At 42.2% G+C, this 57,671-nt stretch carries 40 protein-coding genes and 2 pseudogenes (1 of these 42 running past the window's edge); 32 read left to right on the plus strand and 10 right to left on the minus strand.

What is annotated here, in order from left to right:
* Nucleotides 1-518: LacI family DNA-binding transcriptional regulator (locus MHN02_RS12190; protein WP_239246318.1), on the minus strand; the 518-nt coding region annotated here is incomplete at its 3' end.
* A 219-nt stretch (nucleotides 519-737) separates the two neighbouring features.
* Here MHN02_RS12190 and MHN02_RS12195 point away from each other — a divergent pair.
* The 28 genes and pseudogenes from MHN02_RS12195 (at nucleotide 738) to MHN02_RS12330 (ending at nucleotide 41,262) form a co-directional block, all read left to right on the plus strand.
* Nucleotides 738-3,464, plus strand: a complete 2,727-nt coding sequence (locus tag MHN02_RS12195) for a TonB-dependent receptor (RefSeq protein WP_039232232.1) — start codon at nucleotides 738-740, stop codon at nucleotides 3,462-3,464.
* Nucleotides 3,465-3,565: 101 nt separating this feature from the next.
* Nucleotides 3,566-6,127, plus strand: coding sequence for a family 20 glycosylhydrolase (locus MHN02_RS12200; protein ID WP_239246321.1), 2,562 nt, complete (start codon nucleotides 3,566-3,568; stop codon nucleotides 6,125-6,127).
* 85 nt (nucleotides 6,128-6,212) lie between these two features.
* The gene (locus tag MHN02_RS12205) at nucleotides 6,213-7,118 is read left to right on the plus strand and encodes a BadF/BadG/BcrA/BcrD ATPase family protein (protein WP_239246324.1); all 906 of its coding nucleotides are present in this window, start codon (nucleotides 6,213-6,215) and stop codon (nucleotides 7,116-7,118) included.
* A complete protein-coding gene (locus tag MHN02_RS12210) occupies nucleotides 7,115-8,113 on the plus strand; it encodes an SIS domain-containing protein (protein WP_239246327.1) in 999 nt (332 codons plus the stop codon). The genes MHN02_RS12205 and MHN02_RS12210 overlap by 4 nt, the downstream gene beginning before the upstream one ends.
* Nucleotides 8,110-9,261, plus strand: coding sequence for an N-acetylglucosamine-6-phosphate deacetylase (gene nagA / locus MHN02_RS12215; protein WP_239246330.1), 1,152 nt, complete (start codon nucleotides 8,110-8,112; stop codon nucleotides 9,259-9,261). Before MHN02_RS12210 ends, nagA begins: the two co-directional genes overlap by 4 nt.
* 30 nt (nucleotides 9,262-9,291) lie before the next feature.
* Nucleotides 9,292-10,644: a sugar MFS transporter gene (locus MHN02_RS12220; protein ID WP_239246333.1), complete on the plus strand. Its 1,353-nt coding sequence runs from the start codon at nucleotides 9,292-9,294 to the stop codon at nucleotides 10,642-10,644.
* 333 nt (nucleotides 10,645-10,977) lie between these two features.
* Nucleotides 10,978-12,057 (plus strand): glycine cleavage system aminomethyltransferase GcvT, encoded by a 1,080-nt coding sequence (gcvT, locus tag MHN02_RS12225; protein ID WP_136782051.1) that lies wholly within the window; start codon nucleotides 10,978-10,980, stop codon nucleotides 12,055-12,057.
* Between the two features lie 26 nt (nucleotides 12,058-12,083).
* Nucleotides 12,084-12,473, plus strand: a complete 390-nt coding sequence (gene gcvH / locus MHN02_RS12230; RefSeq protein WP_014950360.1) for a glycine cleavage system protein GcvH — start codon at nucleotides 12,084-12,086, stop codon at nucleotides 12,471-12,473.
* A 123-nt stretch (nucleotides 12,474-12,596) separates the two neighbouring features.
* Nucleotides 12,597-15,494 (plus strand): aminomethyl-transferring glycine dehydrogenase, encoded by a 2,898-nt coding sequence (gene gcvP / locus MHN02_RS12235; RefSeq protein WP_239246441.1) that lies wholly within the window; start codon nucleotides 12,597-12,599, stop codon nucleotides 15,492-15,494.
* Between the two features lie 467 nt (nucleotides 15,495-15,961).
* Nucleotides 15,962-16,078: pseudogene (locus tag MHN02_RS12240) on the plus strand (transposase domain-containing protein); the annotation flags it as partial.
* Nucleotides 16,079-16,143: 65 nt separating this feature from the next.
* Complete coding sequence (locus MHN02_RS12245; protein WP_239246336.1) at nucleotides 16,144-16,413, plus strand: hypothetical protein; 270 nt, start codon at nucleotides 16,144-16,146, stop codon at nucleotides 16,411-16,413.
* Between the two features lie 175 nt (nucleotides 16,414-16,588).
* On the plus strand, nucleotides 16,589-17,170 hold the full coding sequence (locus MHN02_RS12250) for a hypothetical protein (RefSeq protein ID WP_239246338.1): 582 nt from the start codon (nucleotides 16,589-16,591) through the stop codon (nucleotides 17,168-17,170).
* Complete coding sequence (locus MHN02_RS12255) at nucleotides 17,148-17,633, plus strand: hypothetical protein (RefSeq protein ID WP_239246340.1); 486 nt, start codon at nucleotides 17,148-17,150, stop codon at nucleotides 17,631-17,633. The genes MHN02_RS12250 and MHN02_RS12255 overlap by 23 nt, the downstream gene beginning before the upstream one ends.
* Before the next feature lie 10 nt (nucleotides 17,634-17,643).
* Entirely contained in the window at nucleotides 17,644-21,348 is a 3,705-nt protein-coding gene (locus tag MHN02_RS21820) for a penicillin-binding transpeptidase domain-containing protein (protein WP_239246342.1), read from the plus strand.
* The gene (locus MHN02_RS12265; protein WP_239246344.1) at nucleotides 21,342-24,191 is read left to right on the plus strand and encodes a hypothetical protein; all 2,850 of its coding nucleotides are present in this window, start codon (nucleotides 21,342-21,344) and stop codon (nucleotides 24,189-24,191) included. Before MHN02_RS21820 ends, MHN02_RS12265 begins: the two co-directional genes overlap by 7 nt.
* Nucleotides 24,191-25,156, plus strand: a complete 966-nt coding sequence (locus MHN02_RS12270) for a hypothetical protein (protein ID WP_239246346.1) — start codon at nucleotides 24,191-24,193, stop codon at nucleotides 25,154-25,156. Before MHN02_RS12265 ends, MHN02_RS12270 begins: the two co-directional genes overlap by 1 nt.
* Before the next feature lie 12 nt (nucleotides 25,157-25,168).
* Nucleotides 25,169-26,962, plus strand: coding sequence for a hypothetical protein (locus MHN02_RS12275; protein WP_239246348.1), 1,794 nt, complete (start codon nucleotides 25,169-25,171; stop codon nucleotides 26,960-26,962).
* A 163-nt stretch (nucleotides 26,963-27,125) separates the two neighbouring features.
* A complete protein-coding gene (locus MHN02_RS12280) occupies nucleotides 27,126-28,133 on the plus strand; it encodes a hypothetical protein (protein WP_239246350.1) in 1,008 nt (335 codons plus the stop codon).
* A 32-nt stretch (nucleotides 28,134-28,165) separates the two neighbouring features.
* Nucleotides 28,166-28,321: a hypothetical protein gene (locus tag MHN02_RS12285; RefSeq protein WP_239246352.1), complete on the plus strand. Its 156-nt coding sequence runs from the start codon at nucleotides 28,166-28,168 to the stop codon at nucleotides 28,319-28,321.
* Entirely contained in the window at nucleotides 28,318-30,168 is a 1,851-nt protein-coding gene (locus MHN02_RS12290; RefSeq protein WP_239246355.1) for a hypothetical protein, read from the plus strand. Before MHN02_RS12285 ends, MHN02_RS12290 begins: the two co-directional genes overlap by 4 nt.
* The gene (locus tag MHN02_RS12295; RefSeq protein WP_239246358.1) at nucleotides 30,146-31,000 is read left to right on the plus strand and encodes a hypothetical protein; all 855 of its coding nucleotides are present in this window, start codon (nucleotides 30,146-30,148) and stop codon (nucleotides 30,998-31,000) included. Before MHN02_RS12290 ends, MHN02_RS12295 begins: the two co-directional genes overlap by 23 nt.
* 5 nt (nucleotides 31,001-31,005) lie before the next feature.
* Nucleotides 31,006-34,437 carry a hypothetical protein gene (locus tag MHN02_RS12300; protein WP_239246361.1) on the plus strand — a complete coding sequence of 1,144 codons (3,432 nt, stop codon included), beginning with the start codon at nucleotides 31,006-31,008 and terminating at the stop codon, nucleotides 34,435-34,437.
* Nucleotide 34,438: 1 nt separating this feature from the next.
* Entirely contained in the window at nucleotides 34,439-34,915 is a 477-nt protein-coding gene (locus MHN02_RS12305; protein WP_239246364.1) for a hypothetical protein, read from the plus strand.
* Complete coding sequence (locus MHN02_RS12310; protein WP_239246367.1) at nucleotides 34,915-36,297, plus strand: hypothetical protein; 1,383 nt, start codon at nucleotides 34,915-34,917, stop codon at nucleotides 36,295-36,297. The genes MHN02_RS12305 and MHN02_RS12310 overlap by 1 nt, the downstream gene beginning before the upstream one ends.
* Nucleotide 36,298: 1 nt before the next feature.
* Nucleotides 36,299-37,024 carry a hypothetical protein gene (locus MHN02_RS12315; RefSeq protein WP_239246370.1) on the plus strand — a complete coding sequence of 242 codons (726 nt, stop codon included), beginning with the start codon at nucleotides 36,299-36,301 and terminating at the stop codon, nucleotides 37,022-37,024.
* A complete protein-coding gene (locus MHN02_RS12320; protein ID WP_239246373.1) occupies nucleotides 37,008-38,243 on the plus strand; it encodes a hypothetical protein in 1,236 nt (411 codons plus the stop codon). The genes MHN02_RS12315 and MHN02_RS12320 overlap by 17 nt, the downstream gene beginning before the upstream one ends.
* Before the next feature lie 2 nt (nucleotides 38,244-38,245).
* Nucleotides 38,246-40,681: an ATP-binding protein gene (locus tag MHN02_RS12325; RefSeq protein ID WP_239246376.1), complete on the plus strand. Its 2,436-nt coding sequence runs from the start codon at nucleotides 38,246-38,248 to the stop codon at nucleotides 40,679-40,681.
* Nucleotides 40,681-41,262, plus strand: coding sequence for a 4Fe-4S single cluster domain-containing protein (locus MHN02_RS12330; RefSeq protein WP_239246379.1), 582 nt, complete (start codon nucleotides 40,681-40,683; stop codon nucleotides 41,260-41,262). Before MHN02_RS12325 ends, MHN02_RS12330 begins: the two co-directional genes overlap by 1 nt.
* A 279-nt stretch (nucleotides 41,263-41,541) precedes the next feature.
* Here MHN02_RS12330 and MHN02_RS12335 read toward each other — a convergent pair.
* A pseudogene (locus MHN02_RS12335) lies at nucleotides 41,542-41,814 on the minus strand (transposase); the annotation flags it as partial.
* 168 nt (nucleotides 41,815-41,982) lie between these two features.
* Between MHN02_RS12335 and MHN02_RS12340 the strand changes: the two are divergent.
* Nucleotides 41,983-44,334 carry a patatin-like phospholipase family protein gene (locus MHN02_RS12340; protein WP_239246382.1) on the plus strand — a complete coding sequence of 784 codons (2,352 nt, stop codon included), beginning with the start codon at nucleotides 41,983-41,985 and terminating at the stop codon, nucleotides 44,332-44,334.
* A gap of 91 nt (nucleotides 44,335-44,425) precedes the next feature.
* Here MHN02_RS12340 and MHN02_RS12345 read toward each other — a convergent pair whose 3' ends face one another.
* From MHN02_RS12345 to MHN02_RS12355, 3 genes are all read right to left on the minus strand, one after another.
* Nucleotides 44,426-45,910: a hypothetical protein gene (locus MHN02_RS12345; RefSeq protein ID WP_239246385.1), complete on the minus strand. Its 1,485-nt coding sequence runs from the start codon at nucleotides 45,908-45,910 to the stop codon at nucleotides 44,426-44,428.
* A gap of 759 nt (nucleotides 45,911-46,669) precedes the next feature.
* Complete coding sequence (locus tag MHN02_RS12350) at nucleotides 46,670-48,181, minus strand: serine hydrolase domain-containing protein (RefSeq protein WP_239246388.1); 1,512 nt, start codon at nucleotides 48,179-48,181, stop codon at nucleotides 46,670-46,672.
* Nucleotides 48,182-48,337: 156 nt separating this feature from the next.
* On the minus strand, nucleotides 48,338-49,216 hold the full coding sequence (locus MHN02_RS12355; protein ID WP_239246391.1) for a hypothetical protein: 879 nt from the start codon (nucleotides 49,214-49,216) through the stop codon (nucleotides 48,338-48,340).
* A 573-nt stretch (nucleotides 49,217-49,789) separates the two neighbouring features.
* Between MHN02_RS12355 and MHN02_RS12360 the strand changes: the two genes are divergently transcribed.
* Together MHN02_RS12360 and MHN02_RS12365 are read left to right on the plus strand one after the other, a co-directional pair.
* Entirely contained in the window at nucleotides 49,790-50,980 is a 1,191-nt protein-coding gene (locus MHN02_RS12360; RefSeq protein WP_239246394.1) for a PQQ-dependent sugar dehydrogenase, read from the plus strand.
* Between the two features lie 130 nt (nucleotides 50,981-51,110).
* Nucleotides 51,111-51,560 carry a DUF3010 family protein gene (locus tag MHN02_RS12365; protein ID WP_239246397.1) on the plus strand — a complete coding sequence of 150 codons (450 nt, stop codon included), beginning with the start codon at nucleotides 51,111-51,113 and terminating at the stop codon, nucleotides 51,558-51,560.
* Nucleotides 51,561-51,685: 125 nt separating this feature from the next.
* Here MHN02_RS12365 and MHN02_RS12370 read toward each other — a convergent pair whose 3' ends face one another.
* From MHN02_RS12370 to MHN02_RS12385, 4 genes are all read right to left on the minus strand, one after another.
* Nucleotides 51,686-52,234, minus strand: a complete 549-nt coding sequence (locus tag MHN02_RS12370; RefSeq protein WP_239246400.1) for a hypothetical protein — start codon at nucleotides 52,232-52,234, stop codon at nucleotides 51,686-51,688.
* A 223-nt stretch (nucleotides 52,235-52,457) separates the two neighbouring features.
* Nucleotides 52,458-55,622: a response regulator gene (locus tag MHN02_RS12375; protein ID WP_239246403.1), complete on the minus strand. Its 3,165-nt coding sequence runs from the start codon at nucleotides 55,620-55,622 to the stop codon at nucleotides 52,458-52,460.
* Nucleotides 55,623-55,682: 60 nt separating this feature from the next.
* Nucleotides 55,683-55,886 carry a hypothetical protein gene (locus MHN02_RS12380; protein WP_239246405.1) on the minus strand — a complete coding sequence of 68 codons (204 nt, stop codon included), beginning with the start codon at nucleotides 55,884-55,886 and terminating at the stop codon, nucleotides 55,683-55,685.
* A 12-nt stretch (nucleotides 55,887-55,898) separates the two neighbouring features.
* Complete coding sequence (locus MHN02_RS12385; protein WP_039218491.1) at nucleotides 55,899-56,726, minus strand: SAM-dependent methyltransferase; 828 nt, start codon at nucleotides 56,724-56,726, stop codon at nucleotides 55,899-55,901.
* Between the two features lie 176 nt (nucleotides 56,727-56,902).
* Here MHN02_RS12385 and MHN02_RS12390 point away from each other — a divergent pair, with 176 nt between their 5' ends.
* Nucleotides 56,903-57,343 (plus strand): SRPBCC family protein, encoded by a 441-nt coding sequence (locus tag MHN02_RS12390; protein WP_039218488.1) that lies wholly within the window; start codon nucleotides 56,903-56,905, stop codon nucleotides 57,341-57,343.
* A 172-nt stretch (nucleotides 57,344-57,515) separates the two neighbouring features.
* Here the strand turns inward: MHN02_RS12390 and MHN02_RS12395 are convergent, their stop codons facing one another.
* Nucleotides 57,516-57,671, minus strand: the end of a protein-coding gene (locus tag MHN02_RS12395) for an ATP-dependent DNA helicase RecQ (protein ID WP_239246407.1). The gene runs 1,839 nt beyond the window's last position; the window shows 156 of its 1,995 coding nt (coding positions 1,840-1,995); the start codon falls outside the window, past its right edge — the gene reads right to left on this strand; the stop codon is at nucleotides 57,516-57,518.

The following is a 57,671-nucleotide window of genomic DNA, read 5'->3' on the forward strand; positions in this document are numbered from 1 at the left end:
GTTATATCGTATGCCGCTTTGAAGTCATTCACCAACACGTAGGGGAGGGGCGATGGAAAGAGGCCGTCCCCAGATAGAATACGCACATAACTTATTTGGTTTTGATCAAGTTCCGATAATACCTCAGGCATTTCTGACAGCGGAGGCGAAAGAATAAGGCCAGCCAATTGCGCGGTGTCTACCATGTCCACCAATTCTTTCGCTATGTTTTTAGAGCTTGCATCGCACGGGTGAATTAACAATTCGAAATTGTTTTTGCGACACACATCCAATATGCCTTTTTGCATATCGATTATGTAGTAAGCGTTGGGGTTGTCGTATACGTAACCCAGTACCGATGCTCCTTTGCTCGCTAAGTCTCGCGCTGCCTTGTTCGGCGTGTACTTTAAGGCCTTTATCGCCTCTTCAACACGTTGCAAGGTGTCGGGTTTTACCGTGCCTTCCTTGTTAATTACGCGCGAAACGGTCTTTATCGAAACACCCGCCATTTCGGCAACACTTTTGATGGTAGCAGCCAAATTCGATCTCACTCTAAAAATTGGTTTAATTTTCAACAATTAAGGAGCTTGTATTACTTTTTTGTTAAAAAATTAATTGCAGCCTTACATTGTGTCATGTAAGTTAACATTCAATGACAGCGTTGTCATCAAAAAGCTGTACCCCACAACAACGCCTGTCATTTTATTATTTCAATAAATGACAGCGTTGTCATTTTTGGCTGAGAGAAGGTAAATACAATGTTCAAAAACCAACAACATAAACTAACAAGAAGTGTTCGCCTCGCCATAGCTATGGGCGCATTAACAAGTATTTCAGCACCTATTGCGGTAGCACAGGAAGCAGGTGAAACTGAAATCATCGAAGTCACAGGGATCCGCGGAAGCCAAAAGGCCAACATCAATGCCAAGCGTTTTTCTAACGCCATTGTTGACGCTATCACTGCTGAAGACATTGGCAAGTTCCCCGACAAAAACGTGGCAGAAACACTTGCCCGTGTTCCGGGTATTACCATCGACCGCGATTTTGGTGAAGGGCAAGGCGTAACTATACGCGGCGTTCAGCCAGACCAAAACTTGACCCTAGTGAACGGTCAAGCCGTGGGAACCGGTCAGTGGTTTGTGTTATCAGACGCAACCCGTAACTTTAACTTCGAAATTTTAGCGTCGGAAATGATTGCGGGTTTAGAAGTGTACAAGTCGTCTCAGGCAGACATTGATGAAGGCGCATTGGGCGGAACGGTAATCCTGAAAACACGTAAACCGTTTGACCTTGACGCTAATTCTGGGCAAATCTCGGTAGAAGGCCAGTATGGTGATATCGCAGATTCACTCGACCCAACGCTATCTGGTTTGTACAGCTGGAAAAACGATGACGAAACCTTTGGTATTCTTTTCTCAGGCTCTTATCAAGAAAGAACGGTAGAGCGTGAAACTAACGAAGACTTCGGCTGGTTCGGCCCTAGCATTCCTCGTATCGACCCACTTATTGAAGCACCAGTTGGCGCTTCACAAAAAGGCGCTATTCCATGGGGAATGGGCTCAGCGTTGTTTAAGCAAGACCGTGAGCGCGTTGGTTTTGATGTAACTGCTCAATGGGCACCTACCGACGACTTCGATGTGTCTGTCCACTATCTATCGTCAACGCTTAAAGCTGACAACGTAAACTCTAACTTAATTGGTATTCCGTTTCGCGGTGTGGCGTACACAGGTACTGACACCAGCCCGGGTACGGTGAGCAGCGACAACGTAGTAGAGTCGCTTAGCATGATGGGCGTAGATAACCGCCCTGAGTGGGCGCGCTTTATGGCGTATGACAACATCTTCCGCGATGGTTCTGAAATGTCTACCGAGATTGTAGATATTGAGGGGCACTATCTTATGGGTGATGGCAAGTTGCACTTTCAGTTAGGTACAACCACGGGTGAAGGCGAAAACCGAGATTTCTTCACTGAATTTTGGGCTAGCGCAAACGACCCGCGTGCAGCCATCGATTTTTACAACCCAGGTGGCGACAACCCGTATATCGATTTTACAACGGCAAGCCCATGGCTAGCTAACCCAACAGATGAAATGTGGTTGGGAGGAATATTCGACCAGCTAAATGCAACGGAAGATAAAGAAAACTATATCCAGTTTGACTACGAGCATTCTGTAGATTGGGGTGCAGTAACCGAAATCAAAACGGGTATAAAGCGTCGCGATCGTAGCTTTGCGCAATCTCGCTACAGAACTGACTTGGCCAACTTAGCGCCGGTGGGTGAAGGTAGCCTTGGCCCCGCGTCATCGTTTTGGAATGGCGACATGATTAACGTGTCTCACGACAACACCAACGGCGTGGCTGCCAGCTATTTCTTCCCTGACAAAGACAGCATGTACAACGCGCTATATAGCGTAGCCGAATGTGCAGATGACACTACTATACTTTGCCGCCGTACCGATGAATTCTTAGATGAATCTTCATTTGAGATAGAAGAAGATATTACTGCACTTTACGCCATGGCGAAATTTAGTGGCGATGGTTTCAGAGGTAATGTGGGTATGCGTTACGTTGAGACCGATTCAACTTCGAACGGTTACGACCTAACAACAGGCGAAGCGGTAGCGTTTGACGGTGGTTACAACGAATGGCTGCCAAGCATCAACTTGTCGTACGACTTATCTGAAGATGTGTTGCTACGTATGGCGGCAGCACGCGTGCTTACACGTCCAGCACCGTTTCAGTTAGCACCTGCGGTAAACTTAACGCCTGAAACTAGCTCTGGCTCTGCTGGTAACCCGCAGCTTAACCCGCTAACTGCTAACCAATTTGAAGTGGGTGCAGAATGGTACTTTAGCGAATCATCGGTAGCCGCGGTAACAGTGTTCAAGAAAGATATTAACGACTTTATCTTTACCAAAACCGTATCTCGTGAAATTGATGGTCAGCAAATCAATCAGCTAAGAACGCCAGAGAATGGTGGTTCAACCTCTATCGACGGTATCGAAATGCAAATTCAGCATGTGTTCGACAACGGTTTCGGTGGCTACGCTAACTATACCTACACTGATGTGGCCGACGCACAAGTAGATGAAGCGGTTGCCGTTACAGACGATGACGGCAACATCATTGGTGCTACTATCGCAACGCGCTCAGTAAGCTTCCCGAACACGTCAAAAGACTCGTTTAACGTAGGTGTGTTCTACGAAACTGATCTTTACAGCGCGCGCTTAAACTACAACTACCGCTCTGAGTACTTTATTGCCCAAGCTGAAATTGGCGATCAGTACCGCGACGAACAGTCACAGCTAGATGCGCAGGTAAGCTGGAACGTGACAGAAACCATTACACTTAAAGCTGAAGCCCTTAACCTTACCGACGAAATCTGGGAGAACTACTATGTTCGAAGCAGTGACGGTAAGCGACTTGGTGGAACGCAAAGTGCCAATGGACGCCGTTTCTTCATTGGCGCTAGCATGAAGTTCTAGTTGCTAGTATGTGAAGATAGTTCGTGTGTTCACTATCTTCACTTAGCATAGGGTAGGGCGTTTGCTTTACCCTTGTTTTACTCTGAAATTGTGATTTAAGGATGTGCGACGTGATCCGCAATTCGACGAATTTTGTCAAAGCGTGCTTGAGCTTATCGTTACTACTAGTGGGTAGCGCTTCGGCAATGGCTGAAACGCCTTCGCTACAGCAAGCCAGCTTGAATGCGCTAGGAGAAAGCCTCGATATACATTACGAAGTATTAAGTAATGTGGACGATAGTTTGTGCCGGGTACATATTCCAAAAGGCGACTGCTTTTCGTCAGAGCTTACGATAGCAACCATGGCAACCCCCATTGAAGCCTCTACGTCGCTTTACTTTAGTCATATTGCGCCTATTCGCGGGTATGACTCAAAAAATGCAATTCGCATTGAGCATATAAACGGTGACCTGCACCGCCTAACGTTCGAAGAAAAGGTGAGCGCAAGTGAGCAAGTTAAGGTAACGCTATCTGCGCCCTTTTGGCACGCCTCTCGCTCGGACGCAATGCCGAATTATTACTTAACTTACCCTGCTTTATCACCGGTGGTGATTGCCTCCACAACTCGCGTGAAAGAGTCGGGAAGCAATTTACTCATCAATCAACACACTGGCTTGTGGAACAAACAAGCCCAGTACAAACGCACTGAAAACGACAATACACCGCTTATGGACAGCGCGTATTTATACAATGAAGGCGATTCAGCGCTAATTTCAGGTGATGCCCAGAACCGTGTTATTCCTAACGTAGGTCAAAGAGGTGATACTGGTAAATTTGTTTCTGCCGCGGGCATTAAAATAGATAAGTCTGACCAAGACATGCTTGCTCCAGCCATTGAGCAAATGGCCTATTTTGGCCTGACTAACCAGAAAACAGGTTTACCACTTAAGGTTATTACTCGCAGCGCTAACGATGCGAACGCCCTTGCAAATGAAGCTGCAACAATAAACTCGAAAGAAGGCTATGCGCTTAGCATAACAGAGCAAAGCGCTACGATAATTGCCAACGATAACATTAGTGCTAACTACGGTTTGCTAACGCTAATGCAAGTATTTGATGCGCAGCATGGCCGCTTTCCTATCACTGAAATCGCAGACTCGCCACGATTCGAATTTCGCGGAATGCACTTAGATATTGCTCGCCACTTTCCAGGAAAGGCAGCGATTGAATCTGTTGTTCGCCAAATGTTCACCTATAAGCTCAATAAGCTACACCTACACCTAAGTGATGACGAGGGCTGGAGATTAGCTATCGATGCTTTGCCCGAACTTACCGAAATTGGTGCGTTTCGATGCCACGATTTGTCTGAAACACTGTGCTTGCTGCCTCAGCTGGGAAGCGGGCCTTTTAAAAGTGCTACAGGCAACGGCTTTCTTACCCAGCAAGACTACATTGATATTTTAACAATGGCGCATGCGCGCGGGATTGAAGTTATTCCGTCGCTTGATATGCCTGGCCATGCCCGCGCAGCAATTGTTGCTATGAATGCGCGCTACAAGCGGCTTATGGCAGAGGGTAACTCAGATGCTGCAAATGAATTTTTATTGGTAGATAAAGAAGATAAAACCCAATATGAAAGCGTTCAATTCTATTCAGATAACACCATAAATCCCTGTTTAGATAGCAGCTATCATTTTATCGAAACCGTACTTATTTCTGTGAAATCACTGCATGAAAAGGCCAACGTTCCGTTGACGCACTTCCATGTTGGCGCCGATGAAACCGCCGGTGCTTGGGTGGAATCCCCTGTATGTGCTGCGAAAGGTCAAAAGGCAGATGAAATACTGCCGGCTTTTGTTACCGAAGTGCAGACAATTGCGCAAAAGCACAATATAGCAATTGGTGGCTGGAGCGATGGTATGGAAAAAGCCGTAAATACACTGGATAACAGCAGCGCGTATACCAACGTTTGGCATCTTCTTGCTGCGGGAGGAGAGAAAACAGTATCGCATTTCGCCAAGGAAAATATTCCGGTAGTACTTTCGTTTCCAGACGTGCTTTATTTCGACTTTCCTTACCAAAGTAATCCTTATGAACCCGGCTATTACTGGGGTTCACGGGCAACCGATACCGAAAAAGTATTTTCGTTTATGCCCGAACAGCTGCCGCTTCATGCCGAGTTATGGACCGACCGTATGGGCCACAGGTACAGCAGTTCTGCTGAGGCCGACACATCATCAGTAATCGGTATTCAGGGGCAGCTATGGTCGGAAGTCACCGTGAATCAAGACGCCGTGGAATATATGGTATTCCCCCGACTATTGGCCTTGGCTGAACGGGCTTGGCACTACGCACCGTGGCAACAAAACGCGAAAGCACTTCATGAAAAAGGCGCTTTAGTAAACCAGCAGGCAAGCGACTGGCGAGCGTTTGAGTTAGCGTTATTTAACCGCCATGCACCCGCGCTAGTGCAGCAGGGAGTGAATGTGCGTGTACCTACGCCAGCAGCGGTAATTAACAATGGTAAGTTACATATAAAGCCAGTGTCTGGTCTTACGATGGAGTACTTAACTTCAGGTAATAAGTGGGAAACCTTTACCGCTCCTGTTGAAGTGAAGGGGATGGTAACTGTTCGCGCTAGAATTGCGGGAACACAGCAAATGAGTCGACAGGTGCAGCTGTAAGCGCCTGTTTTTATTGGTTAAAATGACAGCGTTGTCATGTTTTTACCAAGTGCATCTATGCATTTATCTATACTGAGATGTTTAAATGAGCTCTGATTTATTTTTTATTGGCATAGACGGTGGTGGCACCAAGTGCCGAGCAAGATTAGAAGACGTCCGCGGAAATGTCTTGGGTGAGGGCCTGAGTGGCCCTGCCAATATTATGCGCGATAGCGATTTAGCTAAAGCGTCGATAGTAGATGCGATTAATATCGCTATTTCGAATGCAGGGAACGCCAACACATCTGAGCAAATTTCGCTGTCGCAGTGCGTGGTAGGCGCCGGTCTAGCTGGCGCAAACATTGAGTCTGCGAAGCAACAGTTTGAACAATGGCAGCACCCGTTTCATTCGCTACACGTGTTAAGCGATTTACACGCCGCATGCGTTGGAGCACACAATGGAAACCCGGGAGCAGCGATAATTATTGGTACAGGTTCATCGGGCACCATGTGGCAAGGTGAACTTTTTCAAGATGTTGGTGGGCACGGGTTTCCTATCGGCGACAAAGCCAGTGGGGCTTGGTTAGGCTTAAAGGCCGTGCAGCACACGCTATTGTGTTTAGATGAGTTGGAAGAAAAGGATGAACTTGCAGTAGAAGTGTGTAACGCCCTGCAATCATCTTGCACCCAAGAAATCGTAGCGAAATGTGCGGAATTTAACACCCATCACTATGCCGCCTTGGTAGAACGTATGCTGCCTTTGCTATACACAAAGCAAAACAAGGTTACCGCACTTTTTGAAGAGGGGGCCGTGTACATTGAGCGTATGGCAAAGCGACTTCTTGCAGATCACAACCATTGTTTAGCCATGATAGGTGGGCTTAGCAATGTTTATTCAGCCTATTTTTCAGAATCCATCAAAGCGCGTTTAGTACCCTGCAAAGCAACGCCGCAGCAAGGTGCTATTTATCATGCAAAAGCCGCGTTTAATCACAAAGAAGGTGAGAAATGAGTTTATCTATAATGGCAAAAGAAGCCAGAGAGTTTCCGTCAGTTATTGCGCAGCAGTTAGATAAGAATGATGAAGCGATCAGTCAGTTAGCGGGTAGGTTACAGCAATTAAACCCTAACTTGATTTATATTATTGGTCGCGGCTCTTCAGATCATGCCGGCGTGTTTGGAAAATATCTTTTTGAAACAGAAATGGGTATTCCTGTGTGCAGTGCCGCCCTTTCAATAGCAGGCATATTCAAACGCCAATTGAATTTGAAGGGGGCGGTAGCTTTTATTATCTCTCAATCTGGTCGCAGCCCAGACATACTAAAGCAAACCGAGTCGGCCAAAAACGGCGGGGCGTTTACGGTTGCCTTCGTGAATGATGAAACATCGCCATTAGCCGAGCTGGCTGATGCCGTTATTCCTTTATCTGCCGGGGAAGAAAAGGCGGTTGCGGCTACTAAAAGCTTTTTAGCAACGCTGTCGGCGCTTCTTCATTTGTGTGCTCGTTGGAGCGAAAATACCTCGCTATTTAATGCGCTAAAAGCCTTGCCTTCGCAGCTAGAAGCGGTAATCAATGCGCCGTCTCAGCTAACAAGAGCCCATCTAGAAAATACGCGAAACACCATTGTTTTAGGGCGCGGCTTTGGCTATGCGGTTGGGCGAGAAGTAGCGCTCAAATTAAAAGAAGTATTGGGTATACATGCCGAAGCGTTTAGCAGTGCAGAGTTCATCCATGGCCCAGTGACGTTAGTTGAGAAAAAGCTGAAGCTTATTTCGTTAAACATAGAAGATGAGAGCGCACCTTTTCATCAAAACATGGTGCAAGATGTGAGATCCCGTGGCGGTGAGTGCATAGATCTGCAAGGGGGAGTAACGTCTTCACACCCAAGGCTGGACGCACTTTTACTAATGCAACGCTTCTATCTGGATATAGAGAAAATTGCCGTTGAATTAGGTTTGAACCCAGACACGCCACCCGGATTAAACAAGGTAACGAAAACCCAATGAAGACCATTATTCTGGCTGAAAAGGTACTGATGAACGGTGCCTGGCAGCATAATCAGGTGCTAAGCATTGAAAAGGGTGTGATAGCTGACATTGCACCTCTTTCTTACTTCAAAAAAGACGCAACGGCGACAATCAACGAGCGCATACGCGGTGCAGTTATTCCAGGCTACATCGACACGCAGGTAAATGGTGGTGGGGGCGCAATGTTTAATCATGCTCCCACGATTGAAAGCATAAACGCGATGGCCGAAGCGCACTTGAAATACGGCACCACTACATTGTTCCCAACGCTTATTACCGACGATATAGACACCATTGAGCAAGCGGCAGATGCAGTAAGCGAGGCCATTGCACAGGCGCATCCCAGCGTTGAGGGGGTTCATTTTGAAGGGCCGCACCTTTCTGTTGAGAAAAAAGGCGTGCACTTGCCGCGCTATATTCGCGCACTTTCAGACCGTGAACTGGCAACCTATACCCGAAGAGATATTGGACAAGTCCTTATCACCGTTGCGCCTGAAAACGTGCCTTGCGACATCATCCGAGATTTGGTGGGGCAAGGAGTTATTGTTGCATTAGGGCACTCAAACGCACCGTTTGAAACCGTGCAGAATGCATTAGACGCTGGGGCATCAGGCTTTACCCACCTATATAACGCCATGTCGCCACTGACTTCCAGAGAGCCTGGAATGGTGGGGGCGGCGCTACTTAACAACAGTGTTTGCGGGATAATTGTGGACCATCATCACATTCACCCTAAAGCCGTAGAGTTGGCTTATAAGGTGAAAGGGCCGCATCAGCTAATGCTAGTGACTGACGCCATGGCCCACGTGGGCGCAAGCGACGATACCATCGCGTTCTTCGATACTCATATCACGCGCCAAGGTAACAAATTAACCACGCCCGATGGCACGTTAGCCGGTAGCTGTTTAGACATGCACGGCGCAGTAACGAACAGCATCAACGGCATCAATATCGCATTAGAACATGCCAGTACCATGGCAAGCGCAACGCCAGCACGCTTCACCAAAATACATGATAGGGTAGGTGAAATAGAGGTAGGAAAGCGCGCTAACTTTTTAGTGATAAACAACGACAATACTCTGTTAGAAGTGTGGCAGAACGGAAGTAAATGCCTTTGCGCTAACTAACAACATAATAATAAATAAGAGATCTTTGCTATGACAACACAAGCTCAGTCGCAAGTACCCAATGCAACAGGAATGGGGCGCTTTGTACCTATTCTAAGTATCGGTTTACTGTTTTTCATTTTCGGCTTCATTACATGGTTAAACGGGGCATTAATTCCGTTTTTGCAAATGGTGTGCGAGCTAACAGAAATGCAAGCGTTGCTTATCGCCTTCTGTTTTTACATCGCTTACGTAGTCATGGCGCTACCCATGGCAAAGATTCTAGAAAAAACTGGCTACCAGAAGGGCATGAGCCTAGGGCTTAGCATTATCGCCGTGGGATGTTTGTTGTTTGTACCTGCCGCACTTAGCGCCATGTTCCCCGTGTTTTTGCTGGCACAATTTGTGGTAGGTAGCGGTTTGACCATACTTCAAACTGCGTCAAACCCGTTCATTGTTCGCCTAGGTAACGAAGAAAGCGCTGCCGCTCGCATTGCCTTCATGGGCCTTCTTAATAAAGCGGCTGGCGTGCTGGCACCTATCGTTTTCACCAGCTTAGTGTTAAGTGGTTTGCCTGACGTAAATCAAGAGTCGTTAAACGCCATGCCACAAGAGGTAAAAGCCACGCTAATTAATGATATGTCTGTCTCACTTATTCAGCCTTATGTTGCAATGGCCATCGCATTGGGCGTACTGGCTCTGGTATTTATGCGCCTTGCATTACCAGCCATTAATGACGAGCAAGCTAAAGACGAAACACTGAAAACACCGCTTTCCTCAAGCAAAGATAAAAAGATCCTACACTTCCCACACTTAGTCTTGGGCGCAATAAGCCTGTTCTTCTATGTTGGGGGAGAAGTTATCGCTGGCGACACCATTGGGTTGTATGGCTCTTCAATTGGCGTAGAAAACGCGACCACGCTAACGTCATTTACCATGATTGCTATGGTTATTGGATACGCAGTAGGCCTTATTTGTATTCCTCGATTTATTTCTCAGCAAACGGCGCTACTAAGCTCTGCGGTATTGGGCGTAGTTTTTACCACAAGCATTCTAATGAGCTCAAACACTGATACTGGGATCTCTGAAGTGCTGTGGGGATGGACGGGCGTGCAATCGCTTCCTTTTTTACCTAACAGCGTGACGTGTATTGCGCTTCTTGGCTTGGCAAATGCCATGGTGTGGCCTGCAATTTGGCCGCTGGCGCTAAATAATTTAGGTAAATACACTGCACAAGGTTCGGCACTACTTATTATGGGTATTGCAGGTGGTGCCATTTTGCCCATGGTTTACGGCGGAGCTAGTGAGCTAGTAGGTGGTCAAAGTGCCTACGCGATTATGCTGCCTTGCTACTGCTTTATTGCTTACTACGCCGTATTGGGTTGTAAAAAACAACGCTGGTAAATGCCAGTGTTTTTCCGTGTAGCTCACGGGTTAACTGTTTAAAGAAATGCGCTTTTTAGCGCATTTTTTTGTTGTTGGTCTGCGCTGCTGCATTAAAACTGGTGCTGTCGGGTTAAGTCGTCGCTGTCGTATAAGAAAAGACAAGTAGCTGCAGTAATTTGACGAGTCCTCACTAAGTCTTAACTTATACTGAATATTTGTATTTCTGATGTTCAGTGTTTAATACATTTGCTTTTTAAATGTATTGATAAAAATTTCCAATTTGTTGCATAAACGTTAGCTCACTATACTCAATTTCGTTTTCTACCTTTCAAATTAAAAAGAGTAAGTGGAATGTCTAGTACCACCGCCCTACACGCAAAGCACCTAGAAGCCGGTGCGAAAATGGTCGATTTCTTCGGCTGGGATATGCCAATTAACTATGGTTCACAAATTGAAGAGCATCACGCTGTGCGTCAAGACGCCGGTATGTTCGATGTGTCTCACATGACCATTGTTGACGTAAAAGGCGCACAAGCCAAAGCGTATCTTCAGTACCTTCTAGCCAACGATGTGGCAAAACTAAAAGACAAAGGCAAAGCGCTATACAGCGGCATGCTTAACGAAGAAGGCGGTGTTGTAGACGACCTTATTGTTTATCACTTCGACGAAACTAACTATCGCCTAGTAGTTAATTCAGCAACGCGCGAAAAAGACATGAACTGGTTAATGAGCAAAGCAGAGGGCTTTGACGTAACCATCACCGAGCGCCCTGAATTTGCCATGATTGCCGTTCAAGGCCCTAACGCAAAAGAAAAAGCAGCCACCTTGTTCAGCGCAGCGCAAAAAGAAGCGGTGGCGGGCATGAAGCCATTCTTTGGAGTACAAGCAGAAGACTTGTTCATCGCCACCACAGGTTATACCGGTGAAGCAGGCTACGAAATTATGGTGCCAGCTGAGCAAGCGGAAAGCTTCTGGCAAGCACTACTAGACGCGGGCGTTAAGCCATGCGGCCTAGGTGCTCGCGACACACTTCGCCTAGAAGCAGGCATGAACCTGTACGGCCAAGATATGGATGAAACCGTATCACCACTAGCGGCTAACATGGGCTGGACAATTACATGGGAACCGGCAGAACGTGACTTCGTAGGGCGTAAAGCACTAGAAGCGCAGCGCGAAGCGGGTACCGACAAGCTAGTAGGCTTGGTGATGACTGAAAAAGGCGTGCTGCGTCACGGTCTTAAAGTGAAAACAGAAAGCGGCGAAGGCGTTATCACTTCAGGTACGTTCTCTCCAACACTAGGTCACTCAATTGCGATGGCACGAGTACCAAGTGATGTTGGTGAAACAGTAGAAGTGGAAATGCGCAAAAAGTGGGTTACAGTAAAAGTGGTTAAGCCCTCCTTTGTTCGCAATGGAAAAAGTGTTTTATAAGTTAACAGAGAATAACAGGAACGATTATGAGCAACATCCCAACTGATTTACGCTATGCCGCTACGCACGAATGGGTTCGCCCTGAAGGTGACGGTGTTTTCACTGTAGGTATTTCTGAGCACGCACAAGGCTTACTTGGCGACATGGTTTTCGTTGATTTGCCAGATGTTGGCGACGCAGTAAGCACTGGCGACGACGTATGTGTTGCTGAATCGGTAAAAGCAGCGTCTGACGTTTACGCGCCAATTTCAGGTGAAATTGTAGCAATTAACGAAGACTTAGAAGATTCACCAGAACTAGTTAACTCTGACCCGTACGGCGACGGTTGGCTATTCAAAATTAAAGCTGACGATGCGGCCGAAGTAGAAGGTCTACTAGACGCTGAAGGCTACGAAAACAGCATCGACGAAGAGTAATTCGTTACGCAGTTTTAAAAGAACCATAATTTAAAAAAAGGGGCATGAAGATAATTCAGCCCCTTTTTAACTTAAAGATTTAACGCGCCCTTGCGGCAACCATTACGAGTGCTTAACAACGTTATGTCGAATACTTCCCCTACATTGGCTCAACTAGAGCAAAAAGATACATTTATCCGCCGTCACATTGGCCCGGGTAAAGGCGAAATTGAAGAAATGCTGTCTGCTATTGGTGCAAGCTCACTAGACGATTTAATTGAGCAAACTGTACCGGCAGGTATTGCGCTACCAGAGCCACTAAAATGTGGTGAAGGGGCGACAGAAGTTGAAGCATTAAGTGAACTTAAAGCCGTTGCACAAAAGAACAAAATTAACCGTTCTTTCATTGGTATGGGTTACTACGATACCCACGTACCAAACGTTATTCTTCGCAACGTGCTAGAAAATCCAGGTTGGTACACAGCGTACACGCCTTACCAGCCAGAAATTGCCCAAGGTCGTTTGGAAGCCATTCTTAACTTCCAACAAGTGACCATCGACCTAACTGGCCTAGAGCTAGCATCTGCGTCATTACTTGATGAAGGTACAGCGGCAGCAGAAGCCATGGGCCTTGCTAAGCGCGTATCTAAGAACAAAAAAGCCAATGCGTTCTTCATTGCAAACGACGTTCACCCGCAAACGGTTGACGTGGTAGAAACTCGCGCTGAAATGTTCGGTTTTGAAATCATCAAAGGTGCGGCAGAAGAAGCAGCAGAACACGACGTATTCGGTGCGCTACTTCAATATCCAACCTCTACCGGTGAAGTAAAAGACATCAGCGACATCATTGCAGCAGTACAAGCGAAAAAAGGCATTGTGGCAGTAGCCGCAGACCTTATGAGCTTGGTAATGCTTAAGTCGCCTGGCGAGCTAGGTGCAGACGTTGCACTTGGTAGTGCACAGCGCTTTGGTGTACCTATGGGTTACGGTGGCCCACACGCGGCATTCTTTGCTACACGCGACAGCTACAAGCGTTCACTACCTGGCCGTATTATTGGTGTGAGTAAAGACACCCGTGGTCGCCCAGCACTTCGCATGGCGCTACAAACTCGTGAACAACACATTCGCCGCGAAAAAGCGAACTCGAACATTTGTACAGCGCAGGTGCTGCTAGCCAACATGGCAAGCTTCTACGCGGTATACCACGGCCCACAAGGCCTTAAAACTATAGCTGAGCGTATTCACCGCTTCGCCGACATTCTTGCTACTGGTTTAAACCAGAAAGGTGTAGCTCTAAAGCACAGCACGTACTTCGACACGCTAACCGTAATGGTAGACAACAAAGAAGACGTACTAGCAAAAGCCTACGCAAAAGGCATGAACCTACGTGCTGACCTTGAAGGTGCGGTAGGTGTGTCGCTAGACGAAACCACCACACGTGAAGACATTGTTGCGCTATTCGACGTACTGCTTGGTGAAGAGCACGGCTTAACAGTGGAAGGTCTGGATGCAGAAGTAACCACGCAAGACGTAAAATCTATTCCTGAAGGTTTAGTACGTACAAGCGACTTCCTAACGCACGAAGTGTTTAACAAGTATCACTCTGAAACAGAGATGCTTCGCTACATCAAAAGCCTTGAAAACAAAGACTTGGCGCTTAACCACTCAATGATTTCATTGGGGTCGTGCACCATGAAGCTAAACGCAACGGCTGAAATGATCCCAGTAACATGGGCTGAATTCGGTCAGCTTCACCCGTTTGCGCCACTAGACCAAGCAGCGGGCTATCAAGAAATGATTGCCGAGCTTAGCGAGTGGTTAATTAACGTAACCGGCTACGACGCGCTTTCAATGCAGCCTAACTCAGGTGCTCAAGGTGAATACGCAGGCCTATTGGCTATTCAGCGCTACCACGAAAGCCGTGGCGAAGGTCACAGAAACGTGTGCTTAATTCCAAGCTCTGCCCACGGTACTAACCCTGCGTCTGCGCAAATGGTTAGCCTTAAAGTGGTAGTAGTAGCGTGTGATAGCAAAGGTAACGTAGACCTTAACGACCTTCGCAAGAAAGCGGAAGAAGTGGGTGACAACCTATCGTGTGCCATGATCACGTACCCGTCTACCCACGGTGTATATGAAGAAACCGTGCGCGAGATTTGTGACATTGTTCACCAACACGGCGGTCAGGTTTACATGGACGGCGCGAACATGAACGCGCAGGTGGGCATTACGTCACCTGGCTTCATTGGTTCAGACGTGTCGCACCTTAACCTACACAAAACCTTCTGTATTCCACACGGTGGTGGCGGCCCAGGTATGGGACCAATTGGTGTTAAGTCGCACCTTGCGCCATTCCTGCCAAACCACACGGTTGTTAACGTAGAAACGGCAGGCAAAGACTGTGGTGCGGTATCGGCAGCGCCATGGGGCAGTGCGTCAATTCTGCCTATTAGCTACATGTACATCAAAATGATGGGTAGCGCTGGCCTTCGCCGTGCAACCGAAGTAGCTATTCTTAACGCTAACTATGTGGCTAAGAAGTTAGAAGGGCACTTCCCAGTGCTTTACAAAGGCAACAATGGCCGCGTAGCACACGAATGTATTATTGACCTTCGCCCGCTTAAAGAAGCAAGCGGTGTGACCGAGCTAGATATCGCGAAGCGCCTAAACGACTACGGTTTCCATGCGCCAACCATGAGCTTCCCAGTAGCGGGTACGCTTATGATTGAGCCAACCGAGTCGGAAGCGAAGTACGAACTAGACCGTTTCATTAATGCCATGGTGAGCATTCGTCAAGAAATTGCGAAAGTGGAAAGCGGTGAGTGGGATGCCACTGACAACCCGCTACACAATGCACCGCACACACTAGCTGACATCTGTGACAGCGACTGGAACCGCAGCTACGACCGCATGCTAGCGGCGTACCCAGCACCAGAAGTACACAGAAACAAGTTCTGGCCAACGGTTAACCGTATTGATGATGTGTACGGCGACCGAAACCTGATTTGTTCTTGCCCTAGCATTGAGAGCTATGTTGAGGAGTAGGGTGGCGACTAACAGCAATTAAAATTGTGAACGCGACAATTAAGTTTGTGAATGCAATTAAGATTGTGAATACCTAAATCAGACAAAGGCGAGCCAGAATTGGTTCGCCTTTTTTATTTAGCACTGCTAATTGGGCGATATTATATTTGTACTGATGTGGGCATAGTACTGGTAGTTTTCGGTTGACATCGTTCACTCTAGATTGGATGTGTTATTGAATATGGGTATAAAAATTTTTCGAGCGGTGGTTATTCGGATTGGCTTTGTTCTCGAGTATAAAAAGGCAAGGAGTGGAGCTTATAGATTATGTGGAAGTTGCTACACTAAATAACTTCACTTAGATTTTTATGTATGTTGCGATAATTCAAGCTCAACTAATTATCAATAGTGTTCTTAAGTAGTTTTCATAAAGCCTGAGAGAAGCGGTGGTTAACGAGAATAGCCATTGTAGTCCGATTCAGACAAAAATGATGGTGACTTGCCGCCTGCAAAGCATCAATCCTTACCACTACCTCGTGGATGTCTTGCAGCGTGTGGCATTGCATCCGGCCAGGGATGTGCTAGACCTCACTCCCAGAGTGTGAAAAGATAAGTTTGCTGATACGCCACTCACATCCGATGTACAACAACACCGAAATCAAGCGCGAATATGAATATCAACGACCTCACTTTGGAACAGCTGTACCAGTTCAATGACATGGTCTGTCAACTCATTGACCAAATACGCGCCCAACAAGAGCGAGAAGCCATCGCGCATATTCGACCCGGTATGAAAGTGACTATCGAAGGACCTGATGGGCCAATCTTCGGGATTGCCCTGAAACTTAACCGCAAAACCATTATCGTAGCATCTGAAAATGGACAACATCAGTACAAGGTAGCCGCAGGATTGGTGAAACCTGTCAACGATCTGAATTAGATTGCTAACGATCTATATTGATCGCTTACGCTTTAAAGATGAGTTTTGGCTTTCATCTGAGCTCATTAATAAACCTTGCAGCGTTAACTTGTTAATTCTAATTTTAAATATTAGAGTAATAGCGCGTAACCAAATTTAAAGACATTACGTCTACCATGTAAACGGATACTTACGAATGTACTACTCACAGGCGAACATCTACACTAAACTCCTTTTTCTCGCAACTCTAATTTGGTTATGTAGCGCCTGTACGGACAACGAGCAAATCGAAATAGAGCGACGCCTAGAAGATCAGAAAAAACAACTAGAATTTGAATTATTTAAACAAAAAGAGATAGTTGCGGACTATGAACAGCGGATCCAGAAAAAAGCAGAGGAGTTATTTGGTGGTGGCCTATCTGATTCAATACAAGGGCTAGAGAAGGATCAGGAAGAAGGTATTAGACTTTTGGAAGAACTGTTCTCAGAAAGAGAATATTCACTTAATATTGCTTTTGAAAAAATCCGTAATTTAGAAGAAATAACTGACAAAAACAGTGTTGAAATTACGGGAATAAAAAAACAACTAACTGAATCTAATGAAAAAATCAAGAATCTGTATGCTCAGGTAGTTGAGTTAAAGAAAGAAAATCTGAAGGTAAGGAAGGCGCTAAGGGCGCTTGAAAAAAAGCAAGCGGAAAACCTTAAAAAACAACAAGAAATCGACGATTGGCGAAAAGCTATTAGGGAAAGTGATGATGATGGATGGAATGAATAGTGTAAATAAATTAACACCATTGTTGTGTGTTTTACTATTTCTCAGTGGTTGTAATACTACGAATAAAAATGCAAGGCTGGTGTCCGAATGCCAAAAGATAGGATTCGTTAAGCGTACGAGCTGTCCTATAACTGAGGTTCCCAAGCTAAAGTTTGTTGGAGTCGATACCAATAGCAGCGTCCTCGCTGGTGAAAAACTTGATGTTTTTATACAAGCCGAAATTGAAGGTGATTTGAGCCTTGTGGAAAATCTCTTATTAAAAATAAAGTTTTTCAACGTTGACAAAAAACAGCTGGGTACCCGTCAAAAAATATTACCTGTTCAAGGTAGGTTCATTAGATTAACTGAGTCCATTACAATCCCGTCTTCTGCATCTTCAGGTGAATATTTAGTTGAGGTTGAAACAACATTAATTAGTGACCTTAAAGTAACTGAAAGAAAGTTCAACATTACCCAACCGTAAGGACTTTTAAGTGCAACCGGTGACCCTCAGAATAGCTGTAACTGGCTTACTTTTGACAGGGCTAATTGTCTTGCCTGCAATATTGATTACCTCAATGTTGAATAGTGAGAAATTAGGTGAATCACAGTATTACTCAGATGTGTTGGAGGATGTATTTTGCCTTGAAAAAAGATGTTTATCTAAAGCAAAACGTTGTGATCCTGAAACGTCAGCTGGCTGTCACGAAAAACTAGCGAATGCAGAGGGGAAGAACAGAGGGTTTTATTGGTTCAATGTTCCTGAACAAAGTGCGGCAGGATTTTATGCCGGAGCAGGTTATAACAGCAAAGTCATTTTTTCGCAAAAATTTAGCTGTGAATACGGGTTTGTCGCTAACCTCGCTGATTTTGAGTCTGCTTTCGGTGTTACTGTTGAAGAGTTCTCGCAGAATACAGTCCAGTATAAAGACAATCTGGATGACTCAGGACATTTCCAAATAACTGATATTAAAGGAACCTTGCTTAATATCTCACACAGGAATAGTAACAACTCTGAAAATAAATCCTCCCTGAGTTTGAGTGATATTAAAGTCAATAATAAACGCTTTTCCCATGTCATTCTGTTTGGCCCTGCCAGTAGTGATGGCAACAATATTCATCTTGGCATTACCTCTCCTCCTTCTGAACTGAAGATTTTTCGAAACCAAAACTATTTTTTCCTCGCAGCTAATTTACAAAGTGATGCATTTCAGCGCCTGCGCCGGGGAGACTCAAGTGGTTCTCCTGTATACCTTGGTAATGATGTCGTTGAGATACAGCTTAACCACTTGGGCGAATCCAATAAGTGCGAGGTTAATGTTACTGCACTTTCTTATCCTCCAAAAGAGGAGACTGAAATAGCCAGAAATAAAGCCACTTTTATAGTGCTAGGGCAGATTAGAAATGCTTTTGGTTTAACTAGAGAAATATTTCATCCTAAGGAAAAGTTCATCAAGTTTGCAAAACTTGCTACTCGACCTGAAGAACTAAGGTTTTTCAAGACACTTAGTCAGGAGAGGTTAATTACCAAAACTCCTGAACCATCAGCGCAATTAGAATATATTAAAACACTAACAAAAGAAGCTCTGGAATGCACATCATCAGACAAACCATGCCGAAAAGAATGGCAAGGGGCTGACTCTTTTCTGGATGAATACCTCGGACTCGCAAAACAAATCGTAACTAGTCCAGTTGGCAAAAAAATCACCATGGAGATTAATCGGTATAACAGCCGCCTATATAATACCGGTGTTTATTTAAGCAAATCTAATGAAAGAGATTTTACTTTTCTCCTAAATAACGAAAAGTTAACTTTGGAAGATGTGGCAGTTCAAAGCTGCCAGCGCCAGCACTGCTTTAATCGGGCAATGGGCAAGGTGGCCAAAGTAAGAGAGCCGACACTGGATGTACAGGCAAACTTATCACTCGTGGACTTTTATACCGTTTACGACAACAGTTACTTTGATGCAAGTCATTTGCTGCGTTATGAATTCTCACGCTTACCAGAAGAGGGCGACTTCGCATACATTCTGGGACAACGTACAAAAGCAAACATATCATTCTTAAAACAAGGCGCTTCAAACTACCGGCACTGCAGTATACCTGAAAGACGAAAGTCGGAATCTAATCAAATCATTAGTGTTTTCGACGCAATACACTGGTGCGGATTAGAAAATGAACGTCGTAATTCAGTGAGGTTAAGAGTAGAACTTCCCCCTTTATTGTGTGAGTCTCCGAATGACTGCGATATATACAAATACGCTGCCAAACTGCCAATTAAAAGCGACAAAAGCAGCGGACTCAAATGGTCTGTCTATGAGCCTCGAGCGCGGTTTATTGCAATTAATGACACACAGTCACGCTCCGAAGAACTGCAAGACTCTGACCTTGAGCAGGTCACTTTCTCAGAGCCAAAAAGCCCACCCGATATCTATGTTAACGGTGAAAATGGGAGGATCAAGATATTTGACGCTATCACTGGTATTAATAGTTATGGGGAGCGCTTGGGTCTGAGTAACCTAACAGGAGCCAACAGTAATTTTATTAACCACCTTGCATCTTACACTGAGCAGGATGAACTCAACTTGGCCTTTGATTATGAGATGCAGGACTTGGTCAACGAGTTTGTTGAAAAACAAACTTTAAATTGGGTGGGGCAAGAGTCAACCAACCAAGCTTTCAAATATTACTTTGGAAAATCTGCTCAACACAGTTCCTCTAGTTTGAGCGTGTCTATAATGGAGGCGAAGTCGGGTCGAATACTTGCTTCAGCGGATAGTAATAGTCTTTTTGCAAAAGATGTGCAGACTAGTGGTGATGTTGCTTATCTGGAGAGGTTAATACCAGAGAAAAGCAACCTGAGATGGTTAAACCACTATCACAATGCTACTTTTTGGGATGCGCCAGGATCAGTGTTTAAAATAGTGACAGCACTATCTTTAGAAAAAGTGAAAGCGCAATGCAGCGTTCCACAAAAGGTTTGTCCGCTATCGAAAAATAAAGAACTATTTCTTAACTCTGTCGGAGAAATTACTCAAAACAATGCTGACACTCTTAACAGAATGTTGAGAGGCGATGCCAATGGCTACTATTTCAATAAAAACTCTTGTCACTATCCCGATTTCGATTTCGGAAAAGGCGTAAAGTCCAGCTACAACAGAAATAACGGTATCTATGGGCAACAGGTACATAATTATTCGACCAATCGCCGTACCTGCGTAAAACCTCTAGATAGTAAAGGTCAGCTTCCGATTGGCGACCACTGGTTAACTGTGAATTTGAATCGTTCAGTAAACACTTGGTTTGCATGGACTCATGAAATGATCACGCCGGCGACGTTTGAACAGGGTGTGAATCACAGAACACATCAACATAAGGATCTCCTGGCGCTGAATGCTTCATCACAAATCATGCAGAAAATTATTCCTGCTGCCAACGTAATATATCAAATGGGCTTTGACAAATCTCGGAATCTCATCACAGGAGAGGCGGTAATAAATCCTGAAGGCGCAGGTAATTCGCCAAAATCCTGGATACTAAGCCCGGTCACTGTGAAGTTTCAAGATGTTAGTGACAGAGCAGCGCTTAGACGTTTCTCGGTAGGATTGACGGGAACATCAATGACTCCTTTACATATTGCAGCAATAAGTGCTTCATTGGTTAACAATAAAGTAACCTATCCCAGTTTAATAAACTCCCCAATACAACTGGAAAACCTCAACACCAATGATAGGCAAAATACCAACGAGGTATCCCCAGAGAGCGTGAATATCAATAGTGAAAAGCGTGATTTCTTTCAAGACATCAACACAAATTCAATTATTCAGGGTATGTATTACGCGGCTAATGGTTCAAATGGCAGTACTTATACCAAAACCTTTCAAAAAGGATTTGAATGTGCCCAACAGCGATGCATTTGTATGTATGCGAAAACAGGTACTGCACCGCTTGACTCTGGAGCAATTGACTCTCAAAACAGTTGGATAACAGGCTGGTTCTTTAAAAACGAAAAAAATGAAGAAGGAAACGGTTTCAGGCAATGCCCAATGAACAGTGAAAGTTTTCAAGCCATTAAAGCGACAGTATATAGTTTTGGTTGCGCGGCGAAACGTGTCGCAATCAATTACACTGGTGCAACTGGCTGTGGAGTTGTCATTAAAAATATCGTGAAAGCCGGATTGGAGCGGGAAATATGGTAAACCGCATCACCTTGCTGTTGAGCATTTTTGTAACGCTGTTATCAGCAATAGTGCTGTCCGGTTATACAAGCTTTAATTCTTTCTATTTTTGTACGTCTGCGGATATAAGTAAGTGTTGGAATCAACTAGAGATTCCATCAAACCCTCAAGACAAAGTTGCGCAATCGAAAGCTCATCTTGTAGACTACTTCAGAAGTCTATCCTACACCCCTGTGTACATAGAAAAAACCATAGGTACAAACCCTGTGGTTTTTGGAGCTAAGAACCTAAAGGCGTTCGGAGCAGAAGAGCAGGTTTTCAGTGTCAGAACTGAAGGTGACAAGAAGTTCGTTAAAAACCTCAGCCAATCAGCCTCCGTGCCAATTAATATCTCCGGCGTGACCTACTACCCTCGCCAACACTTCCTCAAAAGTAACGACTCTATAATGATAGATGATGTCCATTTGAAATGGCTCCAATCAGGCCCGGAGAAAGGAGATCTTTTTGTAAGTGATGGGAAATATCAGAACCACTATCGTATTGACGATACACAGATCATTGGTTATCGAAACCTTGAAAACTCCGATGAGTTGACATTTAGCTCATTAAATTTTCGCGAATTAACTAAGCTGCCGATAACTGCATTTCGCCAACCGAATGCTTGTCGTAGTTCTGTTAGAGATTATTTACCATTTTTCAATGACAAAACCATCAATATTGGCGGGATGGGCTTTTGTAGGAATCAAGTTCCAATACAAAATATTGCCAAAAATAGCTTTTGGATCAAACGCATTGATGACGTCAGGCTGGAGTTTAAAGCCAACAAATACAAGCCGTACATTTATAACAGACACGTAGTAGTGGTGGATTCTGACAATTTCCCCAAAATACTCAGGCATAGCGAACTAGAACTCACGCAGGCATTAGATGGTCGCAACAGCTTTACTCTGGATGTTGGCTATACCGATTATTTGGTCTCTGTTGGTGATTCCCAACTAAAGTTTCAAATATTGAGAAACTCTATCAAAGAGGCTGCCACTAACACTGAAAACCATACTCCGACTAAGGTGAAACCTTTAGTTGATTTTGGTGTTCCCGGGTTAATCGCGGGGTTAGCATTGCTGATTTATTGTCAATTTGTCTCGTCGCCGACAATCGATGTGACGTTTAACGCTAATTATTACGAAATCAACTTGTTTTCCATAATCACGAATGCATTTCAATCACTTGGGTTGACTACCTGGAGTTATTTGAGGTTTATTATAATCCTTTCCATTCCTCTGTTGCTCTTTAGTGTATGGGGCATCAGTAGTGTTGCGATTTTCTGCATATTCGTGATGGGTATACTCACTTGGGAAATCAGAAAAACTAAACATCAATTTACTTTCTATTTGTTCATTTCGCTTCTTGTTTTAGTTTTAGTGGGCATAGAATACGGGCTCGGATTGAGCTTTTCACCAAACCGCTTTTCTGGAACCATACCAGAAACTGAATCCTGGTACTCAATGAGCAAATATTTTGCTGACTTTTCAAGGCAATTGATGGTGATTACCGTGTTGTTAACTTTCTGGTTGCTTGCAGTATTAACCAGAGTGCAATTGTCCGTTGCCTATGAGCCCAACCAGCCAGTGACTATTCGTTGGCAAGCATTGTCCTTCATGTTGGTCCCCAACTGCATAGCCCTACCCATTAGTCGGATTAAGTTATTTAGGTGGATGGGAAAGGTGAAACCCTTTTGCTGGTTTAAGTTGGTCGGTGAAAGTTCAAGATTTGCTGAAAGTCGATTAGTCTTTGGCACTGTACTTCATGGACTCTTCTGGTTTTTCGTTGTAGCAGTGCAGGCTGTTGCCGGGACTGAAACAGGAGTCGCGGGTTTGTTTCAGCCCAATGAGTTCGTTAAATTGTTGTTATGTTTTGCAACTGCAATTACTATTTTCCCGCTAGCTAACCGGGTAACGGATACCATTCGCCATGAGATACAAAATAATAATAACCAGTTAACACTTTCTATAGTTGCTTATTACATCCGTGTGCGGTTTTCCACTACTATCTTGCACGCCTTCATAGCAGCATTTGGAGTTGCACTGTTGGTTTGGGTTAACCACGATTTTTCCTACCTGCTCATTTTTTTCATGTGGGCGGCATTGATTGTTTTGTATCTCCTCCTCGTCGCTGTCGGATTTAAAATTAACCACAGTTGGGGCTTTTTGCGAAACGCACTGACCAGCTTCGAGTCAAAGAAAGCACCGGATGATATTGTTTTTTATCGCTCTTTTATGCAGATCACTTTACGTGTTGCCTTTGTCCTGGTATTCACTGTTTTATTTTACTTACTAATTCGATGGCTTTTTCTCAACATCGAGCTGGTGGATTCTTATCAAAACCGAATTGATGCTTGGCAATCTCCTTACTCTAACAGTCAGTCTTCTTTCCAAACCAAGCAGGCTTTTAATTTGAGAAAAGACTGGCTCAGAGAGGTAAAACTCTATGCAGTACCTGAAATTGATGACGATTTTGCAGTATCTGGCTGGATGAGCAGTATGTCTCAATTACCCAAAAACACGTTACTTGTGGCCACCATGGGGGTATTGCTGTTCCTGATATTGGTTGCATCAAGGAGCATATTACTTAACGGTACGGTATACAGAAGAGATATTCCATCCTTTTCTCAGGAAGGGTTTATTTTTGCAGGTCTCAGTATTTTACTGATACACGTAATGATTTCCCTCTCTAATAATTACAATTTGCTACCGATTATGGGGCAACCTTACCCATTAGTGGGGAGACAGGGTAGCTTTATCACACTCTTTGTCTTGCCGTTTTTTATGGTGGTGACTCTTTTACCGGATAACGGAGAGCATTAATGTTACCAAACGACTTATTGGTTAAAGATGAACTTAAGAAACTTGCAAAGGAGCGCGAAGGTTTTTATTTTCTGGCCCCTACCCATAAATGTTCGGAGTTTCAGCGCGTTGTTGGCGAGCCCAATTTTACGCTAATAGGACTAGACAACCTTCGAGGTTACTATTTTTTGAATCAGGCGAATGGCGGTAGGGAAAGTGTAAATATTAAAGGTTATCTACAAAATGGTACACATTACGATTTGATTTTACCTTTAGAAGATAACCGTCTTAATTTTGTCTTATCTCCGCAAACGAATAAAAACAATAAAAAATTTATTGACGAAGGTTTGCCTTGTTTGTTTTCTGAACTATGCGAGCTTAACTGCAAGCTATCTCGCTCGAGTTTAGCTGTCAGGTTGCAATCATCAAGGACTGATATTGAATTTATCATTAGCCGTAAAACCAGTGGTTTTAGTATCCATTTTTTCTTGCGAGGTGAATATGGAGGCCATAAGCGATTTTTAGAGTTTTCAGTGCGATCTGATATTGCGACTCAAGTAGAAGTTAGCGTCAATGCAGAAAAAAACAAAGTTTTTGCACTTGAAAATGAAAGAATAACACCTTTTGAAGATTTTAAACGCGTCTCTGTATACCCTGTTCACAGGGTCAGTGAAAATCATATTCAAATTGTAGGCAAAAAAATAATCCGTGATTTTAACGACGACTATAGTGATCTGTCGAAAAGTTGCTTTTCTGAAATTGTACCAAACGATGAGTTTACCGAATTAGGAGCGTTTACTTCTTTCAGGGACTGGATCTGTGATGAAAATGGTTTTTCATCTCTCGTATATTATGTTCCTGAGAATACAATGTTAAGTTTGGGGAGAGAAATAAGTATTGCTGACACTACAAAATATCACCCTGACGAAATGAGTAGTTTTTCTCAGGACCTTATTTGGGGCAATGTCTTGATTTCGGAGAATTAGGAAATACAACGAATGGGATATAATTATCAGCGACTGGTGTGGTGTTTATGTTTTTTGCAGATGTTGTGTGCAAATGCCATCGCAAATGATTTCCGAGTCGGCAAAAGCAAGCTCTCTCTAATCATAGTAGATTCCCACAGAGGATGTAATAGCTCAAATGGGGAATTGCGATGTCTCGAATACCGCTCAGAATCATTTAGTAAGGCACTAGAGTTTGCGAAAATACAAGCTCAGCAGTCATCCTCTAACAGGCATATGTTTTTTATTGGTTCCGGAGCCAACGATAACACAAGTTACGCCTTGTTTGCTGACAAGGCTAAAGCCTGTTTCAAAGGAGGGCTATGTTCGGCTGAAAGTCACTTTGGTGATTACTCATTTAGCAGCATCAAAAAACAAAGTAACAATGCCAAACTCGACTGGTTTAGCGAAAAATCCTTTGAGTTTTTTTTCGCAAAAGTCGATGTGAAAACTTCCTACTCTCAAATATTTCCTGCTGTTTTGTATCAGCCTAGCTACAGATTGGAAACATTGCGCTTCAAGCAAACGCTCAATGATTACACGGTCACTTCAAGAACATCAGTGACAAAAGAAAATCAAGTTTACTTAAACTCTCAATTGCAGCAATTGCTTCCGATTATGCTTCAGGCAAGCATGAAAAGTGATCTTTTAGAAGCTTCCACACTGCTTGAGTTTGATGTTTATCTGGTTACCGATGATGATAAAAACTATATACCCGCAAGCGATACGCCATTATATATCTTGAATGAGTTAGAAGAGTTTGAATTTAATGCCGCGGCTCAAAAAGTGACAAACAGTTACAATAACAATGCTTCTAGACCAGAACTTAGCGAAGAACTAAAAAAGAACACAGCGAGGATTTATAAATGGGTATTCAGCCGAGCTGTTGTGTTTGCCACGAATGAACAACCTCGATTATCGACTAATGAGCCCTTCAAGACATTTGAGATACCTCATGTTGCTCCTCATTATGAAGCAGGGCGATTTAAGATCGCAAAAGTTTGGCAAGAATGTCAGCGCAAGGGTAGAGATAGCACTGAAGTGGTATGCTCGATTTCGGATGAACAGATTAATAAACTGAAAGAAAATGGTGAAGCAGAGGTTTACTACGAAACCAAACACAAGAGAAAAGGGTTAAAGAAAGCAGTTGGGACATTTAAGGTTCATATAGAAGGGGTTTCTTCAACCAGCATGCATTTTCCACCTAACAAACGCCCATACATTCCCATACCTCAGGGTAGCATTATGGGAAATAACATCCGATTAAGCAGCCCGGATGGTCAATACAACGAAGAGTGCATGATGCAGAATGGACACTGCGTCTTACCTTGGGCAATGCCCCTCACAAATGGCAACTACGCATTGCAGACCATGGATAAAACAATGAATCTTTACAAAAATCGAAATGACGTACGTGTCTCTCTATTAACCTGGCATGAAAATCGATTTTTTGGTTCTGAACTGGATAGTTACGGAAACTTACCTGTCACTGTTAATTCTAATACAAAAAAAGTGTGCAATCGATATGGTGAAGAAGTTTACAACTTTATTATTCCCATTGCTAATGGCCGTTACTTTCTTAAAGACAATTGTGAGAATGCACAGACCTATTCGATCATCGATATAAAGCTAAACACTTTTCAGCGATATCAAATTGTGTTCATTACTATTCTGCTTACCATTATCTTAATAGTGCTCATCCGAAAGTTATTATTTTCAAATTCAAAAGTGGCTCTCCGCCAACTTGCCTTAGCAACCCAGATGCCCAGGATTACTGAGATTGAATGATGAGAGCAAGGAATATTACGCCATTAACCTATTTAGTAACATGTGCTTTGCTTAGTATTATCTCTTGTCACCAAACTGTTATGTCAGCTGTGGTTTCCAAAATCACCATAGTGCAGTTTTACCATCACTTTTTCATCGCAAAGCAAGAGAATGGGGAAAAAGTGTGAAAACCAGAGACGATAGATTTACTTCTATTCCCAAAAAATACCTGCGCGATAGTGTTGGTAGTTATAAAGCTACAAAGGGGGGGGGCTCATCTGAGCATGAATACGGTTTGCCTGACAGCATTTTTATAACCGACGTTTTGCCATCAAATAATGAAAACTTACCAACTGTTTACAATAATTCAGGAAAAGTAGCTGCACCCAGAGGTCATAACTCAACAGACAGCGGAGAACCAGATGCGAAAGACACAACAGCAAACAAAAAGCAATTAACCAATGTTCAGAGTACAGTGCTGAGTCAAACGTCAACATGTCCAATGGCTAAAAATATAGGTCCAGCCCCGCGTTCGCTTACTGACATACTAAACTCGCTCGTCATGGTCGGGATTTTGATAGTTTCTTTCGTGGTATTTCGACACTTAAGGGTTGCGCTGAAGGTGCAAATGCAACATGAACTTACTGCTCTGAGTCAGAAGCAAAATCCGTTACTAGATGGTGTATTACGACCCATACGCCTGAACTCCCCCTTAGCTTTTGACAATGACACAACTAGTTTTGAACAAGAAAATGGCGAGTTACAAAGGCGTTTGAATCTTATGGGGGAAAATTGTGTAGGGTCGATCGCACATCTGGAAAATGCTCAAAGTGAACTCGCAAATAACCACCACAAGAGATTCATAAAGAAAGCGAGATATCAAGAATTGACCGAGGCGATGACGAAGTTATTGGGTAACCTTTCTAGTTATTTGCGACCACGCCAAGCAAGAAATGGTTTTCTTGAGCTTGTTGTTAACACTTTCAACGAGCGACGATTACAGCAAATTAAACTCTTTATTACAGAAAATTTAAAGACTGAAAATCATTTGAGACAAATGTTAAGTGACAAAAAGACTGAGTCTGGACGTATCTCAGCCGAGCTTTCCCGGTTAAAGCACACCATTTTAGTTTTTTATTCGTCATTGTTGAAGATCGAGTATCGTCCATACAATATAAATCAATGTTGGTAGCAACTTGTTGAAGAAATATATAGGAGCTTCAAATGTTACAAGTTTATTGGTTACAAGGAATCCTCATGCTTTTGGTTGGTGGCCTCTGTATTGCTACTTTCAATGCGTTATTTTCTGGAAACAAAAAGGCTGAACGTCTGTTGGCGTCTGCAACTCAATTACCCCAAATAGAAGAGATCAAAAAATGAAGGAAAGAGATTTGGTGTACAAAGGCAAACGCCTTATTTGTCTCAGGGTGTTATGTGTGGCCGCGCTGTGTTGTTCAATTTATGTTGATGCTTCAATTGCCCTGCTCAACAGCGAACAGGAGAGTGGTAGTGATGAATATTCTGTTTCTCAACAACAGGAGCCTGATTCGAAAGAAAGCGAAAACCCAAGTTCGCAAAGTGAAGGACCTGAAAGTATAACTCCTGTTGAGTCTGCCACAGACAATGCTCAAAATATGCTTGAGCAAGAAAAAGCAGTACTCTCCAATACAACCCATTCCGAAAGGGCTAAGCATAACGTAGAAGAGTCATTATTGAATACTAATTTTCTTGGCTCATCTATTGTGATTGCATCGTTGCTCGCGTGGATTGTTATTCTTTTACTCAGAGCCAGGCGAAGAAACAGCCAGTCTGTCGCAATGGCTATTAGTAAAGGAGATGTCTCCGGAGAGCCTGATAAAGCAGATAAATCAACAACTAAACAACGTGATCAGGCTCGGTATACGGCAGACGATTTACAACACATTATCGAGATCCTTAAACCAGAGCTGGTATCCAGTGTCCTTGAAGCTGCAAACTCCAAAGAACCAGAAGAAAACTTACAGTTACAACAAGAAAGGCATAAATGCAAAAGGGTAGGCAATCAGTTAAAGGAAAAAAGTAAGGAATGTGAAGAACTTAAGTTAAAAAATGAACATATAACTAGGCAGTTAAATGAGGCTAAAGTAAAATGTAGTGATGCGGAAAAAGAAAAACGCATCCAAGCTCTAAAGAATGCAAATTCATCCAGACAATTCAAAAACTTACTGCTAAAAATCATTCATAATCTTTCCCTAGAAACTCCAGAAAATCAATTTCCTGATCTGCACTCCCTACAAATCAATTCTGATGATGTTGAAAGCCTTGAAAGCTTTTTTGACAAAGGACTAAAAACTCAAACCGATTTATCAGATCAGCTAGAAGCAAAGAAGAATGAGCTATCTAAAACAACAGACGAACTTAAACACCTCAAACAAATGATTGCCGGTGTTTATACTACTTTATTAAAAGAGAAACCTGCAGAAAATGATGAACCTGAAAGTCTGTTAGCCACAGTCAAATCTGAGTTTAGGGTCGTCACTATGGAATTAAAAAGCATGCGGGAAGAAACTGCAGCTATTAGAAATAATGTTCATACCAAGGTTGGTAACGGTTTGAATGAGAGTTTTACTCGATGTAGGGATGATTTGTTAACTGAACTGCATCAAACTGACCTCTTGCCCACGAAAGTAAAAGCCAATTTAACGAACGCATTACAAGAGCTGCGTACTGACCATGAGCTATCAAATTCAGAGCACCTTCGCTATTGGAAAGCCGCATTAAATCAAGCTGCTAAATACGTTTTCCACAATCCCTTTCTGCAATCTATGGAAACGCTTGGTTCTCGCTTTTTACATTTTTTCTATTTAGCGGCGAGTATTGCTGAAGCAAAAGGGCTTCAAATATCCGTGCCTGTAGAAACAGATGCAACAATAACCGCCAGCTCTATAGAGTACTCGGAGTTTAGGAAGCCAGTGGTTTATTATGATTTTGACGAAATTAAGCAGGAATATTTTAAAGAACACATTGTTAAACAAACCGCTGTCAATATGTTGCTGTTGAGGAATATGAGGGTGGCCCCAGAACTGTTGGTGGAAATCACTGATATTACTGACTGGCGGAGCCTTGACGCGTTTGTTTCAAAGTTTAGTGATGAAAGTGTTTCTTTTATTACAAAAATAAATCAAATTGGTTTTATATACACTGACGGTGACAGGGAAGCGACTAATGCCAGCGTTGAAAAAATTTAATTTGGAGTATCCGAAAAATAGTCTCACTCCGGTTCGGTGCCTGACCCTTTATATAATTGTATCTATTGATAAAAGGTTGGAGCCCTTATTGTCAGGCATGGCCCTGTGCATTAGCATTTACAGGAATGATGCTGACGATGCAGTCGGGCAAAGCGTTGTATTATCAGAAGCTATAAAGATGAAAGATACTGAAGTCATAGATGGTGTTGAAGACAATGGACATCTCGTCTCATTATTTCGTGAATTTCCTATTAAGATCCCGCTTTCTTGCACCCTTGAAATGGAGTTGACTGCCAATGAGTCCTTTATGTCGAACAAAAAAATGTTTTCTGTATGGTGTGAATATGCAGATTCACGCAAAACTGACGACAGCGACAAACATCCTTTTCATATGGCTTTTGATATTGAAACGGACGCTATTAAAACTATGAAAGAAAATAATATTAGCGAAAAATTATTAAAAATTGCGCAAAACAAATTAAACGAAGAACCCGTAGATAATCCCCCCCTTGGCTCTCAGTATAAAAATCAGAAGCTTGGCAATAAGATTACCCTTTTTTCTAAAGACACTTTCATTGATCTGACATCGGAACTTGAGGCTTTTTGTCAGGTAATACGGGATTCCAAAGCCAGGGTATCCGTTGTGGATAATGATGGCCAGGATGGGGAAGGCAAACTGGCCGTCATTTCTTCAGAAACAGAGGATGTTGAAGGTTTAAATAAGGAGCAAAAGCAGTTTATAACTCGCAGCCATAAGAGCTTCTTAGATGACCTAGAACGAAACTTCAAAGCCATCGGCATTAATATGCAACCTACTAGTCAGGACAGATAGTTTTCATGGATAAAACGCAATATTTCAAATTTGAATTTACTAATATCAAGAGCCGTGGTTTATACATAGGCCCTCCAATTGTGTCTGATTCTGTTAATTTGATGTCCTCCTTTAGGCAAAAAATAATGTGGCTGGAAAACCTCACTGTTGAAGGAAATCATATTAAACCGGGTACTGTGTTTAGCGGTGATTATCAGGCGCATGAGTTACGCTTTGAACAGAATGGCAACACTATTCGCTTTAAAATAAATTTGGCAGTATTGACTTGGCCAGATGTAAACAGCGGCGCGCAACTTGGTATTCCTAGTGAAATGGAGTTTGAAGAAGAGTACTGCTGGCCATTAGGTCAGGATTCCAATGTTAGTAGGTTGAATATCAGACAACAACCCCGCAAACGAGGTGATATTCAGGGTAGCTACCTAGAAGTTGATGTGAATATTCATGAAAACAATCTGTCAGACTTTGTGATCCCAGTAGAGGAAATTGAGTCTAATGAGTTCAATCATTATCTGGCTCATGATCTTTCTCGTATTAAGAAATTTGTAGGATTGTCCAGGAATAATCATGTTCTTGATCTATCGAAGTTTTTCCGCCTATCACCTGAGTATGCTCGTATTAGAGAAAAACGCCAGGGAAATGTATTAGGGTTGATCGAATCCTTTATTGCCCCCGATGATAAAGCGATTTTGATATCTGTTAGACGCATTGACTCGCTGATTTTGTGTCTTGATATTGGCACCTGTAGTATGACAGTCCAATTGGCAGAACGAGATCTGGATGACAGAGCAAAACCCCTGTCTTTGGTCAATTGTTCTCCAAATCATGATGCTCTCGAAGACGATTTTGCACAGGTACCTGTAAAGCTGATGCCTTTTAAATTTGATGGTGGCCAGGATTCTGGAAGCATGTTTCCGGTTATTAGTAAAAAAGCAATGGATATCATAAAAAATGATGTTGCTGAATGGGTGGAAGTCTGTGACCCGCACATAATAAGAGAAGAAAAGCAATCTCTTGTTCTGACTAATATCAAAAACTATTTTCGGGTGGGGCTGCGCAATGAGTTCAATATACGAAGAGCTAAAGTTGACTATAGGATCCCAGAAAAAAACAAGGAATTTTTATCTCAAAAAATCAAGGACGAATTGCAATTAGCTGAAGGCAAGCCCGTTATTGATCGGGATAATATTAAAGGCGATGTGCTGGCTCACCAGGCATATAAAGCCCTGCTGCAACTGCAATCTGATTCTCAGCTAAATGATATTGCTTCGGTGTTAAACCCCCAAAAATCTGTTGAAAAGAGTCGTGAAGGTTTGAATACCCAATGTGGTCATCATAGTTTGCAAGAGATAGTGCATCAACGAAATCGTGTAACGGATATTTTGTTTGCAGTACCTAATGGTTACATTTCAGGGGAAATGGCGCAGTTTTTCCATCAAGTCGCGGTTGATATTGTTGATAAATTCGATTTGATTAGCGTTGAACTTCCACCTGAATCTAAAGCACGAGATGAATTACTTCTGTCTGAATCAAAGGCGGTTTTACTTAATGAAGTGACAGCAGAAACTGCGTTTCTACAAAAGAAATTAGCAGAACAAGGTAGCAAATATGATACTCTTGTATTTGATATCGGGGCTGGTACGGCAGACATTACTCTTGCGCGAATTACTTCACCGTCCGCAGGTCGTTTACATGTGTCTGTTTTAAGTAATGGTTCTTCAGACCTGGCGGGTAATTTCTTCGATATTTTGGTAGCTGAAGCCATGTTTCAGTCTGCCATTAATCAGAAGCTAGATTACAGCGCTACAATTAGAGCAGCGTTTGATGCGGCCAATGAATTAGGCGAAAAAAAATTCACAAGCGGGGTACCTCTTCGATCTGATTTTTCCAACCTGATAGCGGATTATGTATTACTTTCCATCTTTGCCCGGCTGTTGAGTCAGAACTTTCCTCAGGAAGTCGGCAATATTAAGCTACAGCCCCGAACAACAGAGCACCCTAGCAGTACTCAGTATTACAACAGTGATCTGTCTTTGGGGTTATTCAATGAACTGACTGAAGAAAAATATAGAACTCTGACAGAAATTGATGGAATTACCGAGACGGATTTATCGGACCTGAGTCAAAAGCTGTTGAGCTACCGAAATTCACAAGTTGAATGCCTTTCTGGCGCAATTCAGCGATTTAATGCAAACCAACCTTTTGAAATCCAATCCTACAGCGTAACGGTTCGATACGCAGCAGCAAAAGCACATTTTGGTAAGTTTATAGTTGAGTATAATCCTCAGATGTGGAACGCCAAACAACTCCAAATGGAATTTTCACCCGCAGAAGTTACAAAAGCATTTACCAGTTACAGCGGATTGAAAGACTTTGAGCGCAGCAATTTAAGTGAAGCCATAAACAAGGTGGACGACAATACTAAGCTATTGTTCCGGGAAACAGAGAATAATAGTTTGGCTGGTAAAGAATCACCTATTGAGTATATCGTTAAAGGGTATTCAGGTGCAGAACTGGGTAACAACCAGGAATTGATGACATTACTCAAATCACTGGCAGAAGAACTCAAGAAAAATGGCAGAATTCTAAAAGAGAGCATTGACAAATTAGAGTTGGAAGAAGGCATACTTATACCCAATGATTTGCGCAGAAACTACGATATAAGCAAAATGTTGGACGTCAAGATCAAAATACCATTAGGCCGGGCTTCACTGAAAGATGTGAGAGAGAAGACACTGGAGGATTGGATTGATATTGTCGGTATCCGACAAATCGAGCAAATGATTGACAAAGTTAAAATCACCCTGAAAGAAACTGATGAAAAAGCTTTCCAACCAGAATGGATGATACTGACTGGACGAGGATCTAAATGGGGGCAGTTAAAAGAATCCCTGAGGGATTATTGTGCTCAAGAAAATATTAAGCCTTCAGGAGAGCTTGGCAGAGTCGATGAAAATTATGCTAAATATGCGGTAGTCAATGGTATGGGGTACCACAAATATTGGAGTCAGGTGGATGAAAAAGAAGGAAATGTCATCGAAAACGCAAAACTCATGACTCAGCCCTATTATTATGCCGTATTGAGGGCAGGGGGCAATTTCGTGCAATCCCTTAAACAACTCAAAGTACCTGATGGTGAAAAGTGGCACACTGAGAATTTTAGCAAAGGCGAGTTGGAAATTTTCACCACCTTTGAGTGTTTCAATTCCGAGGATGAAAGTGAAGAAACTTTTTATCACCGATGTGTAAAAAGTCGGGTTATGAAAAGGGTTGGCGAAGTCAATAAGACGGTAAGTATTGATATTTGTAAAGAATCTGATGGCAGCCTCACTATTTACTATCATGATAAAGATGTGTTTGAAGGCAGTCGAGACTTTCAGGTGGAACCCACAATGGCGTTAAGACTGGCACATTGGCCGAACTCATTTGGAATTAAATAATATGGCACATCCTTTAACAAAAAAGTTCCTGGATGAACAGATTGCAGCCCTGAGTACCAATGTTAAAAAAGGGCATACGCAAACGGTCAGGTTCAATCCGGGTAGGTTTCAACAAGAAACTGGCTACTCTCCTTATTTTTGCAAAGTGTTGTCTGAGGAGTTTTCTGACAAATTAGCAGTATTAGATAACCTGTGTTGTTCTAATCGAGCTGGAACTTGCCATTTTGGCGAACGCTGTGCGTTAAAAACAGTGATGTCAGATGACAATGATATGTGGTTGGGTATAGAACGAAAAGTCAAAGTGGCCCATCAATCAGAAATCAATGAAGTTGAGCTGGTAAAAGAGGACGTTATAAAGGTTGGAGATTTTTTTTATCTGAATACCCAAAAGCCCATTACTGATTTTGAAAAGATTGAGCGCATTGTAAAAGCCCGAAAGCCTGTTCAAATCAAATCTCAAGGAGAGGACAAAGACTAATGAGTGGTGTTAAAAAGAGTGATGTGTTGTCCGGGGTTAATTCCAGGAAAAATACCTTTTCAAAGGAACTCGCGAAGATTAAAAGTTTGCGTAAACTTCCCAAAAGCAAAATTAAGAAACTGCAACCTAAAATCAACCGGAAGCTTGTTGAGAAGTACTTTCCAAAACAAATAAAGGCCATCGATGATGAGCAAAAGCGCTTAGTCTCAGACGAAAGTGAGTTGCTGGTCCAGGCGAATAAACTTCAATCTGACGTCGATAGTATGTCTAAAGAACCAAAGACGTTACTTGGGAAACTTGAGGATATCCAGCGCAAAGTCGCTAATTCACAGTATTCTCACTATATGGATCGGGAATACCAGGAGTTGCGGCAGGTTGGGGTTAAGATTGACACTTGGTGCTCTAAGGTTCGCAACAGTGTTGAACAGTATGATCATGCCGTCAGACAACTTGAGTTAGTACCTGAGACCTATGAAAAACTCAGCGCACAATTAATTGAGTTGGATGAGAAGGCTGAAAAGCTTGAACAACAAGCATTGATTGACGAACAGTTAGAAGACTATCAACAGGGAGTGAGTGAACAGACCAAACTTTATGATTCTGAATTTGCCGCTAAAGCCAGTCCGGAGCTCCACAAGCAATTTCAAAAATTGCAAAAAAACATCATGACCACGAAAAAGCCGAATGACGCAAAACAAGGTCTCGTCGAGCTAACCGCTATCGTGGTGCAAGTAAGCAGCATTAAACAACGACTGGCGACAAAACAAAAAGAGCAGACTCAGTTATTAAAAAACATTCAAGCGGATTTCAATGATGCCAAAGTTGAAGATCCTTTATTACAAGAGTCTGTACACCTTGAGGCGTTTTACGAGACTTTTAACATAAAAAAAGTTGCAGAACTTAAAAAAATAACATCAAAAATTAATGCATTGATGAGCAGCCAAAACTTGTTCAACATAAATGAGGTCCAGGTGAAAATTGGTACATTGAGAAAAGACATCTTAAAGCAACTGAGTAGCGCACAAGATGATGCGAATAAGGCGTCGGAAATCATTGAAACTGCTTTGACAATCCGTGAAAAACTACTTGAGTCAGGCACCGTATCCGGTGATCAGGTTAACGTTTTCACTGATCAGATCTTGGAGAAAGGACTTAAAATAGAAACCCTCATGCCAAAAGGCGCATTTTTCGAAATTAGCCCCGATGGCAATCTCACATCCGACGTGGATCCAATAACTGGCGACTGTATTGGAGGTATGAAGGACATTTCCGATGCTCTTGCCGCGAATGGCATACCTTTGGTTCCCAAAAGTTACAGTCTGTCGGAGGAAGGTGGATTTGTGTCTGAAGCCTCAACAGAAAACCAACGCTCGAACAATTAACATGTTAGATAAAATTACTCGCTTTGCAAACCATGATGGAGAAGCACTTTTAAAGCCACGCACAAGGTACGAAGTGTATTTTTTCGAATTTGATAAAGCAGGATGCATTCAGTGCCCGCAACGGTTCATCACTAAAGGAACCGAGGTGGGGATTAATGAGAAAATAGCCGTCGTGTTTTACGCGGAAAACATCCCCCCCCCAACGCTAGAGAAAATTCAGGAAATCAGCGGTATTGAAATCGATTTTGTGTATCCTATGGCAGATAGTGAAGTAACTAAAGGTCAATATAGTGAGTGTCGCTTCTCTGTCACCTTTCAACGCTTTATTGCTGATTCAAAGGATTTACTTGATGTCACTATATCACCGTTTAGCGGTGGCTCACTTTACGAGGATTGTCTCGTGTCCAACAGTCAGATGACCAGCTTATTCTGGCCCGAAAATGACATCAAACAGGCATCGTCTGGCAGCGTGGCTTTTGCATTTAAACTTGCGTGGAAATACTTAGATTGCGAGATCCCCATTGAGTTGCACTATCGCTTTGAGCCTTCAATTGGTGAGTTGCCTCTGTGTTTTGACGTGCAATATGCCCATAACAACAAACAAAAAGAAATTAGCTTCAGGCCTGTAAGCCGCAATATGTTTTCGGATTTACACATTCGTGAATCATGGTTAGCAGAATCCAGTGTTATTATTAATTTGGAGTCTCTTTGTGTCTCAATCAAGTAAAAATATTATAGACTTGCGCGAAGTTTTGTTTGACCGAAATGCGACTGCAGCCCAGATGCTAAATCTTGATAAATCAAAACCCGTTGAATTGATTGGCATTGAAGATGTTTATCACAACCTTTGTTTCTTTTCTGCAAATCTTTATAGTGTCACTCTGGTTCAGGATTTAATCGCTCAGGCTTCCGAGCTGGCGGACAAGAAAGAATTCATTTATGTTGCCTCTGGAGAGTTAGAGAATCAAGTAAAAGTGCTGTCATCTGAGATAGACGAAAGAGCCGCATACAATGCCGAATTAGAAAATAAACTCGCTGTTTTGCGAGGGCAGCACGCCGGATTCCAAAAGGAAAAGTTGACTATCGAGCAAGAAATTGATGGATATGAGCAGCAGGCTCAAATAATTTCTGACTTGAAAAGAAAACTATTCCCTTTAAAAAGCTCACAAACTGATTTTCATACCCAAAAACAAACATTAGAAATGCAAATCGCTGAACTACAAAACGAGCTTATTAGCATACCTTCTCAACTACGGGCTTTGCAGGAAGATCAAGACTTATTGCTTCATCAACTAGACACGGAAAAGCTTAAGCTGAGTCAACTTGAAAGACAGGTTAACGACGTAAAAGAAACCGCGGCAAGTGTTGCAGCTGAAAAGGAAAACTTGGAATATTCGTTATCAGAATTGAAAGACAAGGAAGCCGAGAACACGGACGATATAATCAGATTGCAACAGCAAATTGCCAACAAAAAGGAGCAGTTGGGAGACAATAGAACCAATAAAGTTGAGAGTGAAAGTGCATTGCTCAAATTACAACAAACTCATCAAGATGAAACAGAAAAAATGTCGCAGCACGGTCAGTATATCAAGGCAATAATGGACAAAATAGAGAAAGGGTCATCAGCAAAAGATCTGAGTGTGTTTTTTTCTAGTTTGGAAGCTGAAACGGGTGGTGACAGTTTTTTTGATAACATTATGAGAACTTTCAAAGAACACATAAAGTTTCAAAAAGCACAGGAAGCTGACCAACATAACCGCAAGCTCCTAAAGGATGACCTGGAAGATAACATAAAGAGACTGAAGAGAGAGCTACAACGGAAAAAAGATAACCAGCAAGACGAACTGTTAGAACAGTTAACTCAACTTGAGAACAAAGTTAAGTCGCTCACGACAGAGTTCGAAGAGCTCGATCACAAGTTTGATGTGCTTAGTAAGGATATCTAAATATGTTTTCTGGCAGTCAAAGTCGATTTTACTCAAAAGTTGCTGAGCAAATTAGTGCTGGTAACAGTCGAATTTACTTATATGGGCAGCATGTAAAAGACGAATTATTTTACAATTCGCAAGGCCATATTAGTAATCTGACAGACTCACTCTGTTTTCACTTACTGCGCACTCCTCCTGTTAAGTATGAAAAAATAATCGTTTTATCATCTGAACACGCATTTTTATGTACTAAGAATAGAACCTCGTTTGATAAAAAGCAGATTTCTAATGCCGGAGAGGTGGTTAACTTTTTAGTTGGAGATCAGAAAAAAGGATCTGACGGGCTTGCAGGTTTGGGAGCTAAGCGCAAGAGCTCATCATCGGAAGCTTCAGAAGCAAAAGAAAGTAGCGAGGATGTTAAAAAGCAAACCAACAACCTAAATATGATGGTAAGCACTATCAATTCTCTAAATCAAGTTGCTGGTCAAGTTGACAGTAATTTTGCCATTATCTTCGATTCTTTCGATTGGGATACCAAGTTATTTGCAAGTCAACAACACAACTTCGAATTGCTTAAAAAAACCCTAAATTTTGGTGATCGGGCCGACTTTAAAAACGCCCCTTGTTGTATTTATATTCTCAACAATATCGCAGCCCTGAAAGACTACGTTGTTGACGTGGACAAACTGAGTAATGGGATCCTTCTAAGTCTGCCCGGAGCAGACGAATTAAACCTTGCACTTTACGAAGTGTTTGGAAGGAAAAAGGAATACAAAATCAAATCCCTTGAAAAGGTAGCGAAAACCAGCCGTAGTGCTCAAAAAACCTTAAGGGAGTCAATCAATATTTTGAGAGAAATTCAAAAACAAGGAGGCGAATCGGAAGAGCTGGATATGCTGTTTAGGCGTAATATTGGATTCCCTCTAGAGGATTGGAGTTGGGATGATGTCTTTTTACGCAAGGAAGTAAAACAACAGCTTATTAGGTTTTTTAGAGCCAATTCTCACGTTCAAGAAGGAGAAAAATCACTCGGCTGTATCGTTTATGGTCCCCCTGGAACCGGTAAAACCACTATCGCTAAAGTACTAGCAAATACCGAAGACCGTTCGTTAATAACGGCAAAACTCGCTGATCTCAAAGGTGAATATGTGGGACAATCTGCGCCTAAGATCAGAGACCTTTTTGACAGCGTCAGATCTGCTGCTCCTTCACTACTATTTTTGGACGAGATTGAGACTATTTTCCCCGCAAGAGAAGGAACTGGAGGAGATAGTTTTACCAAGGATCTGGTCACCCAGTTTTTAGCTGAATCAGATGGTGTCTTCGCAGATAATAAAGGCCTGGTTATTGTGGGAGCCACAAATCATATTGACATGGTTGATTCAGCGATACTCAGTAGACTGGTCCCCGTTAAGATTGACCTACCTGATAAAGTCGCCAGAAAAGAAATATTGAAGTCGGGATTAAGAGACAAGTGGTCAGATATTTCCGAGACAACTGTTTCTGAGTTATTGGAACGTACTCAGGGATGTAGTGGACGAGAGCTTAAAAACAATATCATTCAGCCTATTATAAATAATTCTGCGGCCCCATCTATGGATAACGCAGTAAAAGACGCGGTTGATCGGTTAAAAGTCGTTATTGCTAACAATTTAAGCGCAAAAGGTTCGGGGTTTAATCTGATTGCAACTGATCCAAATGGAATATGTATTGACGATATTATTGGACATCAAAAGATAAAAGATTCAGTAATTTCAGATATTCAATACTTCCTAAACCCTGTAAATCATCATGGCGTCAAACTCCCGGCTGACAATGGATTTCTCTTCTACGGCCCCCCTGGAAATGGTAAAACCCAATTTGCCAATGCGATAGCCAACCATTTTGAAATGGATATGGTTGAAGTGAACTTGCAACATGTTATTGGAGGTAAGGGAAATCCGGTCTCCAATTTAAACGATATTTTTGATAAAACAGTAAGATATTCAATCTTAACTAACAATGGGGTGTTGTTGTTTTTCGATGAATTTGATGCTTTAGCATCCAAAAGTATGACCAACTTTAGGGATACCTTTTTAAAACGAATAGATGGAATTAGGCGTTTAGGTGCAAAGGTATTGGTTTTTGCTGCTACTAATTTTTATCACAGCCTTGATGAAGCCATTATCAGACCTGGTAGATTTGATTGCCATTACGAATTAGCTAATCCAAGTGGTAAAGACCTTGCAGCTGTGTTTAAGCGTTGTATTGAACCTCAATTTTCACTCGCACCTGATGTCACTGACAATTTACTGGTTCAGTTGTTGACTCAAAACTTCCCTGTTGAGAATCTAAGTTTTTCTGCCGTAAAAAGGCTCGTCATTAAGATCCAAAGAGATGTTCTGGTTCAATCCGCAAGAGAAGGACGCAGCTTAGTCGTGTCTCAGGGCCATATTCTATTTCGTTTACCAAACTAATGAGCAAAACGCATACTTACATCAACCTTTATCACCGTGAGCCCGAAGTTAGCAATCTTGGGCCCGGGACACGTTATGTATTGTGGGTTCAAGGATGTGACTTAGGTTGTAAAGGCTGCCTTGTACCCGATTCCTGGAATGCGCAATCGGGAACACGAGTGTCTCTTGATCTATTAATCAAAGAGGTTTTGACAACACCTAAATTGCGAGGCGTGACCATTAGTGGTGGTGAACCTCTTATGCAAATAAAGCCTGTCATAGAGTTTTGCGCTAAGCTAAGGCGACAAAATTCCAACCTTGATATTATTGTGTATACTGGTTATGAATTGGAAGAAGCCGCACTTAAATTCAATGTTCAATTTGCGCAGCTCGCGTCTTTGATTGACCTTCTTATTACGGGACGATTCAAAAAAAACAATCTTTCTTCCGATATGATAAGAGGCTCTTCAAATCAAAAGTTATATTTTCTGACGAACTCAATAATAAAGTCAGACTTGAGGAACTGGAGTGATGGAGAAAGTTACCATGTTTACGGTAGTCATTATTTCGTGTCTGGAATACCTATTAAAGATAAAAGTTAGTGCTGATGTGCAACCCTACATAGTTCATTGGTGTCAGTCACCTATATAAATACAGGTTTGAACCAGAGGGTGAGTACTCTGAAAATGGTTTTGATCCAATAGGTCAATTAAGCTCAATGATCTCATCTGCTTATAAAGTGGCTACGGAAGATTATGGTTCAGTTGTCGCGGTAGAGACTACAAGAGAAGCTAAATCATTCTCTATTGTAATCCCCGAAGACTATAGTAGTAAGTTGTTGCCATTATGGAGATTTAAGCTCCAACCTGTCCACTTCCCCTTTAATGAGACAGTGCTAAATTAGAGTTTTCTAGTTTTTCTCGGTAAGCTGCCGGAGGCAGGTTACCGAGACTTTCATGTGTTCTTTCTTCGTTATAATCCAGTCGCCAGAACCAGGCCATTTCTCTTACCTGATTGAGATTTTCAAACAAGTAAGCATCAAGGAACTCTCTGCGGAGTGAACCGTTAAAGCGTTCAACAAAGCCATTTTGCTGCGGTTTACCTGTCTGGATATATACCAGTTCAATATTATTGTTTTCACACCAATCAGTTAGGGCACACTTAGTCGCATTCACAAACTAATCTGCTCGCAAGAACTCTCAGAACATAAGATAGCCAAGTTGATTGAAAATTGAGCTGCTTGTGTGTATTTTATACAGGTATGTGCAAGTCAAATCATTTAAATCTAATTTAAAGCTATACGACCTTGGAAGGAACTAGACATGGAACGTTCAGCATTTTTATTGCTTATTATTCTTATTCACTATTCTACCTGCGTATCGTCTACACCTTCGAAAGTAAAAGAAGTCAAAGAAAGTGCGTTAGTAATATCAGGTGGAATAAGCTTGGGCAATTACGAAGCAGGTTTAAACTATATCATCGCCGAATTCTCGGAAAAAAAATTGCATACTGCTAATCTACCAGAATTGAAAGTTATTACAGGTTCATCAGCTGGTGCAATAAATGCACTCGCAACTGCTATTCATACATGCCTGAAGCCAGAGGAAAGAAAAAATGGCCTATTTAATAATATATTCAGAGATATATGGATAGATGTTGATTTAGAAAATCTTTTACCTAAGGAGTTTAGCACTTATCAAAACCTCTTTTTGGGAGGAGTGGAGCCATATGGAAAAGCTTCAGAAATTCCTGATGGAGTTTTCAGCAGACATCCATTTAGCAGTGTTATTGAAAATATGAGGATATTAGTAGATACAAAAGAATTCAGAGATGATTGTAATTTAATAGTTGGAGTGATGGTTACTAAACCAAATCCAGAAAAAGTCAATCTTAAGCTTAGCAATGGAACCAATAAAGAGATTGATACACAAAGTTTTGCTATACCAATGAGAGTCTTTAAACAAAAAGGTAAGCAGGGCCTTACTTTTGCTCCAGTATCAACGGAGGAGCTAACAGAAGTTAATCTAAGAGGGAAAACAAGGCGTTATATAAATCTACCCTCAAAAGATAATGAAATATCGTTCGAATCTATTATCCGCGCTGTACTCGCTTCTAGTGCCTTTCCTGCAGCTTTTGGTCCCGTAAGACTTGGATATTGTCACAACAACGTAAAAGAGCAACCTACCAGCAGTGACAAATATTGCGCAAAAGAGGAGAAATATGAAACAGGGATGTTTATAGACGGCGGCTACTTTAACAACGTGCCGATAGGTTTGGCTGCGGAACTTATGAGCTTAGACTCCGACAAAGCTTTGAAAAAAAATCAAAACTTTTATTATCTCGATCCAGATAATACCAAGCGCCCGCAGATTCTACTTCAAGATAGAAACAAAAATGACTCACTAACTATATCTGCTCAACTAGATAGACTTTTATCAGGATTAAATACATTACGCAAACAAGATACGTACAGCGATTTACAAACATATTTTGTGAATAATGAATCGAACATAAAAAGAGACTATGTGCCAACGCAGAGAAGCCCAAGATTGACGGGAAATTATCTTGGTGCGTTTGGTGCGTTTTTTGATTCGACATTTCGTGAGTACGACTATGCTGCGGGTATATATGATGGTTTAAGACTCATCTCTAAAAGAATGTGTAACGATGCAGCCGATGCAGTAAAGCTAAGATGTGAGCGTTTAAAATTTGAGGAAAACGTTGAAAAAATATTGAGGATTGGGCCAGTAGCTGATGGTCAAAAAATAGCTGACTTTAAGGCACTGCTTGGCGCGTTTATATGCGACGAATTTGGAACTTACACGATAAATGGATCTAGATGCATCGGTGTAAACGAAGACTGGTCTAACATAGTGCAAAAATACTTTTCCGCCAATTACCACTCTGCTTCTTATGCCATATATAAGTCACTCAACCATAAAACAGCGACAGACTTTAAAGCATTTTTAGAGCAGTTAAAGAACGAAAGTCAGTCGCTCCAAAATACTAATGAGATTGAGTTTAATGCTCAGCTTAATTATATGTTAGCAAGGCCAGAGTATTGGGAAGGTTTGTTATTGCAAAGGCTCTTAAACAGACTTGTATACTTAGAAGAGGTTAGTAACGGAGATCTTAGACAGCATTTGGCGACCGCAAGGCTCTTTGTGCCAAAAGATCATTACGCTTCTTACAATATTGGAAATGCTCGAGATCCAAGATTGTTTAACTGGAAATATTCAATTATTCCTGATTTATTTGGTGTTGATGCAGTTCAAACGGGTATCGTTGTAGGCTGGACTTATGTGCCCAATTTTGATCATATATTACCTTGGAAATCAAATTTAGAGTTAGGTTTTTCGTATCACCATCAAATAAAGGACAATTCCGCTGACAAGGTCACTTTTATCTCGGGGACAGCAGGTCTTAGATGGAATAGGCCCCAAACTTTTTGGTCATCATACGGTTTTGCAATAAATGTCAACTCGAACGTTTCAAATACTTCAGTTTATGGTAAGAGTCCTATGCTCGGCATTGAAGGCAACATGAGCTTCTTATCAGATAAAGTACGTCTATCTATCGGTACGCGGGATATGATTAGTAACTATGAAGGTGAAGATTGGAGTGTGCGGCTAACGTTTACAAACATTGACGAGTTGGTTTGGGCATTTTGGTAAACTTTTTAAGACTAAAGGTGCTGTGAGATTTAAGAAAAAACCAAAGCTCTTGTTTGAGCTTTGGTTATCAACAAAAACAGTCAGTCTGTTTTTAATTGGGGTTCAATTTTAAGGGAATTGCGATTGATGTGGCGCTAAAATCTTTATCTGTGAATGTGGGAAACAGTGTAAGCAATACATTTTTTTTGGTTACCAAAGAGCCATCAGAATTAGATAAATCAAAGCAAGCTATGTTTGGGGCGGGCAACAAAGACATGCTCTGACTATTTTTTGTAATCTTGTAGTTATTGTCTGACAAATTGAGAGAAGTAAATTTGGAATTTTCATCCTGAGCTAGGCAAAATTCAGCTTTACTGGCATCAATATCGATTTCATAAAGGCCATCTACTAACTTATTGGGAATTAAAGTTAAGCCATTCATATTTTTTTGTAATTCTGCACGCTTAATATTTTCTATTACATTTTGAAATTTGCTGTCCAATTCGTTAGCGTCCTCGTTAGTAAAGCTAGATTCTCTAGCAACTAGCTCTAACAGTGCTTTCTCTGCTTCTTTCAGTATTTTTCGTTTTTCCCAGAGCGAATCGTCTCCACCTTTTACTATATTAAAAAGGAGCCATGATTTTTCTCGGTACTCACTAAGTTTCAGAGTGCTGGAGTCTGTAGCTGCTAATCGTTCATTAAATTCATCAAAATCGAATACTTTTAATGAATCATTGTCTGGGGTGTCTAGAAATGTTCTGTTTGCAAATACTATTGGTGAGTAAAGTGCATCAGCGAGCATGCCGAACTCATTGAAAGTAGAACCGTTCTTGGTTGTTAGATAATCGAAACATAAAAATATACGGCAAGCTTCTCTTTTGACAAAAAGCTTTTGACCTGCTTCTAAAGGAATTACTTGGGCATGGCTATCATATGAGTCATAGCTTTTATTACCTGCAACCATGTCTAATTCGATAGACATAACGATGTCATCTGAATTCTTCTGTAATATGGTTTTTGACAATTCAGCCGTTAATTGAAGTTGACTAGCTGTCAAAGGATTAGCCAATTTTAAGGATTGTGTTGAACTTTGAATGAAGTCTAAGATGGAAGTATTTTCTTCATTTTCATCTGCATCAAACTCAAGAACCGTAACTTTCATGCTGACTACATCACTTTGCATAAGCTTTGGCCCGTATATGAGCTTGTTTTTAAGAGGTGCAAAGGTGCCATCCGCAACCCCCTCAAATGGGCCGAGTATCTTAGTGACTGTATCGCTGTTTGAACCCTCGTTTACTTCTGTAAACTCAAAAATAAAAAGCAGTTCATTGAGACCCCACATATCTTGCATATACTTTATATATGCGTCTGTTAAATATATTGAAAATATTTCCTCTTGCTTTTTATTGCTAGGGTTAATATTTCTATAAATAAGCCCTTCCTTTTCCCTTAATAAAGATGCTTTCGTAAGCGGAGAAGCAATATTTGCTTCACTGTTTTTTGCTGCAGGCATATAGTTCATAACACTCACTTCACCAACTGTCTGAGCACAGCTAGCCAAGCACATACAAAAAAACAAAATAAATGTAGTTCTCATATCAATTCCCTTTGTCTGAAGATAGGATTGTTTAATTAATGTACAGGGCGGCCTTGTATATTGCAATACAGCAGGTTTTAAAAACGTTGACAAAAGGTAGTATGCGAACAATGAAGAATTGATGACCCTATCAGAAAGGTTAACGCCATGAACTGTATTTTACAGAGCTTTTCAAAAACAACCCTAAGAGCACTTTTGAAACAGATTGGTTAAATGCTAAAGCGCCGATTGGTCTAGTCATGAATAGAAGATATTATGGGATCCACAAAGACGAGTTCGGTTAACCTATAGTTCGGTCTAGAAGAGTTCAGGTTACCTGAGCGAATTCTCGCTTTTTAAATACCCCGCTTAATAGGTGGTACGCGTAGTGGTAGCTGCATGGTGAGTCTACTGTCTTCTGGTTTTTAAAAAGTTAATCAAGGTGAGCCAGTATTTTACCGGTGACCACAGGGTAAGATATATAGGCGATGGTTTTCACATTGAATATTTCACGCTCTTCGCATTATATTACGCTGATGTTGAATAAACGCTTTAACCTTTTGCAGTTATTACACGATATGCGCGTGATAGGGTCAATCAGACTGATACAGGTGTTCTACTAAGTGAGAACTAACCTTTCCCCTCTGTGAGGCCTTGTGTAATTTACTGTTAAAAGCAAAGACGGCATAAAATTGAATGAGATTAAATCTGTGGGCATTGTTATACAACAGATTTGAGCGCCAGCATTTGAGTCCAGATTAACAGTTTACACTATACCAACTATTTCCTTTTAACACCCCGAATCCCCCCATCCATCACAACCGTCTTAACCAACCCACTTTCATCATCCATCTCAAAACGAACACTACTGCCATTCTTAGCAAAGAATCGACCGCCACCCTCATGAAAATATTCCTCATTTTCAATGTAAGGTAGGGCGTTAAGCACAAAGCCATTGGTTGTTTTTTCTAGCACCACATCAACATTCACAGGGTTGGTCACTACATAGGTTCCAATGTATTTACTTAATTCCTTTTGGCTTATGGGTACTAACTTCCTAACCTCAACTTCCGAGTAGCCTACGTTTAATACTTCTTTCAAGCGTATTTCTAGTTCAGTTATTAACTGCCTACCGTTGTTACCGTTCGTCATAATGGCGTAGCCATTGCCCGTTTCTAGCTCAATATATAGCTGCGACATAAAGCCAGCATCTGCGCCGCCGTGACCAAAGCCCAGAATTTCTCCATCGTCACTCATGTTGATAAAAAAGCCGATGCCAACATTAGGTGCTTCATTGGTTGGCGTATTGTTGGTTAACATTTCTTGCGCGGTGGCTTGCGATATCCAGTCTGTTTTTTGCCCTAAATACGCACTGCGTACGCCGCTTTCCAATTTCAACATGTCTGAGGGCGTGCTCCACATGCCTGCCGCTGCTAATGTGGCGTAGTTATGGGCGCCACCTTTAATTGGCGCACCGTCGCCGTCATACGGCGTAGCCATATTATTTGATAAGTTGGTCGATATGGGTTGTTCGAAGCCAGAACGCGTCATGCCTAAAGGTTTAAACAAAAGCCGTTGTGACATAGTTGGCAAGGGCTCGTTAGCTACGTCCTGCAAGGTGAGTTGAGCAAGCGTAGTGCCGCCACCGGAATAACGCATTTGCGTGCCAGGTTGAATATCAACAACAACTGCAGCGGTATTGGCGGGAAATGCCCCTTCTAGTACTTGCTGCAAGGTAGGTACTGGTTCGCCCGCCGCGTAACCAGGAAAGCCATGTACTGTGGTACCCGCCGTGTGGCTTAACAATCTGCGTAATGAAACAGCGTCTTGCCCAGTCCACTCATGTTCAGGCAACTGCCAGCTGGTGAGTAAGGTATTAACATCTGCATCTAAATCTAGCGGGTTTTCTTCGCGATATTTCATCAATACCGCTGCAAATGCGGGTTTAGAAATACTGCCTACTTGGAACACCGTTTTTTCATCAACAGCCAATTCAGTGGCTAAATCTTTAACGCCGCTTTGCATGGTCCAAGCTATTTGCCCATGTCTCATAAACGCGACAGACACACCGGGCACATCATAATGCGCTTGTCTTTGCTCTAAAGATTGGTAATCAACCCTTTGCCCTTCAATTCGAATGCGTTCAGCCAGTCCAGTTTTTAAAAGGTCAGCTTCTTTAAATTCTGCGCCAGCAGAGGGGGAGGCGGGTAGGGTTTCGGGCTCTGTGCAGCCTAACAACGAAGTAAAACAAAGCGAAAGTGTTAAGGAGGCGAAGAGCTTATTTGTTTTCATTATGTGTATTCCATTACGAGTGAACGTACCAGAGTACGTTCCTACTATTATTGCTTCAATTTACAATGCTTTATATTATAGATGTTCATAAAGCGTAGACCGAATGGTTTGCGGGGTATTAACGTAACTAAACAAGGGAATGCATTTAACACGTCATCACTCGCCCAGCATTAACTCTCGAACCGTTTTCTTAATAAAGGCCTTCAAATTTTGCCTGTCCTGCTCAGGCAAATACCGAGTATGTGCAGCAATAAATTCAGCTTTTGAATACATGCGTTTTATTGCTGCGTTTATGCTCGCTATGTGCTTTGCCCCTTGTGGCGTTTTGGGGCATATAACATGTCCTGATACGTGGCTTGGGTTACCCGCAATGGAATAACTGCGTACTTCAACAGGTATTTTATCTCCATAGCTTAGGTAAATACTGGCAGGATAGATAAGTGCAAAATTAGACTTTCCCTTTGCAAACATCTCCATAAAGCGAGTGTAATAAATATCATTTGCTACACGAAGAATTTTCTCTCGACTAACTTGCTTCAAATCTTGGTCAATCTTTTCACCGAATGAGTAATATTCAGGCAGTACAATGAAACCGTCGGAGTAGGCTTCAATTACCTTAGATACACTTAATAGCTGACCGTCCTTATTTAAAAGGTTTTCATCTATTGGTGGCATTGATGCTAGTTGATAAAAACGTTGTGTTTGAAAGAAGCTTAGTGGTAATGAATAAAGGTGATTTTTTTCACGATCAGGGGCTTTAATTTTATTGAGTACGCAAATGTTTTCGCCATGTTGCATATACGCAAACGAACGGACAAGGGGAACATGTAGAACAGGATCTTTATACCCTAGCTCATCGACTAGCATTTGTACTGTATCGACCGAGGTTGAATAGGGTTTGACTTCTAGGTTTACCCGTTCAGTTAGAAACGCATTGTCAGCGTGGAAAGCGAATACGGTTTTCTGATCGCCGATGTCGGCTGCATTTGCATTAGCGAACATCAATAATGATATAAATAGTCTAACCCTGACCAACTTCTTACTCCTAGGCAAAGCCTTAATGCAACTAACTCTTTGGCGAGCTGAACCTGTTGTAGGTTTTATGACTTTTCAACAGATGTCCATATTTTGAAATGAAACTAACTGAAAATATAGTTTTTTATTGTATACCTTTTTAGAAGAAGTAAAAAAAGCCGCATTCAGCAACGTGATGCGGCTTTCCGAGCTGGGCTGAATAGACAGCCTTCTAGAGCAATTACGTTAAAGGGGTTAGCTAGAACGACCCTCACTCATAGCTGCCTGTCCAAATACCTTAACTCTCGACATATGATCACCTCCTTACATTCGTTGCTAAAACTCAGTCGAAAATAACATAGGTGGCGTTTTAGTAAAGCACGGCTGCATTAAAGAAAATTTAGGGTCATGTGAGTAAATGCACGCTACAAGTTCATTAACGAATAGTAAAACGAAGGCAACAATATAAACCCGTTTAATTAAATCTACGTAACCAATGCTAACTAAAATCGTTTGCGCCACCCGTTGATGTGTAATAAGCGCTTCATCGTGTAACTAGCAGTACGCAAACTCTCGAAAAAGGTTAGAACGTCGATGAACATAACAAGTAAGCACAGAACTAGTATGAATCGAAAAGCCGCAGTCTTGGTCACTCTATTCGCAACTTCTTTCTTTACCTTTGCTCAGTCAACCTCATCTAAACAAGTTGAAATGAAAGGCAGTGAGGGTACTACTGTAATGGGGAGTGTTCAGTCGACCTTCGATAACCCGTGGGCAATGGTCTTTTTGCCAGATGGGCATAGTTTGGTAACGGAAAAAGCCGGTAAATTGTGGCTACTTGATGAAAACCAGCAAAAGCGTTTTAAGGTTAGCAATGTGCCAAGCGTTACCGCACGCGGGCAGGGCGGGCTAGGTGATGTCATCATTCACCCTGACTTTGCTTCAAACAACACTATTTATATTTCCTACATCGAGCGAGATGAGAAAGACGATGCGTTTAGCGGTGCGGTAATAGAGCGCGCAACGCTTACCATTTCTGAAAGTGGTGCGAAGTTGTCTGATAGAGAGCTAATTTGGCGTCAGTCGCCGAAAGTGACGGGGAACGGGCATTATTCTCACCGCATGGCGTTTTCACCGGACGGCTATTTGTTTATCACCTCGGGCGAACGCCAGAAATTTACCCCGGCACAAAACATGGCAATGAATTTAGGTAAGGTGCTGCGCTTAAGCGACGACGGTAGCGTGCCTGAAGATAATCCGTTTTATGGCCAAGGCAGCGTAACCGAACAGATATGGACGTTAGGTCACCGCAATCCGCTAGGCATCGATTTTGATGAGAAAGGGAATTTATGGGCCCATGAAATGGGGCCGCGCCATGGTGACGAACTCAATTTGATTGAACGTGGGCGCAATTATGGTTACCCAACGGTGTCGCAGGGTGAGCATTACTCAGGCGTAAAAATTCCGAATCACGAAGATATTCCTATTTTTAAATCGCCTGAGCTAGCGTGGGTGCCGGCTATTAGCCCTGCTGGATTTATCATTTATAAAGGCGATAAGTTCAGCGACTGGAAAGGTAGTGGATTTATTGGCGGTCTGTCTTCAAAGGCATTGGTTCGCGTTGCCTTTGATAAAGACGACGAGGGTAACTGGAAGGTTGAAGAAGCGGAACGCTACGAGTGGGGCAAGCGAGTGCGTGAAGTTGAGCAAGACAGCAAGGGTAATATCTATGTACTTGAAGATAAGGAAGGCGCGCGCTTAATTAAACTAGTTTCAGCGAAGTAGCGCTAGCTTTACCTGTGTGTTTAGTGAAGCGCTTAATGAGTGTATTCAAATAGGAAAAGAAAAACACGCTTCGATAAATATTAGCACCGAATCACGTTATAATAATGGGCAAACGTAATTAGGAATTAATATGAAAGTCTGTGGTGTAGATTTAAAAGGTAATGAGGCGATTGTTAGTTTGGTGTCGTTTGCTGATGGTTTGTTTCATTTACCAGACTGTCGAACGCGTCGCTTAACCCTTGCCGATACCAGTGCAAAAGGCTTAAAAAGCTTTCAAAGCACTTTTGCAAAGCTTGTCGAAGACTACAAAATTGATGCTGTAATAATTCGTCAGCGCCAAAGCAAAGGCAAGTTCGCAGGTAGTGCTATTGGCTTTAAGCTAGAGGCCGCTATCGAGTTAATTGATGGGTTAGAAGTTGTTATATTTAGCCCAACAGATATTAAAGAATCGCTTCGCAGAAACCCGTTAGCGGTTTCGTTCTCTGAAACTGGTTTGAAACAGTTCCAAGAGGCCGCGTTTACTACAGCATATGCATGGCTTATGAAAAATGAGTATGCGCCGCAAGAGTCTAGTGAATAGCAAGCGCTGCTCACTTAATTAGACTTAAAAGTAGGTTAGAGACTGATTTTTACGTGCAGGTGGGTTATTTGTAAAAAGAAAATAGAAGATGCTTTTGAATGAAAAAGCATCTTCTGGCTCAAGCTTTATTTAAGTAAAGCCGGAAAATCTGGGTGAGAGAAAATCTCAGTATTTAGCTTCTGTACCGCAGGTACAAAAGAACGCTGCATTTCAGAGCAGGCTGACGTCGCTAGATAGCTCGACTCGTAGTCATAACGTGATTTAATGTTTAGGTTTTTACCGTTGCTTGAGGCTAAAGATAAGTCGAATTCCCAAAAGGCATTACCGATTACGGTGCTGCCATAAATATCGTTAAGGTTTGCGGTTAAAACTGTTGAAGATTGATCTTCATATAGGTCTGCTACAACCATTTCAGCTAAAATTGCATCTCTGATGTACGTTGCAAAAGTTCTACCTTCTGGCGTTCCCACTGGAGAAGACAGGCGGCACATTACCTTCGACTCGTTTTTACCTGAGTCGGTAAACTCACCAATATTGGCTTGAACGTCTTGCTTCGATAAGGCTCTTAAAGCAATTGTGTTTTCAGTAGAGGTGGCATAGGTATGTACTTTGTTTGCGCAGCCAGTGGCCAAAAGTGAAACACCAAGCAGTAGTATAGTTTTTATTTTATTCATTTTTTTTCCTTGCCCATTTGAAAAACTCTCTTTATTGGGCATTCTTGTAAAGAGAGCGGTTAAAAGCGCTTAATTGTTAAAAAAAAGCTAAGCAATAATACATTAAATCCTAAAATGTTGAAGGCTAAAGGTAGCCCAAAAGTCTCGGATAATCAGACGTATGGCACGTGTTATGAAGCACTTGTTAAATGAGAGGTTGTAAAGAGTATGAAGATGGAGTGCGCTATAGTGTTGCGTTTAGCTGTACTCTCACTTTTTTAAGCGACTCATAAAAAAGGTCTAATTTCGCACTGAAATCTTTCGCATTTGCTTGCTCACCACGCTTTACGCTTAACTCAATCGAACTCGCTAATTCTGCTAGTGTAAACGCACCAATATATCGAAGTGCCGTCGTGAAAATATGTGCTATGCGCGCAATGGATGGATAGTCTTGGGTATCAATAGCCTTGTGTAGCGCGTTGAGCTCATCTTCTAAAGCGATAAAGTCGTTAACAAGGTTTGTATAAAGCGCCTCATCGCCAAGCAATGTGTGTAGTGCCTTGGGCTTGTCGATAAATGTAAGTGATGAACTTGTTACCGTTGTTTCATCGGTTACTTCTGAAGTGGCTGAAGACCCTCTTTTATTTAAAACCTCAACCAGTACATCAAAAAAGCGGTTTGGGTCGACAGGTTTATTAATATGGCCATCCATGCCCGCAGCTAAGCTTTTATCTATGTCTTGCTGCATTGCATGGGCGGTGGTGGCAATGATAGGTAAGGTTAACTGTAGCTCTTGTCGAATGCGCTTAGCTGCGGTTAATCCATCCATTACTGGCATCTGAATATCCATCAGGACTACGTCAAACGCGCTGTCTTCACGCAGTTTGTTTATAGCTTCTAAACCATTGTTGGCAACTTCAATAGTGGCTTGAGTGTCGTTTAAAAGTCCAAGTGTTACTTTTTGATTGAGCGCATTATCTTCTGCAAAAAGAATGCGTGTGCCTTTTAAATTGGGTACGGCTGGTATGTCTTTGAGTACTGTTTTGGCTTTTACGTTAAGACACAACTCCTGCAGTGTATCTACTAATTCACTGGTACTAAACGGTTTCTTGATGAAATGACGTATGCCAAGCTGGATGGCCTGTTCGCGCATTCGTGGCGACTCAAATGCGTAAAGCATAACCACTTTTGGCTGCTTAATTGAAAATTCTTGATTCATTATGGCAGCCACTTCAAGGCCATCAATATCGGGCATGTTCCAGTCTAAAATAAGCAAGTCATAAGGAGATGATGTCGCTATAGCTGCACGCATTTTAGCAAAGGCGTCTTTTCCGCCTGTGGCAATATCGGCTTGAATATTAGCCATAGACAAGGCTTCTAAAATAGCGTTCCTAGATGCTTCAATGTCGTCGGCAACAAGTACTTTTAGCGCAGAAAGCTGGTTAGATGGTGAAACAATTTGCTGCGAAGTATCGTGTTTTACTTTTACCGTAAAGTGGAAAACAGACCCTTTCCCCAACTGGCTTTCTACCCAAATTTCACCACCTAATAATGTGGTAAGCTGCTTACAAATGGCTAACCCTAAACCTGTACCACCGTAGCGTCGCGATATCGACTCATCACCCTGATTAAATGGCTGAAACAGTTGAGCTTGATGTGCAGTAGTCAGGCCTACTCCTGAGTCCTTCACTTCAAATTCAAGCTGAATATCGTCAGCGGCCTGTTTGCATCTAACGCTTACTGAGATAAGCCCATCTTCGGTGAACTTAAGGGCGTTGCTCAGCAGGTTATTCAGTATTTGCTGTATGCGCAACGGATCACCAATTAAGTTCAGCGGCACATCTCGGGAGATATGTTGAATTAGCTCAATATGCTTTTCTTGCGCACGGGCAAGGTGCAACCTGATGGTTTGATTAACGAGCGTATCTAAATTAAATGGGGTAGACTCTATATCAAGCTTACCAGCTTCAATTTTAGAGAAGTCCAGTATGTCATTAATGATGCTTAGCAGCGTTTGAGATGCGCCCTCAATTTGTATCAAATTTGTTTGCTGCTCTTTGTCTTCAGCGGCCCGTTGAGAAAGCTTAGTAAGACCAATAATGGCATTCAGCGGCGTACGAATTTCATGGCTCATACGGGCTAGAAAATCGGACTTTGCTTTAGTGGCTTTGCGCAAATCTTGCGTTAAGATATCGAGCGACTTTCTCTGTTTCCAAGTTCGAAGCCATAACCCAGCCATCAAGCCCAATGAAAGGATGACAAAACCTATAAAATAAAGTTGCTGGGTATTCTTTTTCTTTTGAATAAGGTTACGCTGTTCTTTTAACTGATTGTCTTTTTCTAGCAGCTTTATCGTTTCTTCTTTTTCTGAAATGGCTAAACGTACGCGGTGCAGGGCCACTAGCCTTGATTGCTGTTCATTAAAGCTCTGTTTAAATGCCTGTCTATATTGCTTCGAGTAGTTAAGTGCAGTTTCCAAGTTTCCGTTTGTTTCGTGAAGTGAGATAAGTTGATTGAGAACATCTAAGATCAACACTTTGTCATTTTTTATGATTTCTTTTTCCAGCCCAGCTTCTAGTTCAGCAATTGCAAGTTCCAGTTCGCCTTGTTGTTTATAGATGTCTACTAAATGAAGAAGATGTGACCCTTCGTTGTACTTAAAACCAACTTGCCGGTCAGCTTCCGAAGCCTGGTTTAATTTCTTCAGCGCTTCACTTAAGTTACCTTGCGCAATATAAAGCTCTGCCATAGCGCTGTGCACAATGCCAATAAAAGGGTAATTTGCTTCGCGAAGCTGACTTTCAGCTAATAGCAGGCTCACTTTTGCGTCTTGATACTGACCAAGCGCTCGCTGGGCATATCCTTGAAAGAAATAAGCTGTACCTTCGCCTTCCTTGCTATTAAAGCGTTGTGCGGCAGATAAATACTGATGTGCAAAAGTCAGCATTAACTCATAGTCTTTAAGCGACATGTACACGTTACCCATGGCGCTATATACCAAAAGAACTTTGTCACTTTCAGCTTTGTTGAAAAGGTCTAGCGCTTGGTGCATGGCTTCTAGCGCGCTGGCATGTTCGCCAGATAAATCGAGGATTAAGCCCTCTAAGCGATGTGATTCAGCAAGGCTCAGTACATTTTTTGCTGAGGTTGCGTATTTACGGGCTTCGAGTAACGCCTCGTACGCAAATACATAGTCTTGTTTTAAAATATAAAAGTAGGATTTTATATTCAAAAAGCGTGCGTGTTCATAATCATTAGGGTGGGCCGCAAAAAATGCGTGTAATTCCGAGAAGGCGCTTTGAACAGTCGGATCGTTTTCTTGAATACGTGTTTTAAGCCCGTCTAATTGAACTATGGGTGATGAAGTGTTGTCTTGCGGCGCGCCAAAAGCGCGAGCGGATAGCGTCATTAAGACAATGACACTAATCACACACAAGACAAAGCGCTTCATAATATTGATTAATATTAGTTAGTAGCTAATAACGCGAATGGTTTTACTGGTATCGTCAAAGCGCTTAGATAGCTCGTCCCAGTTTTGATCTGCAATTATTTTTACCTCTTCGGCAGATAACCCGTATTTTTTAGCGGTTGCAACTGGGTCGCTTTTATAGGCTTCCATAAGCTTGCTGTTGGTATCCAACTCAATCAAGAAATCTTGAATAGATTTTGCCATTTTTTATCCTTTTTAATTTATGGTTGGGTTTCTATATTTAATAACTTGCTGTTCGGTCAGCCCTAGCTTTGCTAATCGGTCTTGTCGATAGGCTGGCATACCTATCGAGGGAACGACGAGGGTCGACACTAATGTGGGTTTAGCGAATTCAAGTTCACAAAGTCGCACGCTTTCTATTTTGGGTTCGCAAAGAGGCAGTGTCGCGGCTTCATAAATAATGAGTTCATGGTCCGTAGGATAATGCTCTGCTAAAATATCGGCCAGCATGGCAAGGCCTGACTGGCTTTGATTAGCGTCTAACACACTCAATGTTGCTTCCCCAGCTAACCCAATTTGCCAGATAATTTGTGTCATGTGTGGATCAATACGGTAGTCGCGAAACAGAAACTGAGTTGCTTCGTATGACTGGCAACCAAAGCGTGAGGGATCTATGCCTAAATCGGCAATTAAGCAATCTTCCGCCGAAACCCCGGGCAGCATTTTCGCTTCTAAGCCCATTCCTTGAACACGGCGGATGGCTTCATGAGAGGGAGTAACAAAAACTCCGGGATGGCCATAAAAAGCAACGCATACTTTATTGCCTGCCATCACCGACGCTACAATTCTATCGGCCATTTGAGAATAGGTTAACGCGCGTGACTTACCTTCTTCGTAAAGGTCGTCTAGCGAAACGCTATTGGGATTAAGAGTGGTCACCACGTGTTCGCCAATTTTGTTCATGATCCCCATAAACACGATGTCGGCATTTTCAATGTAGCTTCTAGCAGCAATGGTCATTTGCCCAGCAACACTTATACCTGTGCCGACCACAACTAGCGATCCTTTTTTAGTGGTGTCCATTACATCCTAAACCGTCTACGACACTATTATTTTGCCACTATAAATTAGAATTAAGGCTTTTGCTATATTCACAGTTTTGCCGATTAACGATAAGTTTTATTAAGTAAAGGTTTTATAGTGTTTAGGCTATTATCGAAAAATATCGCTAATTAAAAATATATAAAAAGGAACAAAGCGTGTTTTCAATACATGTAGAGCGAACCATTAATCAACCTATTGAAAAGGTATTTGCAATATTAAGTGATCACGCTAATTATGCGCAGTTTAAAGCTATTGAGCAGTCGAATTTACTGGTAAAGGGTAGTGATGAACCAAATGGGCTAGGTGCAGTGCGCGAGATTATTTCAGGGGGCTCGAACCTTCACGAAGAGATAGTGGCCTACGAGCCGCCTTATAAATTGGGTTATAAAGTGGTTAAGTCTAAGCCATTACCTTATGATCATCAGTTGGGTGAAATAACCCTTAAAGATGAAGGTGGAAAAACCCACGTGACGTGGCGCTCGAAAGGGCATATCACTATTTTTCTTTTGGGAAGCCTGTACTTCGATAAACAGATTCAAAGTGTTGGTAGCCGCGCATTTGGCAGTATATTAAAGCAGATTGATAGTATGGCGTGAATCGCCGTTAAATTAAGAAAACAATTCGCTAAACGCGTAATAAACATAGTTCATACAACTGGCGCGTAGTGAGCCAGATAGTTAGCACAGTCGGCCCTTTTTTAGCAATAAGGGGCTGGCTCAATTTAATACCGGCTCTTATCGAGAAGACAAAACAGTCAGTACCAATAAGTCACCTGCACGAATTTGCGTTCACTTGTTTTAGAACGTCTGCATATCGGCAGTGTTCAAAGCTGCCAAAACCTTTCACTTGTCTTATTTTCAAACGACTAAATAAAGGCATGGTCATGCCAGTTAAAAAACGGCAATAAATAGAAGGCGTGATGGT

The sequence above is a fragment of the Alteromonas sp. CNT1-28 genome, from assembly GCF_022348345.1.
Lineage (GTDB): Bacteria > Pseudomonadota > Gammaproteobacteria > Enterobacterales > Alteromonadaceae > Alteromonas > Alteromonas macleodii.

Coding starts and splice junctions, on each gene's coding strand:
- MHN02_RS12195 (WP_039232232.1), top strand. CDS start 738: ATGTTCAAAAACCAACAACATAAACTAACAAGAAGTGTTCGCCTCGCC.
- MHN02_RS12200 (WP_239246321.1), top strand. CDS start 3,566: ATGTGCGACGTGATCCGCAATTCGACGAATTTTGTCAAAGCGTGCTTG.
- MHN02_RS12205 (WP_239246324.1), top strand. CDS start 6,213: ATGAGCTCTGATTTATTTTTTATTGGCATAGACGGTGGTGGCACCAAG.
- MHN02_RS12210 (WP_239246327.1), top strand. CDS start 7,115: ATGAGTTTATCTATAATGGCAAAAGAAGCCAGAGAGTTTCCGTCAGTT.
- nagA (WP_239246330.1), top strand. CDS start 8,110: ATGAAGACCATTATTCTGGCTGAAAAGGTACTGATGAACGGTGCCTGG.
- MHN02_RS12220 (WP_239246333.1), top strand. CDS start 9,292: ATGACAACACAAGCTCAGTCGCAAGTACCCAATGCAACAGGAATGGGG.
- gcvT (WP_136782051.1), top strand. CDS start 10,978: ATGTCTAGTACCACCGCCCTACACGCAAAGCACCTAGAAGCCGGTGCG.
- gcvH (WP_014950360.1), top strand. CDS start 12,084: ATGAGCAACATCCCAACTGATTTACGCTATGCCGCTACGCACGAATGG.
- gcvP (WP_239246441.1), top strand. CDS start 12,597: ATGTCGAATACTTCCCCTACATTGGCTCAACTAGAGCAAAAAGATACA.
- MHN02_RS12245 (WP_239246336.1), top strand. CDS start 16,144: ATGAATATCAACGACCTCACTTTGGAACAGCTGTACCAGTTCAATGAC.
- MHN02_RS12250 (WP_239246338.1), top strand. CDS start 16,589: ATGTACTACTCACAGGCGAACATCTACACTAAACTCCTTTTTCTCGCA.
- MHN02_RS12255 (WP_239246340.1), top strand. CDS start 17,148: ATGATGATGGATGGAATGAATAGTGTAAATAAATTAACACCATTGTTG.
- MHN02_RS12265 (WP_239246344.1), top strand. CDS start 21,342: ATGGTAAACCGCATCACCTTGCTGTTGAGCATTTTTGTAACGCTGTTA.
- MHN02_RS12270 (WP_239246346.1), top strand. CDS start 24,191: ATGTTACCAAACGACTTATTGGTTAAAGATGAACTTAAGAAACTTGCA.
- MHN02_RS12275 (WP_239246348.1), top strand. CDS start 25,169: ATGGGATATAATTATCAGCGACTGGTGTGGTGTTTATGTTTTTTGCAG.
- MHN02_RS12285 (WP_239246352.1), top strand. CDS start 28,166: ATGTTACAAGTTTATTGGTTACAAGGAATCCTCATGCTTTTGGTTGGT.
- MHN02_RS12290 (WP_239246355.1), top strand. CDS start 28,318: ATGAAGGAAAGAGATTTGGTGTACAAAGGCAAACGCCTTATTTGTCTC.
- MHN02_RS12295 (WP_239246358.1), top strand. CDS start 30,146: ATGCCAGCGTTGAAAAAATTTAATTTGGAGTATCCGAAAAATAGTCTC.
- MHN02_RS12300 (WP_239246361.1), top strand. CDS start 31,006: ATGGATAAAACGCAATATTTCAAATTTGAATTTACTAATATCAAGAGC.
- MHN02_RS12305 (WP_239246364.1), top strand. CDS start 34,439: ATGGCACATCCTTTAACAAAAAAGTTCCTGGATGAACAGATTGCAGCC.
- MHN02_RS12310 (WP_239246367.1), top strand. CDS start 34,915: ATGAGTGGTGTTAAAAAGAGTGATGTGTTGTCCGGGGTTAATTCCAGG.
- MHN02_RS12315 (WP_239246370.1), top strand. CDS start 36,299: ATGTTAGATAAAATTACTCGCTTTGCAAACCATGATGGAGAAGCACTT.
- MHN02_RS12325 (WP_239246376.1), top strand. CDS start 38,246: ATGTTTTCTGGCAGTCAAAGTCGATTTTACTCAAAAGTTGCTGAGCAA.
- MHN02_RS12330 (WP_239246379.1), top strand. CDS start 40,681: ATGAGCAAAACGCATACTTACATCAACCTTTATCACCGTGAGCCCGAA.
- MHN02_RS12340 (WP_239246382.1), top strand. CDS start 41,983: ATGGAACGTTCAGCATTTTTATTGCTTATTATTCTTATTCACTATTCT.
- MHN02_RS12345 (WP_239246385.1), bottom strand. CDS start 45,910: ATGAGAACTACATTTATTTTGTTTTTTTGTATGTGCTTGGCTAGCTGT.
- MHN02_RS12350 (WP_239246388.1), bottom strand. CDS start 48,181: ATGAAAACAAATAAGCTCTTCGCCTCCTTAACACTTTCGCTTTGTTTT.
- MHN02_RS12360 (WP_239246394.1), top strand. CDS start 49,790: ATGAACATAACAAGTAAGCACAGAACTAGTATGAATCGAAAAGCCGCA.
- MHN02_RS12365 (WP_239246397.1), top strand. CDS start 51,111: ATGAAAGTCTGTGGTGTAGATTTAAAAGGTAATGAGGCGATTGTTAGT.
- MHN02_RS12370 (WP_239246400.1), bottom strand. CDS start 52,234: ATGAATAAAATAAAAACTATACTACTGCTTGGTGTTTCACTTTTGGCC.
- MHN02_RS12375 (WP_239246403.1), bottom strand. CDS start 55,622: ATGACGCTATCCGCTCGCGCTTTTGGCGCGCCGCAAGACAACACTTCA.
- MHN02_RS12380 (WP_239246405.1), bottom strand. CDS start 55,886: ATGGCAAAATCTATTCAAGATTTCTTGATTGAGTTGGATACCAACAGC.
- MHN02_RS12385 (WP_039218491.1), bottom strand. CDS start 56,726: ATGGACACCACTAAAAAAGGATCGCTAGTTGTGGTCGGCACAGGTATA.